Source organism: Streptomyces sp. V2I9, from assembly GCF_030817475.1.
Taxonomy (GTDB): Bacteria; Actinomycetota; Actinomycetes; order Streptomycetales; family Streptomycetaceae; genus Streptomyces.
The window spans coordinates 170,356-225,708 of sequence record NZ_JAUSZJ010000002.1 but is presented as its reverse complement, the minus strand read 5'-3'; the positions used below and the strand labels follow the sequence as shown (position 1 = coordinate 225,708).

General features: G+C 73.2%; 51 protein-coding genes, 6 pseudogenes and 1 riboswitch (1 of these 58 only partly in view). Of the genes and pseudogenes, 35 read left to right on the top strand and 22 right to left on the bottom strand.

Annotation, left to right across the window (positions count from 1 at the left end):
- Positions 1–78 precede the first annotated feature (78 nt).
- Complete coding sequence (locus QFZ71_RS01020; protein ID WP_307666339.1) at positions 79–495, bottom strand: ATP-binding protein; 417 nt, start codon at positions 493–495, stop codon at positions 79–81.
- 533 nt (positions 496–1,028) lie between these two features.
- On the opposite strand from QFZ71_RS01020, the gene QFZ71_RS01015 reads away from it, so the two are divergent.
- Positions 1,029–2,672 carry an alpha/beta hydrolase gene (locus QFZ71_RS01015; protein ID WP_307666338.1) on the top strand — a complete coding sequence of 548 codons (1,644 nt, stop codon included), beginning with the start codon at positions 1,029–1,031 and terminating at the stop codon, positions 2,670–2,672.
- 65 nt (positions 2,673–2,737) lie between these two features.
- Positions 2,738–3,148, top strand: coding sequence for a thioesterase family protein (locus tag QFZ71_RS01010; RefSeq protein ID WP_307666337.1), 411 nt, complete (start codon positions 2,738–2,740; stop codon positions 3,146–3,148).
- Between the two features lie 305 nt (positions 3,149–3,453).
- On the opposite strand, the gene QFZ71_RS01005 is transcribed toward QFZ71_RS01010, so the two are convergent.
- Positions 3,454–3,987 carry an EF-hand domain-containing protein gene (locus QFZ71_RS01005; protein ID WP_307666336.1) on the bottom strand — a complete coding sequence of 178 codons (534 nt, stop codon included), beginning with the start codon at positions 3,985–3,987 and terminating at the stop codon, positions 3,454–3,456.
- A 416-nt stretch (positions 3,988–4,403) separates the two neighbouring features.
- Between QFZ71_RS01005 and QFZ71_RS01000 the strand changes: the two genes are divergently transcribed.
- From QFZ71_RS01000 to QFZ71_RS00980, 5 genes and pseudogenes are all read left to right on the top strand, one after another.
- Positions 4,404–5,624 carry a cytochrome P450 gene (locus QFZ71_RS01000; RefSeq protein ID WP_307666335.1) on the top strand — a complete coding sequence of 407 codons (1,221 nt, stop codon included), beginning with the start codon at positions 4,404–4,406 and terminating at the stop codon, positions 5,622–5,624.
- Between the two features lie 21 nt (positions 5,625–5,645).
- Positions 5,646–6,776: pseudogene (locus QFZ71_RS00995) on the top strand (type III polyketide synthase); the annotation flags it as partial.
- Positions 6,777–6,875: 99 nt separating this feature from the next.
- Positions 6,876–8,066: a S8 family peptidase gene (locus tag QFZ71_RS00990; protein ID WP_307666333.1), complete on the top strand. Its 1,191-nt coding sequence runs from the start codon at positions 6,876–6,878 to the stop codon at positions 8,064–8,066.
- A gap of 166 nt (positions 8,067–8,232) precedes the next feature.
- A complete protein-coding gene (locus QFZ71_RS00985) occupies positions 8,233–8,550 on the top strand; it encodes a cupin (RefSeq protein WP_307666332.1) in 318 nt (105 codons plus the stop codon).
- Between the two features lie 161 nt (positions 8,551–8,711).
- Positions 8,712–9,710, top strand: coding sequence for a YihY/virulence factor BrkB family protein (locus QFZ71_RS00980; protein ID WP_307666331.1), 999 nt, complete (start codon positions 8,712–8,714; stop codon positions 9,708–9,710).
- Here QFZ71_RS00980 and QFZ71_RS00975 read toward each other — a convergent pair.
- Positions 9,694–10,704, bottom strand: a complete 1,011-nt coding sequence (locus QFZ71_RS00975) for a zinc-binding dehydrogenase (RefSeq protein WP_307666330.1) — start codon at positions 10,702–10,704, stop codon at positions 9,694–9,696. The two genes, QFZ71_RS00980 and QFZ71_RS00975, sit on opposite strands and share 17 nt — an antisense overlap.
- 106 nt (positions 10,705–10,810) lie before the next feature.
- Between QFZ71_RS00975 and QFZ71_RS00970 the strand changes: the two genes are divergently transcribed.
- Positions 10,811–11,401 (top strand): TetR-like C-terminal domain-containing protein, encoded by a 591-nt coding sequence (locus tag QFZ71_RS00970; RefSeq protein ID WP_307666329.1) that lies wholly within the window; start codon positions 10,811–10,813, stop codon positions 11,399–11,401.
- A 70-nt stretch (positions 11,402–11,471) separates the two neighbouring features.
- Here the strand turns inward: QFZ71_RS00970 and QFZ71_RS00965 are convergent, their stop codons facing one another.
- Positions 11,472–12,329, bottom strand: coding sequence for a M12 family metallo-peptidase (locus QFZ71_RS00965; protein WP_307666328.1), 858 nt, complete (start codon positions 12,327–12,329; stop codon positions 11,472–11,474).
- A 225-nt stretch (positions 12,330–12,554) separates the two neighbouring features.
- Between QFZ71_RS00965 and QFZ71_RS00960 the strand changes: the two genes are divergently transcribed.
- The 12 genes from QFZ71_RS00960 (at position 12,555) to QFZ71_RS00905 (ending at position 26,120) form a co-directional block, all read left to right on the top strand.
- The gene (locus QFZ71_RS00960; RefSeq protein ID WP_307666327.1) at positions 12,555–13,427 is read left to right on the top strand and encodes an ABC transporter substrate-binding protein; all 873 of its coding nucleotides are present in this window, start codon (positions 12,555–12,557) and stop codon (positions 13,425–13,427) included.
- 186 nt (positions 13,428–13,613) lie between these two features.
- Positions 13,614–14,288: a winged helix-turn-helix domain-containing protein gene (locus tag QFZ71_RS00955; protein WP_307666326.1), complete on the top strand. Its 675-nt coding sequence runs from the start codon at positions 13,614–13,616 to the stop codon at positions 14,286–14,288.
- Positions 14,285–15,643 carry an MFS transporter gene (locus tag QFZ71_RS00950; RefSeq protein WP_307666325.1) on the top strand — a complete coding sequence of 453 codons (1,359 nt, stop codon included), beginning with the start codon at positions 14,285–14,287 and terminating at the stop codon, positions 15,641–15,643. The genes QFZ71_RS00955 and QFZ71_RS00950 overlap by 4 nt, the downstream gene beginning before the upstream one ends.
- A gap of 92 nt (positions 15,644–15,735) precedes the next feature.
- Entirely contained in the window at positions 15,736–16,668 is a 933-nt protein-coding gene (locus tag QFZ71_RS00945; protein WP_307666324.1) for a carbohydrate kinase, read from the top strand.
- Positions 16,669–16,848: 180 nt separating this feature from the next.
- On the top strand, positions 16,849–17,883 hold the full coding sequence (locus QFZ71_RS00940) for a beta-ketoacyl-ACP synthase 3 (protein WP_307666323.1): 1,035 nt from the start codon (positions 16,849–16,851) through the stop codon (positions 17,881–17,883).
- Entirely contained in the window at positions 17,867–19,120 is a 1,254-nt protein-coding gene (locus QFZ71_RS00935; protein ID WP_307666322.1) for a beta-ketoacyl-[acyl-carrier-protein] synthase family protein, read from the top strand. Before QFZ71_RS00940 ends, QFZ71_RS00935 begins: the two co-directional genes overlap by 17 nt.
- Positions 19,121–19,194: 74 nt before the next feature.
- Entirely contained in the window at positions 19,195–21,207 is a 2,013-nt protein-coding gene (locus tag QFZ71_RS00930) for an acyl-CoA dehydrogenase (protein ID WP_307671304.1), read from the top strand.
- Between the two features lie 102 nt (positions 21,208–21,309).
- Entirely contained in the window at positions 21,310–21,585 is a 276-nt protein-coding gene (locus QFZ71_RS00925) for an acyl carrier protein (protein ID WP_307666321.1), read from the top strand.
- Positions 21,582–22,808: a beta-ketoacyl synthase gene (locus QFZ71_RS00920; protein ID WP_307666320.1), complete on the top strand. Its 1,227-nt coding sequence runs from the start codon at positions 21,582–21,584 to the stop codon at positions 22,806–22,808. Before QFZ71_RS00925 ends, QFZ71_RS00920 begins: the two co-directional genes overlap by 4 nt.
- Positions 22,809–22,959: 151 nt before the next feature.
- Positions 22,960–23,147: riboswitch (cobalamin riboswitch) on the top strand.
- A gap of 59 nt (positions 23,148–23,206) precedes the next feature.
- The gene (locus QFZ71_RS00915; protein ID WP_307666319.1) at positions 23,207–24,253 is read left to right on the top strand and encodes an ABC transporter substrate-binding protein; all 1,047 of its coding nucleotides are present in this window, start codon (positions 23,207–23,209) and stop codon (positions 24,251–24,253) included.
- Entirely contained in the window at positions 24,250–25,344 is a 1,095-nt protein-coding gene (locus QFZ71_RS00910; protein ID WP_373465065.1) for a FecCD family ABC transporter permease, read from the top strand. Before QFZ71_RS00915 ends, QFZ71_RS00910 begins: the two co-directional genes overlap by 4 nt.
- Positions 25,341–26,120, top strand: coding sequence for an ABC transporter ATP-binding protein (locus tag QFZ71_RS00905; RefSeq protein ID WP_307666317.1), 780 nt, complete (start codon positions 25,341–25,343; stop codon positions 26,118–26,120). Before QFZ71_RS00910 ends, QFZ71_RS00905 begins: the two co-directional genes overlap by 4 nt.
- A gap of 99 nt (positions 26,121–26,219) precedes the next feature.
- Here QFZ71_RS00905 and QFZ71_RS00900 read toward each other — a convergent pair whose 3' ends face one another.
- A complete protein-coding gene (locus tag QFZ71_RS00900; RefSeq protein WP_307666316.1) occupies positions 26,220–27,161 on the bottom strand; it encodes a PRC and DUF2382 domain-containing protein in 942 nt (313 codons plus the stop codon).
- A 283-nt stretch (positions 27,162–27,444) separates the two neighbouring features.
- Here QFZ71_RS00900 and QFZ71_RS00895 point away from each other — a divergent pair, with 283 nt between their 5' ends.
- A complete protein-coding gene (locus QFZ71_RS00895) occupies positions 27,445–28,155 on the top strand; it encodes an adenosylcobinamide amidohydrolase (RefSeq protein WP_373465176.1) in 711 nt (236 codons plus the stop codon).
- Between the two features lie 53 nt (positions 28,156–28,208).
- Here QFZ71_RS00895 and QFZ71_RS00890 read toward each other — a convergent pair whose 3' ends face one another.
- From QFZ71_RS00890 to QFZ71_RS00875, 4 genes are all read right to left on the bottom strand, one after another.
- Complete coding sequence (locus QFZ71_RS00890) at positions 28,209–29,462, bottom strand: sulfite oxidase (RefSeq protein WP_307666315.1); 1,254 nt, start codon at positions 29,460–29,462, stop codon at positions 28,209–28,211.
- The gene (locus tag QFZ71_RS00885; RefSeq protein WP_307671301.1) at positions 29,459–30,718 is read right to left on the bottom strand and encodes a homoserine O-acetyltransferase; all 1,260 of its coding nucleotides are present in this window, start codon (positions 30,716–30,718) and stop codon (positions 29,459–29,461) included. The genes QFZ71_RS00890 and QFZ71_RS00885 overlap by 4 nt, the downstream gene beginning before the upstream one ends.
- The gene (locus tag QFZ71_RS00880) at positions 30,715–32,076 is read right to left on the bottom strand and encodes a bifunctional o-acetylhomoserine/o-acetylserine sulfhydrylase (protein ID WP_307666314.1); all 1,362 of its coding nucleotides are present in this window, start codon (positions 32,074–32,076) and stop codon (positions 30,715–30,717) included. The genes QFZ71_RS00885 and QFZ71_RS00880 overlap by 4 nt, the downstream gene beginning before the upstream one ends.
- Before the next feature lie 292 nt (positions 32,077–32,368).
- A complete protein-coding gene (locus tag QFZ71_RS00875; protein WP_307666313.1) occupies positions 32,369–33,259 on the bottom strand; it encodes a SigB/SigF/SigG family RNA polymerase sigma factor in 891 nt (296 codons plus the stop codon).
- A 565-nt stretch (positions 33,260–33,824) separates the two neighbouring features.
- Here QFZ71_RS00875 and QFZ71_RS00870 point away from each other — a divergent pair.
- The 3 genes and pseudogenes from QFZ71_RS00870 to QFZ71_RS00860 all read left to right on the top strand — a co-directional run.
- Positions 33,825–34,601, top strand: coding sequence for a GNAT family N-acetyltransferase (locus QFZ71_RS00870; protein ID WP_307666312.1), 777 nt, complete (start codon positions 33,825–33,827; stop codon positions 34,599–34,601).
- Between the two features lie 82 nt (positions 34,602–34,683).
- Positions 34,684–34,788, top strand: a pseudogene (locus QFZ71_RS00865) (SDR family oxidoreductase); the annotation flags it as partial.
- A gap of 86 nt (positions 34,789–34,874) precedes the next feature.
- Positions 34,875–35,012 (top strand): annotated as a pseudogene (locus QFZ71_RS00860) (NAD(P)-dependent alcohol dehydrogenase); the annotation flags it as partial.
- 224 nt (positions 35,013–35,236) lie between these two features.
- Here the strand turns inward: QFZ71_RS00860 and QFZ71_RS00855 are convergent.
- The 3 genes from QFZ71_RS00855 to QFZ71_RS00845 form a co-directional block, all read right to left on the bottom strand.
- Positions 35,237–36,364, bottom strand: coding sequence for a serine hydrolase (locus tag QFZ71_RS00855; RefSeq protein WP_307666311.1), 1,128 nt, complete (start codon positions 36,362–36,364; stop codon positions 35,237–35,239).
- Positions 36,365–36,607: 243 nt separating this feature from the next.
- On the bottom strand, positions 36,608–37,711 hold the full coding sequence (locus QFZ71_RS00850; protein WP_307671300.1) for an alpha/beta hydrolase family protein: 1,104 nt from the start codon (positions 37,709–37,711) through the stop codon (positions 36,608–36,610).
- 181 nt (positions 37,712–37,892) lie between these two features.
- Positions 37,893–40,406: a helix-turn-helix transcriptional regulator gene (locus tag QFZ71_RS00845; RefSeq protein ID WP_307666310.1), complete on the bottom strand. Its 2,514-nt coding sequence runs from the start codon at positions 40,404–40,406 to the stop codon at positions 37,893–37,895.
- A 155-nt stretch (positions 40,407–40,561) separates the two neighbouring features.
- On the opposite strand from QFZ71_RS00845, the gene QFZ71_RS00840 reads away from it, so the two are divergent.
- The 4 genes and pseudogenes from QFZ71_RS00840 (at position 40,562) to QFZ71_RS00825 (ending at position 41,917) form a co-directional block, all read left to right on the top strand.
- Positions 40,562–40,789: a hypothetical protein gene (locus QFZ71_RS00840; protein ID WP_307666309.1), complete on the top strand. Its 228-nt coding sequence runs from the start codon at positions 40,562–40,564 to the stop codon at positions 40,787–40,789.
- A 38-nt stretch (positions 40,790–40,827) separates the two neighbouring features.
- A pseudogene (locus QFZ71_RS00835) lies at positions 40,828–41,101 on the top strand (IS5/IS1182 family transposase); the annotation flags it as partial.
- Positions 41,102–41,120: 19 nt separating this feature from the next.
- Positions 41,121–41,282, top strand: a pseudogene (locus QFZ71_RS00830) (zinc-binding dehydrogenase); the annotation flags it as partial.
- A 425-nt stretch (positions 41,283–41,707) separates the two neighbouring features.
- Positions 41,708–41,917, top strand: a complete 210-nt coding sequence (locus QFZ71_RS00825; RefSeq protein WP_373465064.1) for a hypothetical protein — start codon at positions 41,708–41,710, stop codon at positions 41,915–41,917.
- Here QFZ71_RS00825 and QFZ71_RS00820 read toward each other — a convergent pair.
- From QFZ71_RS00820 to QFZ71_RS00800, 5 genes and pseudogenes are all read right to left on the bottom strand, one after another.
- Positions 41,881–42,384, bottom strand: coding sequence for an NUDIX domain-containing protein (locus QFZ71_RS00820; protein ID WP_307666308.1), 504 nt, complete (start codon positions 42,382–42,384; stop codon positions 41,881–41,883). The genes QFZ71_RS00825 and QFZ71_RS00820 overlap by 37 nt on opposite strands.
- A 77-nt stretch (positions 42,385–42,461) precedes the next feature.
- A pseudogene (locus QFZ71_RS00815) lies at positions 42,462–42,641 on the bottom strand (PTS fructose transporter subunit IIA); the annotation flags it as partial.
- Between the two features lie 135 nt (positions 42,642–42,776).
- Positions 42,777–43,190: an SgcJ/EcaC family oxidoreductase gene (locus tag QFZ71_RS00810; protein WP_307666307.1), complete on the bottom strand. Its 414-nt coding sequence runs from the start codon at positions 43,188–43,190 to the stop codon at positions 42,777–42,779.
- Between the two features lie 141 nt (positions 43,191–43,331).
- A complete protein-coding gene (locus tag QFZ71_RS00805) occupies positions 43,332–44,561 on the bottom strand; it encodes a hypothetical protein (protein WP_307666306.1) in 1,230 nt (409 codons plus the stop codon).
- Between the two features lie 254 nt (positions 44,562–44,815).
- Complete coding sequence (locus QFZ71_RS00800; RefSeq protein WP_307666305.1) at positions 44,816–45,232, bottom strand: hypothetical protein; 417 nt, start codon at positions 45,230–45,232, stop codon at positions 44,816–44,818.
- A gap of 475 nt (positions 45,233–45,707) precedes the next feature.
- Here QFZ71_RS00800 and QFZ71_RS00795 point away from each other — a divergent pair, with 475 nt between their 5' ends.
- From QFZ71_RS00795 to QFZ71_RS00780, 4 genes are all read left to right on the top strand, one after another.
- Positions 45,708–45,959, top strand: a complete 252-nt coding sequence (locus QFZ71_RS00795) for a DUF5133 domain-containing protein (RefSeq protein ID WP_307666304.1) — start codon at positions 45,708–45,710, stop codon at positions 45,957–45,959.
- Positions 45,960–46,114: 155 nt separating this feature from the next.
- Positions 46,115–47,089 carry a TIGR03557 family F420-dependent LLM class oxidoreductase gene (locus QFZ71_RS00790; protein WP_307666303.1) on the top strand — a complete coding sequence of 325 codons (975 nt, stop codon included), beginning with the start codon at positions 46,115–46,117 and terminating at the stop codon, positions 47,087–47,089.
- A 111-nt stretch (positions 47,090–47,200) separates the two neighbouring features.
- Complete coding sequence (locus tag QFZ71_RS00785; RefSeq protein WP_307666302.1) at positions 47,201–47,680, top strand: SRPBCC family protein; 480 nt, start codon at positions 47,201–47,203, stop codon at positions 47,678–47,680.
- 76 nt (positions 47,681–47,756) lie between these two features.
- Positions 47,757–49,403: an NAD(P)/FAD-dependent oxidoreductase gene (locus QFZ71_RS00780; RefSeq protein ID WP_307666301.1), complete on the top strand. Its 1,647-nt coding sequence runs from the start codon at positions 47,757–47,759 to the stop codon at positions 49,401–49,403.
- Positions 49,404–49,451: 48 nt separating this feature from the next.
- Here the strand turns inward: QFZ71_RS00780 and QFZ71_RS00775 are convergent, their stop codons facing one another.
- From QFZ71_RS00775 to QFZ71_RS00760, 4 genes are all read right to left on the bottom strand, one after another.
- On the bottom strand, positions 49,452–50,390 hold the full coding sequence (locus QFZ71_RS00775; protein WP_307666300.1) for an SDR family oxidoreductase: 939 nt from the start codon (positions 50,388–50,390) through the stop codon (positions 49,452–49,454).
- A gap of 419 nt (positions 50,391–50,809) precedes the next feature.
- Positions 50,810–51,277: an Asp23/Gls24 family envelope stress response protein gene (locus tag QFZ71_RS00770; RefSeq protein ID WP_307666299.1), complete on the bottom strand. Its 468-nt coding sequence runs from the start codon at positions 51,275–51,277 to the stop codon at positions 50,810–50,812.
- A 247-nt stretch (positions 51,278–51,524) separates the two neighbouring features.
- The gene (locus QFZ71_RS00765) at positions 51,525–52,214 is read right to left on the bottom strand and encodes a class F sortase (protein WP_307666298.1); all 690 of its coding nucleotides are present in this window, start codon (positions 52,212–52,214) and stop codon (positions 51,525–51,527) included.
- 58 nt (positions 52,215–52,272) lie between these two features.
- The gene (locus QFZ71_RS00760) at positions 52,273–52,866 is read right to left on the bottom strand and encodes a hypothetical protein (RefSeq protein WP_307666297.1); all 594 of its coding nucleotides are present in this window, start codon (positions 52,864–52,866) and stop codon (positions 52,273–52,275) included.
- A gap of 227 nt (positions 52,867–53,093) precedes the next feature.
- Between QFZ71_RS00760 and QFZ71_RS00755 the strand changes: the two genes are divergently transcribed.
- On the top strand, positions 53,094–54,203 hold the full coding sequence (locus tag QFZ71_RS00755; protein WP_307666296.1) for a YihY/virulence factor BrkB family protein: 1,110 nt from the start codon (positions 53,094–53,096) through the stop codon (positions 54,201–54,203).
- Positions 54,204–54,255: 52 nt separating this feature from the next.
- On the opposite strand, the gene QFZ71_RS00750 is transcribed toward QFZ71_RS00755, so the two are convergent.
- Positions 54,256–54,543, bottom strand: a complete 288-nt coding sequence (locus QFZ71_RS00750) for a GlsB/YeaQ/YmgE family stress response membrane protein (RefSeq protein WP_307666295.1) — start codon at positions 54,541–54,543, stop codon at positions 54,256–54,258.
- Positions 54,544–54,798: 255 nt separating this feature from the next.
- Here QFZ71_RS00750 and QFZ71_RS00745 point away from each other — a divergent pair, with 255 nt between their 5' ends.
- Both QFZ71_RS00745 and QFZ71_RS00740 read left to right on the top strand, forming a co-directional pair.
- The gene (locus QFZ71_RS00745) at positions 54,799–55,098 is read left to right on the top strand and encodes a gas vesicle protein (protein ID WP_307666294.1); all 300 of its coding nucleotides are present in this window, start codon (positions 54,799–54,801) and stop codon (positions 55,096–55,098) included.
- Between the two features lie 71 nt (positions 55,099–55,169).
- On the top strand, positions 55,170–55,353 hold the 5' portion of the coding sequence (locus QFZ71_RS00740; RefSeq protein ID WP_307666293.1) for a gas vesicle structural protein GvpA. 254 nt of this gene lie beyond the right edge of the window; 184 of the gene's 438 nt are visible here — the first part of the coding sequence; the start codon lies at positions 55,170–55,172; its stop codon lies beyond the right edge, outside the window.

Below are 55,353 nucleotides of genomic sequence, written 5' to 3'. Positions count from 1 at the left end.
GCGAGCACGGGCCTCCGGGGGGTGGCGGGGCGGTAGCGCAGGAGGGCCGGGGGCGCGAGGCCGCTGGGTGACGCGGCCTCAGCGGGCCACGGTGGCGAGGATGACCTTCCCGCCGCCGGCCGCGTCGCGGATCCGGACTTCCCGGGCCAGCCGCTGGACCATCGGCCAGCCGAACCCGCCGGTGCGGCCGGTCAGATCGGGCGTGCGGTCCTGCGGGTGCGCCGCACTCGGGTCGGTGACCCGGACATGGACGCCCCTGCGGTCGGCGGTCAGCCACAGGGCGGTGACGGCCCCCGCGTGCCGGACGGCGTTGGTGACCAGCTCCGAGACGAGGAGCAGGAGACTCTGCACCATGTGCGAGGTCGGCGCCGGGTGCAGCCGTGCCACGAACGTGCTGACCGCGTCCCGTGCGTCGGCGGCCCTCTCCGGCCGGCAGACGAAATCGGTACGGGTCTCGCCGTCCGGTGACAAGGTCATGAGAATGCGGTCGTTCATAGCGTTCACCCCGTCGCGTGAGCTTCCTGGCTGACGTTCGGATACCCCGGAACCAGCCGTTCATGGAAAGGGGCGGGGGTGAGCGCGCACGTTCCCCCGAACGGGTCGGTCCTCGCCCCGGACCGGTCGCACCGGTTCCGGCGGGCCACGGCGCGGTACATCGACCGCCGGATCATCGAGGCCGATGCGGAAGCCGGTGAGCGTGACGAGCTGAAACACGGCGCCCCTGGTCACCCGACGAGAAACGGGGGCGGGGCCGGCCGACGGCGACCCCCGCTCGGGATCCGCGCGGGCGACGCGGTCACGCCGTACGTGGACGGGAAGCCGTCCGTGGTGGAAGGGCTCCAGGCCCTTCGCCATACCGTGGCGAGAAGGCGGAAGGGGGCCGTCCGCAGGTACAACTCAGGGCCTATGCGCCGGAGTTGCATCATTCCCAAGGTGGAGACGAGGTGTAGCCCGACGGAGGTTACGTGCACGCGGCCGCTCCTGAAGGATCTCTCCTGTCCGAACGTGTGACCGGAAGGATCGTTTTCGTGCGCAGACGACATCTCGTGCCCCTGTTGGCGGTGAGCGTCACGGCGACGCTGGCCCCCGCGCTCACCACCTCGACGGCCACCGCGGCCCCTGCTGCCGTCCCCGCCGCGGCCGTCCTCCCGGCCGCCGGCAAGAGCGCGCTGGACCGGTACGCGAAGCAGAAGCCGCAGTGGAAGCGGTGCCCCGAGCCCGAGGCCCCGCCGGAGATCCGGTGCGCCACCATCCAGGTCCCGCTGGACTACCGCAAGCCCGGCGGCAAGCGGATCGAGCTGGCCATATCCCGGATCGAGGCCACCGGGCCGGGCAAGCGCCAAGGAGTCCTGCTCTCCAACCCCGGCGGTCCGGGCGGTCCGGGGCTGTATCTGCCGCTGGGCATGGCCGAATGGCTGCCCGCCGCCGCGCGGCAGAAGAACGACCTCATCGGGTTCGACCCGCGCGGAGTGGGAAGCAGCACCCCGGTCACCTGCGGCCTGGAGCCGAAGGAGGAGGACTGGCTGCGGCCGTACAAGCCCGAGACCTTCGCCGACGACGTCGCCTGGGCGCGGACGGTCGCCCGCAAGTGCGAGGAGAAGGCGGGCGACATCCTCCCGCACATCACCACCCGCAACACCGCACGCGACATGGACCTGATCCGGGCGGTCCTCGGCGAGAAGAAGATCAACTACGTGGGGTACTCGTACGGCACCTACCTGGGTGCCGTCTACGCCCAGCTCTTCCCGAAGCGCGCCGACCGGTTCGTCCTGGACAGTGCGGTCGACCCGGAACGCGCCTGGCGCGGCATGATCCAGTGGTGGGCCGAGGGAGCCGAGCCCGCGTTCGACCGGTGGACCGCCTGGGCCGCCGAGCGTTCGGAGACGTACGGCCTCGGTGACACCCCGAAGAAGGTCGAGGGGGCCTTCTGGGACCTGGTCGAGCGGGCCCGGCAGAAGCCGATCGACCTGGACGGGCAGGTGGTCACCGGCGACGACATCCGCATGGGCATGAGGGCCGCGGTCTTCACCCCGCTGTACGCCACCGAGGCGTTCGTGGAGCTGAGCAACGCGGCCGACGGCGAGACCGTCGCCCCGAAGAAGCTCAGGGAATTCCTCCGGCCCGAGGGGCGCCATGCGACGGGCGCGACCGCTGCCACGCCCGCCGACAACGGAACCGCGAGCTTCTGGGCCGTGGTGTGCGGTGACAACTCGGCCGCCTGGTCCCGCAACCCCGAGAGCTACCGGCGCGACGCCATCGCGGACCGGGGCCGCTACCCGATCTTCGGAGACTTCGCGTCCAGCATCAAGCCGTGTGCCTTCTGGGACCGGTCCGTGGAGCGGGCGACCACGGTGAACAACAAGGCCGGCTCCCTGGTCGTCCAGAACGAGTGGGACTCGCAGACGCCGCTCCCCAGCGGCCAGGCCCTCCACCGGCAGTTGAAGGGGTCGAGGATGGTCACCGTCCTCGGCGGCGAGGGACACGGCATCTACCCCAGCGGCAATCCGTGCACGGACGGTGCGGTCAACCGCTATCTGCTGACCGGCAAGCTCCCGGTGAAGGACGTGACCTGCGAGGCGACCGAAGGGTCGAACGAGCAGGCGCGCCAGCACCGCGAGCAGGACGTACTTCCCGTCTCTCCGCTCCCGGTCCGCGCCCCGGACCGCTTCTGACCCCGGACGGCACCGCGGAGGCGGGACCGCCCGGGCCGAGGGTGCGCTCCGCGTCCTGGAGGGTGATGTCCCGGCGGCCTGAGTCCACGCGTTCCGGCGGCTGCTGCCGGGGGCGACCCGAGGCGAGGGCGTACCTCCAGTACGCGGAGCACGCCCGCTGGGAGCTGCTGCGCGCCGCCGGACTGCCCCGGGAGAAGCTGCTGGCCGACGGCATCGGCCCGGTGCAGCTGGAGGTGACGGTCAAGTACCTCCGGGAGCTGCGCGGCGGCGAGCGCGTACGGGTCACCTGCCGGTTCGACTACGGCACGGGAAAGACCTTCACCCTGGAGCAGCGGATCATCAAGGAGGACGGCACCGTGGCCGCGGAGATCACCGGAGTGGGCGGCGTCCTCGACCTGACCGAACGCCGCCTCGTCCCGGACCCGCGGGGCCGCCTGGCCGCACTGGCGGGCGACCCCGACCTGCTGACCGGCTGACAGCCTGTCGGGCATCCGGGGAGGGGGGACGCGGCGGGTGAGGAACCGGCCCTTGGGCCGGGCACGCGGTGCGCGAGGAGCGGGGCCGGGCCATCGCCGGCAGTGCCCGCCTCCGGAAGCGGCGCCCGTGGGGACGGGGTCCGCCCCAGCGGCAGGCGCGCTCAGAGCGCACGCGGGACGCGCGGAACCCATCGACCGGGACCGCCCTGCGGCGGCCACGGGCCGGTCCGACGGCGCGCCCCGGTCGCCGGCACCATGTCCCCGTGCTCCGGGCGCGGGGACACGGCAGCTCGCGGAGCGGCGCTTCAGGCGGCGGTGCCGACGACCAGGTGGTCTCCGGGAATGCCGGCCTTGCCCGGGGCGTAGTAGTCCTTGATGCCGGCGACCCACGTCTCCACCCGGATCCGGTCCCCGTCGGTCGGTTCGAAGGCGTCGAAGAGCGCGTCGATGTTCTCGGGCTCGAACCCGATCGCCCGCATCAGCGCCATGAACAGCGGGCGCTCGATCAGCCCGTCGCCGTCCGGGTCGCCCAGCGCGGCCAGGGCCTCGGCGAACACCGTGATGGTGGCGTCGAACCGCTCCGGCGACAGCACGCACGCCGTGAACTCCTCGAAGCTGATCTCGCCGTCCCCGTCGGCGTCCAGCTCGGTCAGCAGCGTCGTCCAGTACCGCCTGAACGCCGCGCGCATCGCGTCCTTCGCCGCCCGGTCCGACGCGTGCGCCTCGCGGACGACGCGGTCGGCCATGAGATCGAAGTCGTCCTGCTCCAGGACGCCGTTGGCATTGACGTCGAACAGGGAGAAGACGAGCGTGACCCGCCTGGTGGCCTCAGTGCCCATGAACCGTCACCTTTCTCCACACGTCACGTTCCGCCGGCCACGGCCCGGTGCCGGGGCGGCCCACCCACTGTCCGCCGAGGTACGCCCTCCACGGCGAAAGCGCGGGATCTTTCACCTGAAGGACGTAAATGACCTGCGTAAACGTCGAGTTGAGGCAGAGTGGGAAACCTGGCCGATCCGTGCGCCCCTGCCTCCACGCCTGGCCGATCCATGCGCCCCTGCCTTCACGCCGGGCCGATACGCCCGCCCCGCCGGGGAGGCGAACCGCTGAGCGCCGGAGCGCGCGCCCCTCTGATCGGCTGACTGCGCTATGTCACTGACATGTTTCCGTGAGTGACGGGGGATGCAGGGGAGGTCCGGTGCCGGGCCCGCCCCGGCACGTCCCCCTCTTCGATGCGGTCATTGGGAGAACCCCGGTGGAGAACACCTCGGTGCAGAACAAGGAAACCGTACGGAACTGTCCGTTCGACTACGCGCAGCGGCTGGAGTTCGACCCCCAGCTCAGGCAATTGCTGACCGAGGAGCCGGTGTCCCGTATCCGGATGGCCTACGGAGAGGGCGAGGCCTGGCTGGTCACCCGCTACGAGGACGTCCGCACGGTCACCACCGACCGGCGGTTCAGCCGCGGCGCCGTCCTCGGCCGCGACTTCCCCCGGATGACCCCGGAGCCGATCGTCCAGGCCGAGTCCATCAACCTCATGGACCCGCCCGCCAGCAGCCGCCTGCGGAGCCTGGTCGCCAAGAGCTTCACCCCGCGCCGCGTCGCGCAGATGCGCGGCGGCACCCAGCGTGTCGTCGACCGGTTGCTGGACGAGATGGCGGACGAGGGCGCACCGGCCGACTTCGTCGCCCGGATCTCCTCACCGCTGCCGCTGATCACCATCTGCGAGGCGCTCGACATCCCCGAGGCCGACCGCCCCTGGCTCCGCGCCCACGCCATGACCATGATGAACGTCGGGGCCGCAGGCAAGCAGGACGCCGTACGCGCCAAGGCGGAACTGCGCGGCTACTTCCAGGAACTGACCGCCGACCGGCGCCGCTCCCCGGGCCAGGACCTCATCAGCACCCTGGCCACCGCTCGGGACGGCGCCGAACTGCTGGACGACGACGAGCTGGCCGTCATGGCGATGGTCCTGCTCATCACCGGCCAGGACACCACCACCTACCAGCTCGGCAACATCGCCTACACCCTGCTCACCCGACCGGAACTCCTGCGCTCCGTCCGGACCGAACCCGCGCGGCTGCCCCGCACCCTGGAGGAGCTGCTGCGCCACATCCCCTTCCGCAAGGGCGTCGGCATCCCGCGCGTCGCCCTGGAGGACGTGGAGCTCGGCGGCGTCCTCATCAAGGCCGGCGACGTGGTGCACGTGTCCTATCTGACGGCGAACCGGGACGCCGCCAAGTTCGACCGCCCCGACGAGCTGGATCCCGACCGGCCGTCCATCCCCCACATGACGTTCGGCTGGGGCGCCCACCACTGCCTGGGCGCGCCGCTGGCCACCATGGAACTGGAAGTGGCCTTCTCCACGCTGCTGACCCGCTTCCCGGCCCTGCGTCTGGACGTGCCGCCCGAGGACATCGAGTGGAACACGACGTCCATCTGGCGATACCCCCTCGCGCTGCCCGTCACCTGGTGACGAGAGCCCCGCTCCAGAGACCGAGGAGAACCCATGGCGACCCTGTGCAGACCCGCCATCGCTGTGCCCGAGCACGTCATCACGATGCAGCAGACCCTGGACCTGGCGCGGGAGACCCACGCCGACCACCCGCAGCGCGACCTGGTGCTGCGGCTGATCCGGAACACCGGGGTCCAGACCCGGCACCTCGTGCAGCCCGTCGAGGAGACCCTGAAGCACCCCGGATTCGAGGTGCGCAACCGGGTGTACGAGGCCGAGGCCAAGGCGCGGGTCCCCGACGTCGTCCGGCGGGCCCTCGCCCACGCCGAGACCGAACCCGGCGAGATCGACCTGATCGTCTACGTCTCCTGCACCGGCTTCATGATGCCCTCGCTGACCGCCTGGATCATCAACACGATGGGGTTCCGGCCGGAGACCCGCCAGCTGCCCATCGCCCAGCTCGGCTGCGCGGCGGGCGGCGCGGCCATCAATCGCGCGCACGACTTCTGCCGGGCCTACCCCGAGTCCAACGTCCTCATCGTCTCCTGCGAGTTCTGCTCGCTGTGCTACCAGCCCACCGACATCGGCGTCGGCTCCCTGCTCTCCAACGGCCTGTTCGGCGACGCCCTCTCCGCCGCCGTCGTACGGGGCCGGGGCGGGACCGGCATGCGGCTGGAGCGCAACGGCTCCCACCTGGTTCCCGACACCGAGGACTGGATCTCCTACGCCGTCCGCGACACCGGCTTCCACTTCCTGCTGGACAAGCGGGTCCCCGGCACCATGGAGATGCTCGCCCCGGTCCTCCAGGACCTGGTCGACCTGCACGGCTGGTCCGTCCCGGACATGGACTTCTTCATCGTCCACGCCGGCGGGCCGCGCATCCTGGACGACCTCTGCCACTTCCTCGAGCTGCCGCCGGAGATGTTCCGCTACAGCCGGGCCACTCTCACCGAACGCGGCAACATCGCCAGCTCCGTCGTCTTCGACGCGCTGGCCAGGCTCTTCGACGACGGGGGAGCGGCGGAGGCGGCGCAAGGGCTCATCGCCGGGTTCGGGCCCGGAATCACGGCCGAGGTCGCCGTGGGCAGCTGGGCGAAGCAGGGCTTCCCGGCCGATGTGCCGCACGACCTCGACGAACTGGAGCTGACCGCCGACGTTGCGCTGTCCGGCTGAACCCGCTAAGGCGGCCGACGGGCGGGGACGAAGGAACGGGTGTTCGTGCTTCGCGGACGCACTCGCCCCGTGAACGGATCCCCACCCCGAGGAGATTGCATGCGCCTGCCCGCCCGATGGGCCACGGCCGCCCTGCTGCTGATCGCCCCGCTGATCGGCGCCCCGGCCACGGCCTCGGCCGACAGCGGACCGGAAGGGGTCCGGGTGGAGCAGTCCACCCGGGCCGTACCCGGGCAGTACATCGTCACCCTGGAGCCCGAACTCTCGCCGGACACCGTCCTGCGGGAGCTCGGGCTCAGGCCGTTGTTCCGCTACGGAAACGTCCTGCACGGCTTCGCCGCCTCGCTCACCGCCTCCGAACTCGAAGCGGTGCGGACCGTCCCCGGCGTCCTCGCCGTCGAGGAGAACGCCGAGGTGACCGTGGACGCGCCGAGGGCCGGCAGCCTCTTCCGGGCGCCCGCCGCCGGCTGGGGCGCCGACCGCATCGACCAGCGCCGCCTGCCGCTGGACGACACCTTCACCACCACGGCCACCGGCAAGGGGGTGAAGGCGTACGTCGTCGACACCGGGATCGACGCCGCGCACACCGAGTTCGGCGGCCGGGTCGTGAACGGGTACGACGCCGTCGGGGACGGCCGTGCCGGCATGGACTGCAACGGCCACGGCACGCACGTGGCGGGCACGGTCGGCGGCGGCACGGCCGGCGTGGCCCGCGAAGCCTCCCTGGTCAACGTACGCGTCCTGGACTGCGAGGGCCGGGGCACCTGGGCCGGCATCCTCGCCGGGTTCGACTGGGTCGCCAGGGACGCCGGGCGGACCGAGGCCCCCGCCGTGCTCAACGCCTCGCTCGGCGGAGCCCGTTCGACATCCGTCGACGCGGCGGTCGAGTCGGTCGCCGACGCCGGAGTGCTGCCCGTGGTGGCGGCGGGGAACGACGACCGGGACGCCTGCGACGTCTCCCCGGCCGCCGCGGACGGCGTGGTCGCGGTCGGGGCGAGCGACCGGCAGGACCGCGAGACCCCCTTCAGCAACTGGGGCTCCTGCGTCGCGCTGTACGCGCCCGGCGCCGACATCGTCTCCGCGCGGCTCGGCGGCGGCACCGTCTCGCTGAACGGCACCTCCATGGCCAGCCCCCACGTCGCGGGCGTCGCCGCCCTGTACAAGCAGGAGAACCCCTCGGCCGCGCCCGGCGTCGTCGCGCGGTGGCTGACGGACACGGCCACCCCGTCCGTGCTCTCCGGCCTCGGCCAGGGCTCGCCCGACCGGCTGCTGTTCACCGGCGGCCTCTGACGGACCGCCGCACGACCGGTTCCCCGGACCGGCCACGGGCCGGGGAACGGTGGCCGCGCGGCGCGACCCGCGCCCCGGAACGGCCGCCCGTGCGAGCCGCCGGTACCGCCCGCGTCACGGGTACGCCAGGATCGCGGGGCGGGCGCGGCTGCGGCACAGTGGGCACATGGACGACCTCAACGCACTCGCCGAGGAGCACCTGGCCGCCGCCCGCGCCTCCGCACACGGCCGCAGCGCCCACCTCCTGCTCCAGCAGCCCCCCTTGCGGCAGACGGTGATCGCCCTGACCGAGGGGACGGCGCTGGACGAGCACAACGCGCCGCCCGCGGCGTCCCTGCTGGTCCTGCGCGGCAGCGTCCGTCTCACCGCCGTCTCCGGCGACGCCGACCTGCCGGCCGGGATCCTGCACCCGATCCCGCAGGAGCGGCACGGACTGCTGGCGCTCCAGGACGCCGTGGTCCTGCTCACCGCCGTCAACGACTGACCGCCCCCGAGGCCGGCGGGGCGCGGCGCGCGATCCCGTCGGGCGGGGAGGGGTGTGCACCGGCCGGGGCGTGGCAGGAGAGGATCGAGCGGAGTCGGCGCGTCCGGAGACGGACAGGCCGTGCCGCCCGCCGCGTCCACCCACGTACCCGGAGTACCAGCTTGCCCACCCAGACCGCGTCCACCGCGGACAGCACCGCCCCCGGACGTACCGCACCGCACCGGCGCGGGCTCACCGCCCTGCGCCGTACCCCGGTCTCGCTGTGGAACGACGACGTCACCGACTGGGCCGCGGCCCTGACGTACTACGCCATCCTCGCCCTGCTGCCGGCGCTCCTGGTCACCGTGTCCGTCATCGGACTGGCCAACCCCGACGCGACCGGCGCGCTGATCGCCGACATCACCGCCTTCGCCCCCGCCGAGTCCGGTGAGGCGCTGCGCAGGCCGCTGGAGGCGGCGACCGGGCAGCGCTCCGCCGTCTGGCTGCTCGTCGCGACCGGGTCCGTGAGCGCCGTGTGGTCCGCGTGCAGCTACCTCGCGGTCTTCCGCCGGGCGATGCACGCCATGCACGGCGTCCGGGACACCCGGCCGCCGCTGCGGCAGGCGCACATCATCGTCGTCTCCGCGATCGGCCTGCTCCTCCTGCTGCTGACCAGCGCCTTCGCCCTCGTGATGACCGGCCCGCTCGCCCGCTGGCTGGGGCGCCGCATCGGTCTGCCGCACGAGGGGGAGAGCCTGTGGGCGGTGATGAAGTGGCCGCTGCTGATGTTTCTGGTGGCCTGCCTGATCATGGTCCTCTTCAGCACCGGCCCCCGCTCCGCGCGCGGCGTCCGCCGGAGCCTGCCCGGCGGGGTCCTCGCCGCGTTCTGCTGGCTGGCCGCGTCGGCGCTGTTCGCCCTGTACGCGACCCGCGTCGGCAGTTACAGCCGACTCTACGGATCGCTGGCCGGGCTCGTCGTCTTCCTGATCTGGGTGTGGTTCGCCAACCTCTCGCTGCTGGCCGGCGCCCAGTTCAACGTCGAACTCCGGCGGGAGAGGCCGGAGAGAGCCACGGGACAGAGGCCCGGTGCCACGGCGGGGCCCGCCGCGGAGGGCGGGCCCGACACGGGGGAGCAGAAGTCCCTGGCCGGGGAGGAAAGGCCCGTCACGGCCGCAGAATGAGGCGGACCGGGTCGCCCTCCTTGGTCTCCATCCGCCGTACCGCCGACGCCGCCTCGTCCAGCGGCAGTACGTCGGTGATCGACCGGGAGAAGTCCAGCCTGCCGCCCTCGGCGAGCCGGACGAGCTGCCTCACGTGGTGGCTCTCCGAGCCGTAGTGGCCCAGGATGCGTTGCTGGAGGTAGCTGAACAGGGTGCCGTGGGCGACCGTCAGCGGCTGGTCGGTCAGTCCCACCAGCACCAGCCGGCCCTTCGGAGCCAGCACGGTCAGCGCCTGCTCGCGGACCGGGGGAACGCCGGCGAAGTCGAACGCGGCGGTCAGACCCGTGCCGTCGCTCGCCCCGAGCACCTTCTCGCGGAACCCAGGATCGGCGGGGTCCAGCGCCAGGTCGGCCCCGAACTCCAGGGCCCGCTGCCGGGCCGCCGGAGCGGGGTCCACCGCGACGACCGGATACGCCCCGACCGCCCGCAGCAGCTGCACGGCGTGCGCGCCGAGGCCGCCCGCGCCCCAGACGCCCACGGCCTCCGCCGGCCGCACGTCGCCGGTGGCGGTCACCGCCGCCCACGGAGTCGAGACCGCGTCCGGGATGATCGCCGCCTGTTCGAAGGAGAGCGAGTCGGGGAGAGCGACGAGGGTGGACGCGGTGGCGAGCGCGTACTCGGCCCAGCCGCCGTCGTAGTCGACGCCCCGCGTGTACGTCCGGCCGCGGCGCTCCTCGCCCGCCTGGAGCACCACGCGGGCGCCGGGCGCCCAGCCGGTGACGTCCGGCCCGGTCTCCGCCACGGTCCCGGCAACCTCGTGGCCCAGCGTGACCGAGTCGCCCTCCAGATACATCGGGCTCAACGTGCCGTCGATGAGGTGTACGTCGGAGAGGCAGACCCCGGCGGCCTCGACCTTCACGAGCACCTCGCCGGGGCCGGGGGCGGGCCTGTCCACCTCCTCCACGACGAGAGAACGGCTGGGGAGGTGGAGACGCGCGGCGCGCATGCGTTCCATGACGGGTCCTTACGGTTCGGATCGGCGGCCTATCGCAAGTCGCCTTGCTTTAAAACGTAGGCCGGTCCTGCGGTTAAAGCAAGTAGCCTTGCGATACGGTTCGCGGATGACCACCGAGAACAGCCCCGCCCCCCTGCGCCGCCGGGGCGAACCCATGCGGCAGGCCGTCCTGGCGGCGACCGTGGACCTCCTCGCCGCCGAAGGGCTGGGCGGCACCACGGTCGCGGCGGTCGCCAGGGCGGCGGGGGTGCACGAGACCTCCGTGTACCGGCGGTGGAAGACCCGCGAGAACCTGCTGCTGGACGCCCTCGGCTCGCACGCCGACGACGCGCTGCCCGTACCCGACACGGGGGACGTGCGCGAGGACCTGGTCCAGCTGATGGCGGCGGTCGCGGACTACCTCGCCTCGCCGCAGGGTGCGGCCCTGCTCCACCTCGGCGCCTCCTTCGACGCGGTTGCCGTCGAGGCGGAGCGCCTGCCCTACTGGGACGCCCGGCTCCGGCGCGGTGAGGACATCGTGCGGCGCGGAGTCGAGCGCGGCGAGCTGGCCCCGGACACCGACCCCCGGCTGGTGGCCGAGACCCTGGCGGGACCCCTGTTCACTCGCGTCCTGCTGACCGGCGCACCTCTCGGCGAGGGGCTCGCGCGCCGGATCGTGGATCTGACGCTGGACGGCGCGCGCCCCCGTACCGGGTGAGGCCGCCCCGCGCCGGGTGCGGTGCCTCGTGCCCCTTGTCGCAGGCGAGGCGCCTCCGCGGCGGGTGCGGTCAGTTCCTGTCGCGGTACCCGGCGACGATCGCCATGGTCTCGCGCAGCGCCCGTACGCCGTCGTTGTCCGCGTCGCCCAGCCGGTGGCCGTTCCATGTCCCCGTGGCGCTGGAGAACCTGCTGATGCTTCGGCAGTGGCCCCCGCACGACGAGCGGTACGCCATGATCGTGTAGCGCCTGCCGTCCTCGGTGATCCAGCCGGTGTTGTACGGCCGGTCACGGCCCACGCTCATCGAGCCGCCCGGATCGCCGGCCAGGGTCCTGCGGTCGTGGGCGAGCCCCAGGGTGTGGCCGATCTCGTGGCTCGCCGAGTCCAGCTCGATGCCGTCGACGTCGACGACCGCGTAGGCGTACTCGTCGGTCGAGGCATCGAGTGCGGGCGTGTAGTCCGCCGTGCCGCCGCCCCGCTCCGGGCGGTCCACGAGGAGGACGACCAGATCGGCGCCGTACCGCGCCCGCTGTTCGTGGACCCGCCGGCCGATCCCCGGTGACCTGTGGTCCTTCAGGGCGGCGTGCGCCGCGCGGAACTCCTCCGGGCCCTCGTGACCGGCCGCCGTGTACGGGTGGACGACGCGGATGGTGCCGCAGAGCCCGCCGCCCGCCAGTGACCGGTTCATCCGGGCCGCGATCCGCTGGGCCGAGGCGGGCACCCGGTGCTCGCCGCCGACGCGTTTCGCGGCCTTCGGTGTGTAGACGGCCAGTACGTCGACGACCGGACACCGCGCCGGCTTCCTCGCCCCGGACGCCGCACGGGCCTCGGCGGCGACGGGGTGCGCCGAGGCGGGCGCACCCGTCGGGGCCGCGCAGAGGGACGCGCCGATGCCGAGGGCCAGGGCCGCCTTCAAGGTCGCGCGCATGGGAGGTCGACTCCGTTCGGGAGGGGGAGGCGCAGGACGCCGAGAAATGACATTCAGTGACCAATGTCTAGCATCTTGTGACTCTATGTGCACGGCGCCGCCGGGACTGACGGGCCGCCGTTTGTTCCCGGACCGGAGGGGTGTGGCCAGGAGGAGCTGGGCAGGTACAGGTGTGCGAACTCGCACCAGGGGTACGGCGGTCGGCGGCGGAGGGGCGTGTGTGACGTGACGGAGCAGAGCGAATGGCGGTTCTCCGACGACCGGGGGCGGCAGTCGGCGGCGCCTCGGCCGCCTCGGCGGGTGCTGGCCTACGTCCAGGCCGGCGCGACTCTGTGGGACCTCGGTATCCGGCCGATGGCCGTCTTCGGGTCCGAGCACGACGGCCCGGACCCCGACACGGCGAAGACCGGGACCCTGCCCTTCGGCGAGGTCGCGTACGTCGGTGCCGGCGGCTCCCTGGACGCCGAGCGGCTGCTGAGCGCGGGGCCGGACCTCGTGGTGGCCGTCAGCTACGGCGGTGGCCACGTCTACGGGCTGACACCCGAGACGGCCGAACGCCTGGAGGAGCGGGTGCCGGTGGTCGTCCTCGACGTCGGTCAGGCCCGGACGTTCGGGCGGATCGGCGACCGGTTCGCCCTGCTGGCCCGTTCGCTCGGGGCCCCGGACCGGCCGGGTGCGGAGCGGGAACCGGCCGCCGCCCGCGAGCGGTTGCGCGCCGTGGCCGCCACCCCGCCGGCCGACGGCCCCCGTGTGCTCGCCCTCTCTCCGGCGAGCCCGGACCGGGCGTACGTCGCGCGCCCGGCGATGTGGCCCGAGTTGCGCGTCCTCACCGAACTGGGCGTCCAGGTGGTCGAGCCGCCCGAGGGGCCGGGGGTCAACTGGGCCACGCTCGACCGCGCCGGCATCCTCGCCCTGCGGCCCGAGGTGATCCTGGCCGACGCCCGCGCCCACGCCGCCCCGCTGGAGGGGCTGTGGGGGCGCGGCGCCCCGCCTGTGCCCGTCATCGCGTGGAACCCCGAACCCCTCTACGGGCCCCGCGACCACGCCCGGTTCCTGGGCCGGGTCGCGGACGCCCTGGAGGCGGCGCGGGCGGGCTGAGCCGGGACCGCCATCACGGGGAGGCCGGGGTGCTCACGGGGAGGGGGGCCGAGCCGGGCCCTGAGCGGCCTCGGTGCCCTGGACCGGGCGGGCTCGAACCCGGCCTCCGGAGACGCCCGCAAGTTTCCAAAAAACATTCTGCAAAAACACTTTGGGAAAGTGCCCGCGCCGTTCTACGCTGCGGTCATGGACAGCGAAGAGAGTCGTCGCACACTCGATCCCGTGGAGGACGGTGCCGCCTTCAAGGCGCTCACCCACCCCCTCCGCCTCACCCTGCTCGGGCTGCTGCGGCAGCACGGCCCGGCCACCGCCAGTGAGCTCGCGGGCAGGACAGGGGAGTCGTCGGCCTCCACCAGCTACCACCTGCGCGTGCTCGCGAAGTATGCCTTCGTCACCGAGGCCGTGCACCGCGACGGCCGCGAACGCCGCTGGAAGTCCGTGCACGCCATGACCTCGTGGAGCAACGAGGCGCTGCGCCGCAGCCCCGGCGGCAGCGCGATCCTCAACGTTCTGCACCGCCGTCAGATCGAGCACCTCCAGCAGTCGTTGGACCACCACGAGGCGGACCTTGAGGACGGCCTGCTGGCTCAGGAGTGGCAGGAGCCCTCGGGCATCAGCGACATGATGCCCCGGCTGACCCCGGAGTCCCTCGCCGAACTGTGGGAGGCGTTCCGGGCGAAGACGGACGAGCTGAGCGCCCGCGACGCCGGGGACCCCCGCGCCGAACGGGTCGTCCTGTTCACCGCCGGACTGCCGTTGGCCCCGCAGCCGGAGGCCGCCCGGGACCGCGCGGACGCCTCCGCCGGGCCTGACGCGACGGACGCCGGAAGCCCGGACGCCACCACCGGAGACGCGTCGTGACGCGCCGCCCGGCCTTCGCCGCCGCCCCTGCGGGCGGCCTCGACGAGGCGACCGCACGCCGCCGGTACGTAGCGGTCTCCTTCCTCTTCTGGTTCCCCATCGGCATGTCCATCGCCCCCGGAGTGCTCCTCTTCACCGAACGGGGGATGGGCCTCGCCGCCATCGCGGGCTTCTTCGCCGTGCACTCCCTCACCGCCGCCGCGATGGAACTGCCCACCGGCGGGCTGTCCGACGTCATCGGGCGACGCCCCGTCCTGGCCCTCGCCGGACTGCTCAACCTCACCGCCTTCACCCTCATCGGCCTCGGCGCGGCGGGCTGGGCCATCGCCCTCGGCATGGGCCTGATGGGCCTCGCCCGCGCCCTGTCCAGCGGACCCGCCGAAGCCTGGTACGTGGACACCGTCCACGCCCACGCCGGACCCGACGCCGACCTGCGTACGGGCCTGGCGCGCGGCGGGTCCGCCACTTCGGCCGCTCTCGCCATCGGGACCCTGCTCGGCGGCGGACTGCCCTGGCTGCTCGGACTCGCCCCCGGTGCGGGGGAGTGGCTGACCGGCGCGACCGGCGGGCTCGTGATCCCGCTCTCCGTTCCCGCCCTGTTCGGCGCGCTGGTCGAACTCGTCTTCGTGCTCTACGTGCTCAGCTCCCTGCCCGAACCGCCCCGGCCCCGCACCACCCTGCGCCTGGTCGTGGGCGGTGTGCCCGCCGCCATCGCCGCCGGTCTGCGACTCGGCGCCCGCGACGCCCTGATCCGTCGCATCCTGCTGACCGCGAGCGCCGCCGGGGCCGCCCTCGCCGCCGTCGAACTGCTCACTCCGGGCCGGGCGGCCGCCCTCATGGGGACCGCGGAATCCGGCGCCCTGGTCTACGCCGGGCTCGCCTGCGCGGGATTCCTGTGCTCCGCGATCGGCAGCCAACTCGCCCCGCTGGTCGCCCGGTTCTCCGGCGGCAGCGAGCGCGCGGTGCTCGTGAGCCTCGCGTTCACGGTGCTGGGGCTGACCCTGCTCGGGATCACCGCACACACGATGAGCGCCCTTGCCACCGCGGTGGCCGTCGCCGGCTACGGGCTCGTGTACCTGGGACTCGGAGCCGCGGGCCCCAACGAGAACGACCTGCTGCACCGCCGCGTCGACGCCTCCGGCCGCGCCACCGCCCTCTCCGTCCAGTCGCTCGCCCTGCAACTGGTCGCCGCCGGGGCGGGACTGGGCGCGGGCGCCCTGCCGCCGGGCCCGCTGCCCTGGCTGCTCGCCGCCACCGCCGTGCTGGCCGGCGCCCTCCTCTGGGTACGCCGGACCGCCCCCGCGAAGCCGCTCGCCGACACCGCTCCCCGTACGGAGGCGGCGGTGAACCCGTAGGGCGTGACGGCCCCGGTGAAACGTGCAGGAATCCTGTCCGGCGGAGCCTCCGGAACCGCCGCCCCACCACTCGCCCTTGAGGAGAACCGCCCATGCCCGACCACGGCGAACTGCTGGTCATCGGTGAATGCGTGGCCGACATCGTCCAACTCCCCGGAGAGGCCCCGCGTGTCCATCCGGGCGGCAGCCCCGCCAACGTCGCGTACGGCCTGGCCCGTCTCGGCCACCGCACCGTGCTGCTCACCCAGCTCGGCGCGGACGACAACGGGCGGCTCATCCGGGCGCACCTGGCCTCCGGCGGGGTCGACGTGCGCACCGACGGCTCCGCCACGGCCACGCCGTCGGCCGCCGTCACCCTCGACGCGGCCGGGCGGGCCACGTACGCCTTCGACGTCACCTGGGACCTCTCCCCGGTCGCCGTCGCCCCCGCGCCGGCCCATGTGCACACCGGGTCGATCGGGGCGGTGGCCGCGCCCGGATCGGCCACCGTCCTGGACCTCGTCCGCTCCGCCCGGCCCACCGCGACCGTCAGCTACGACCCCAATGTGCGGCCCGCCCTCATGGGCGACCGCGCGACGGCTGTACGCCGGGTCGAGGAGTGCGTGGCGCTGAGCGACCTGGTCAAGGCGAGCGACGAGGACCTGGAGTGGCTGTACCCGGGGGAGGAGCCGGACCGGATCGCGGAACGCTGGCTGGGGCTCGGCCCCGCCGCCGTGCTCGTGACGCGGGGAGGCGACGGGGCCCTGGCCCTCCTGCCCGGCGGCCCGATCCCGGTCGAGGCGCCGAGGGTCGAGGTCGCCGACACCGTCGGCGCGGGCGACGCCTTCATGTCGGGGACCCTCCACGCCCTCGCCGCGCACGGGCTGATCGGCGAAGGCGCGCGGGAACGGTTGCCCGCCGTGGACCGGGACACCGTCGTCGACGTCCTGCGCCACGCGGTCGCCTCCGCCGCCGTGACCGTCTCGCGGGCCGGGGCCAACCCGCCCGGCGCGCACGAGCTCCGCGACGCCCTCGCGCACAACTGACGCACCATCATGACCCGTTCGGCGCAGTCGAACGCATCCTCGTGAGACGTTCCGCCGTTCGTCAACCGGATGCAGTACGACAATGGATCGGGGCGACGGGTGGCGAGGAGACGGGCGGCCGGCAGCGGTACGGAGCCGGGAGCGCGGGCGGGCGTCTTAGCGGCAGGACCACGCACGGCGGTGCTGCAGAGCGTGGCGGGCTGGGTGCCGGGCGAGCCGGTCGCCAACGACCGGCTCCCCGCCGACTGGGAGGTCGACGACGCCTGGGTCCGCCGCCGGACCGGCATCGGCAGCCGGCACCGCGCCGGACCGGACGTCGCGACGGGCGACCTCGCCTACGAAGCGGCCGCCCGGCTGCTGGCCCGCGCCCCGGCGAGGGGCGAGGTGGACGCGGTGGTCCTCGCCACCGCCACCCCCGACCACCTCTGTCCGGGCACCGCCCCCGCGCTCGCGGCCCGCCTCGGGCTCGGCACCGTACCGGCCCTGGACATCGCCGCCGTGTGCAGCGGCTTCGTCTACGGCCTCGCCGTCTGCCACGGCCTGGTCGCCTCGGGGCTCTACGACCGCGTCCTGCTGGTGGGTGCCGACGTCTACTCGACCTGGCTCGACCCGGCCGACCGCTCGGCGGGCGTCGTCTTCGGCGACGGGGCGGGCGCCGCCCTCGTGGCGGCCGGGCTGCCCGGCGACCCCGGCGAACTGCTCGCGTTCGACCTGGGCAGCGACGGCACGGGCTACAGCCTGATCACCGTCCCCGGCGGCGGCGCACGGGAACGGGCGAGCGGCAAGCCGCCGGGCCCGGGCGACGCGTACTTCCGGATGCGGGGCGCCACCGTCTACCAGCACGCCGTCGAACGGATGACCGACTCCTGCCGGGCGCTCCTGGACCGGGTCGGCTGGGACCCGGCCGAGGTCGACCGCTTCGTGCCGCATCAGGCCAACGCCCGCATCCTGCGCGCCGTCGCGGAACGCGTCGGCATCGCCCCGCAGCGGTGCGTGACCCATCTGGAGCAGGTCGGCAACACCGGAGCCGCCTCCATCCCGCTGGCCCTGGCCGACGCGGCGGACGGGGGCCTGCTCCGCCCCGGCGACCGGGTGCTGCTCACCGCTTTCGGGGGCGGACTGACCTGGGGCTCGGCGGCACTCCGCTGGCCCGGGACCCCGCAGACCATGTGCACGGATTCGATGGAAGGAACACAGCATGTCGCTCCCCGCTGATCAGGCCGCCGAGGCCCGGACCGCCGCCGTCGCGGTGACGGGCGTCGGCCTGGTGACACCCGCAGGGGCGGACGAGCACAGCTTCTGGGAGGGACTGTGCTCCGGGCACTCCACCGCCCGGCGGTGCGACGAACTGGCCGGACTCCCGGTCGACTTCGCGTGTCCGGTCGACGGCATCGATCTGGACGCGGCGGTGGGCGGCCGGTCGGTGTGGCGGATGGCCCGGTTCGTGAAGCTGGCGCTGGTGGCCGCCCGGCAGGCCGTCGCCGACGCCGGCCTCGACCCGGTCCGGTGGGACGGCAGCCGGGTCGGCGTGGTCCTCGGCGTGGGCGTCGGCGGTGTCTCCGTCCTCGTCGACAACGCGGCCAGACTGGCGGCCTCGGGCCCCGACGCGGTCTCCCCGCTGCTGGTCCCCATGATGATCCCCAACGCGGCGGCGGGCGAGGTCGCCATCGCGCTCAAGGCCGGCGGCCCGAGCCTCGCCCCGGCCACCGCCTGCGCCTCCGGGGCCACGGCCGTCGCCGTCGCCCGCGATCTGCTGCTGACCGGCGGCTGCGACGTGGTGGTGGCGGGCGGCGCGGAGGCGGTGCTGACCCCGCTGGTGGTCACCGCGTTCGCCCGGATGGGCGCGCTGTCCACCCGTGGCGGAGACCCGGCGGCCGCGTCCCGTCCGTTCGCCGCCGACCGGGACGGCTTCGTCATCGGTGAGGGCGCGGCCATGCTCGTCCTGGAGCGCGAGGAAGGCGTACGCGCCCGCGGGGGCCGCGCGCGCGCCCTGCTCACCGGGGCCGGCTCCAGCACGGACGCCCACCACCCCACCGCCCCGGCCCCCGACGGGTACGGTGCCCAGCGCGCCGTCCAGGCGGCCCTCGACCAGGCGGGCTGGGCGCCGGGCGATGTCGACCACATCAACGCCCACGGGACCTCCACGCCGCTCAACGACGCCATGGAGGCCACGCTCGTCTCCCGGCTCTTCCCGCACCGGCCGTCGGTCACCGCGCCCAAGGGCGTCCTCGGGCACACCCTGGCGGCGGCGGGCGCGATCGAGGCGGTGGCCACCGTGCTGACACTGGAGCGTTCCACCGTGCCGCCGATCGCCAACCTGGACGCGCTGCCCGATGCCTTCCCACTCGACTGTGTGACGAAGGAACCCCGCCACCAGCGGGTCGAGACCGCGCTCAGCCACTCCTTCGGCTTCGGCGGCCACAATGTCGCCCTCGCCTTCCAACGTGCCTGATATACGGGGGCATTTCAGGACGGCGAGGGGTGTCCTCGCCGTTCCTTGATCGTTACTGTGTTGTGACCGTACCCATGAATGACGCGGCCTCGCCGTCCACGAACGACCTGCTCACCACCGTGCTCTTCGGACCGAACTTCCGTCAGGAACACGGATTCTGGCGTCGCCTGCTGACAACAGAACCGTTTCGTCGCCCCGGTGGCGGCACCCCCGACGAACGACTCGCTCTCTCCTACCACCGGCTGCGCATCCTCAACAACGCGCTGGACAGCGGTGCGCGGGTGGCCGCCGACCCGCGCGCGCTGTCCGCCCTGCATGAATGGCTCGGCCCGGTCGACCCCGCCCTGACGACCGTGGCGGGCATCCACTACAACCTCTTCCTCGGCAGCCTCCTCGACCACGACGCGGGCACCTCGCGCGACCTGTCCGACTTCCTCGCCCTGCGCCGCGTGGGCACCTTCCTCTGTACGGAGGTGGCGCACGGCAACGACGCGGCGGCGATCGAGACGACCGCGACGTACGACCGTGAACGCGACGGCTTCGTGCTCCACACCCCCCATGCCGGGGCGCAGAAGTTCATGCCCAACACCAGCCCCGCCGGAGGCCCCAAGTCCGGTGTGGTGGCGGCCCGTCTGCTCGCCGACGGCACCGACCACGGGGTCTTCCTCTTCCTCGCCCCGCTCACCGACGCCCACCGCGCCCTGCCGGGGGTGCGGGTGCGGCGGCTGCCCGCCCGGATGGGGTCCCCGGTCGACCACTGCCTGACCTCCTTCGACCGCTGCTTCGTCCCGCGCGGGGCGCTGCTCGCCGGGCAGCAGGGGCGGATCGGCGACGACGGCCGGTTCCGCAGTGACGTACCCAACCGCAGAAGGCGGTTCCTCGCCTCCATCGGGCGGGTCACCCCCGGCAAGCTCTCCATGAGCGCCTGCGCGGTCGGCTCCGCGCGGGTCACCCTGGCCATCGCCGTCCGGTACGCCGGACACCGGATGATCTCCGCGTCCCGCGCCGCCCGGCAGGTCCCGGTGTACGCGCACCGCACCCACCACGGGCCGCTGGCCGGGGCGATGGCCACCGTCTACGCGATGAGCCTGCTGCACCGCAGGGCCCTGGACCGCTGGGAGTCGGCCCCGGAGGCCGACCGGGACGAGGCGGAGCGCCTGGTCGCCGTCGCCAAGGGGTGGATCACCTGGCGGGCGCGTGACGTCATCGTCGAATGCCGTGAGCGCTGCGGCGCCCAGGGGCTGTTGGAGAACAACGGGATGACCGAGCTGTTCACCGGCATCGAGGGCGCCATCACCGCCGAGGGCGACAACCTCGCCGTGCACGCCAAGGCCGCCGCCGAGATGCTGTTCAGCGCCACCGAACGGGAGGCCGTCGAGGGCGACGGCCCCGGAGACCCGGGAGACCCCGCCTTCCTCGGCAGCCTGTTCGGGGCGGTGGAGGACCTCTGGTTCGCCCGTGCCCGCGCGCGGATGAGCGCCGCCCCGCCCGGCGACCCGCTCGGCCGCTGGAACGCCGCCTCCCCGGCCGCGCTGCGCGGTGTCGAGGCCCACGCCTACCGGCAGGCGGACGAGGCGTACGCCGAGGCCGCGGCCCGGCTGCCCGAGGGCGAGGCGCGCGAACGCCTCACCGAGCTGCGGCGGCTCTTCGCGCTCCGGTGGATCGACCGCAACAGCGGTGACCTGCTCGCCGCCGGACGGCTGACCGCCGATCAGGTCACCTCGCTCCCCGACGCGATGGAGGAGGCGGTCGCCGTGGTGGCCGAGCACACCCCCTCGCTGGTGGCGACCTTCGCGCTTCCCGAGCGCCTGATGTCGGACTGGCCCATCGCCGGCCCCCGCTACGCCGACGTCTACGACGACCCCGAGGGCCCCTGGCACCGGGGCCGCAGGGCCGGAGCCCGCAGCCGGGCGGGGGAGTTCCGCCGGCCCGTCTGCGGCAGCAGGAGGCGACCGCTGCGGGAGAAGGTCGCGGCGCTCGGTACCCGAGGGGTGCTGATGGCGTATTGGGGGACCGCGTCGGTGCTCGCCCGATGGTTCGAGAAGCCGCAGGTGAGCGCTGACGAATCGGTTCACCCGAAGGCGTAACCGGAATATCTTCATCCAGTTATTTCGGGCGGTGGGCCATCGCGTTCCCCACCCCCGGCAGCAAACCGCTCCACCCAACGAACGCCGACGAGAGGAATCACCATGACGACCATCCACCCCAAGATCACCGAGGTGCTGACCGGGACGTTCAAGGTGCCCGCCGCCGAGGTCCTGCCGGAGTCCACCATGGACAGCCTGGAGATGGACTCCCTCGCGGTCGCCGAGTTCGCCGTCATCATCAAGGAGACCCTGGGCGTCACCGCCGACTCCGAGAAGCTCTACAAGGACGCCACGCTGGCCGACATCACCGCGTACATCGACGCGGCCGTCGGCAGCATGGAGGCCGAAGCGACGGTGCCGGTGAGCAACACCCGATGAAGCGACCCGCCATCGCCGTCACCGGGCTGGGAATGATCACCCCGGTCGGCCACACCACCGACACCACCTGGGACGGAGTCCGCGCCGGCGTCTCGCCCGCCGCGACCGTTCCCGAACTCCGGGGCTGCGCGGTCGACTTCGCCTGCACGGTCTCCGGCATCGACCTCGACGACGCCGTCGGCGGCCGGACCGCCTTCCGGATGGGCCGGTACGTCAAGTTCGCCCTCCTGGCCGCCCGCGAGGCGGTCGCCGACGCCGGGCTCGACCCCGCGCAGTGGGACGGCGCCCGGGTCGCCGTCGTCGTCGGCACCAGCAGCGGAGGATCCGCCGGGCTCACCGAACAGGCCGTCGCGCTGGACCGGCGAGGCCCCGAGGCCACCTCTCCCTCGGGCATCCTGCTGACCATCCCGAGCATGCCCGCGGCCGAGATCGCCATCGACATGAAGGCCACCGGCCCCAGCCTCGCCCCCTGCACGGCCTGTTCGTCGGGGGTGACCGCGCTCTCGGTCGCACGGGACATGCTGACGCTCGGCCACTGCGACATCGCCATCGCCGGGGCCACCGAGTCGATCGTCTTCCCGGTCGCCATGACCGGCTTCGGCCGCTCCGGCGCGGCGGCACCGCGGGACGGCGACCCCGCCCGGCTCTGCCGCCCCTTCGCCGCCGACCGGGCCGGGCTCGTCATGGGCGAGGGCGCCGCCGTCATGGTCCTGGAACGGGCCGAGGACGCCCGGTCCAGAGGAGCCGCCCCTCGAGCGCTGATCGCCGGCACGGGCGCCACCACGGACGCCCACCACCCCACCAGCCCCCACCCTTCCGGGGCGGTCGCGCGGGAAGCCGTCGACGCGGCGCTGCGCGACGCGGGCTGGCAGGCCGGAGACGTCGACCACGTCAACGCGCACGGGACGTCGACCCCCCTCAACGACGCCACCGAAGCCGCGCTCATCAGCCGGGCCTACCCGCACCGGCCGCCCGTCACCGCCCCCAAGGGCGTCCTGGGCCACTGCATGGGAGCGGCCGGCGCCATCGAGGCGGGCCTGACGATTCTCACGCTCCAGCACGGGGTGATCCCGCCGATCGCGAACCTGGACGCCCCCGAGCCCGGATTCGACATCGACTGCGTCACCAAGGCCCCGCGCGTGACACCCGTACGGCGGGCCGTCAGCCATTCCTTCGGCTTCGGCGGCCAGAACGCGGTGATCGCCCTCCAGGCCGCCCCCTGACCTCGGGATTCCGTGCCGCTCGGACCGGGTGAACCACGGGTTCCGGCACCCCGGCGGAGCCCTCCACGGGCCGGTGCGGCGGGCCGATCCCACGCCGCACCGGCCCCGCGCACCGGCTGGTCGCACCGTCCCTGGTCCGGGCGAAGGCGCGTGATAGCTTGCCGGGGCCAGTCGAACCCCAGCGACGGGGTCAGGGAATCCGGTGCGAACCCGGAACTGACGCGCAGCGGTGAGGGGGACGGGCGGGGCCACGGCCACTGGAGCGCACCCGCGCTCCGGGAAGGCGTCCCGCCCGGACGAACCCGAGTCCGAAGACCTGCTGGCGCCCGCGCCCGTACCCGGGCGCGGGAACCGTACGACGGGCTCCGCGACAGGGCCCAGAGACACCGAGGTCCTTCGTGCTGCCCACAGCCACCTCCGCCCCGATACGTACCGCCGCCCTGTTCGCGGCGGGCCTGCTCACGCTGACCGCCTGCGGCGGCCAGGGACCCGGCAGGAGCGACGAGAGCGGCAGGACCGCCGGGTTCCCGCTCACGCTCGAGAACTGCGGACGCACCGTCACCGTGCAGGCCCCGCCCGAGCGGGCCGTCTCCGTCGACCAGGGTTCGACCGAGATCCTGCTCTCCCTCGGCCTCGCCGACCGGCTCGCCGGTACCGCCACCTGGAGCGACCCGGTGATGAAGGGGCTGGAGAAGGCCAACGCGGGCGTCGAGCGGATAGCGGAGAACCGGCCGTCCTCGGAGAAGGTCCTCGACAAGGAGCCCGACTTCCTCTCCGCCTCGTTCGCCTCGACCCTCGCCAAGGGCGGCGTCGCCCCGCGCGAACAGTTCGAGAAGCTGGGCGTCCCGACCTACATCTCGCCCGCCGACTGCGTCGGCAAGGACAACAGCGGCGGCGGCGACGGAGCCCGCACCGCACCCCTGACGATGGACAGCGTCTACACCGAAGTACGCGAACTGGCCCAGGTGTTCGACGTTCCCGAACGCGGCGACGCCCTGGTGAAGAAGCTCCGCACCCGCGTGGACGAGGCCACCGACGGCATCGACGCCTCCGGTACCTCCCTCCTCTACTGGTTCTCCGACTCCAAGGCCCCCTACCTCGCGGGCTGCTGCGGCGCGCCCGGCGTCATCACCAGGGAACTCGGGGCCAAGAACGTCTTCGACGACACCCGCGACGAATGGCCCCAGATCAACTGGGAGACCGTCGCCGACCGCAACCCCGACGTCCTGGTCATCGGCGACCTCAGCCGCACGACGCAGACCGCCGAGAGCGCCCGGAAGAAGATCGAGTTCCTGGAGTCCGACCCGGTCACGAAGACGATGGACGCCGTCAGGAACCGCCGCTACGTACTCCTCAGCGGCCAGGCCATGAACCCCACCATCCGGACCGTCGAGGGACTGGAGCGCGTCGCGGCCGGACTGCGCGACTTCGGGCTCGCGGAGTGAGCGCGGACAGCCGTGCGGCCGAAGAGCGGGCCGACGCGCCGCCCGCCGCCACCCACCCCGACGGCCCCGCACGGATCGGTGCTCCGCTCGCCGTGCTGCTCTGGGGAGGCGGCCTGCTCCTCCTCCTGGCCTCCGTCGCGGTCGCCGTCACCATCGGGCCCGCCCGGATCTCCGTCCCCGACGTCCGCTCCACCGTCGCCGCGCACCTCGGGCTCGGCGCGAGTGACCTCAGCCCGATCCGGGACGGCATCGTCTGGAACCTCCGCATGCCGCGCACCCTCCTCGCCGCCGTGTGCGGCGCCGGACTCGCGGTGTGCGGCACGGTGATGCAGTCGCTGCTGCGCAATCCGCTCGCCGACCCCTTCGTCCTCGGCGTCTCCTCCGGCGCCTCCACCGGGGCGGTCGTGGTGGTCGTCCTCGGGGTCGGCGGGGGAGCGGTGTCGCTGTCGGCCGGGGCGTTCACCGGGGCTCTCCTCTCCTTCGCCCTGGTGCTGTCGCTCAGCCACACCCTCGGCGGCTCCACCGACCGCGTCGTCCTCTCCGGCGTCGCCGCGATGCAGCTCTTCTCCGCCCTCACCTCCTTCGTCGTGATGACCTCCGCCGACGCCGAGCAGACCCGCGGGGTGCTGTTCTGGCTCCTCGGCTCGCTCAGCGGCGTCGGCTGGAGCGAGGTCGCCCTGTGCTCCGCCGTGCTCGCCGTCTGCCTGGTGATCTGCCTGGCCCACGCCCGCACGCTCGACGCCTTCGCCTTCGGGCAGGACGCCGCCGCCGCGCTCGGCGTGAACGTCGCCCGCACCCGGACCGTGCTGCTGTGCACCACCGCCCTGCTGACCGCCGCCCTGGTCAGCGCCGCCGGGGCGATCGGCTTCGTCGGCCTGGTCCTGCCGCACGCCGCCCGCGCCCTCACCGGCTCCGGGCACCGGCGACTCCTCCCGGTCACCGCGCTCGCCGGGGCGGTCTTCCTGGTCTGGGTCGACACCCTCGCCCGGACCGTCCTCGACCCGCAGGAGGTACCGGTCGGCGTCGTCACCGCGCTGATCGGCGTCCCCGCCTTCGTCCTCGTCCTGTACCGCACCCGGAGCACCTCATGAGCGCTTCCACGGGCCTGCGCGCCGAGCGCGTCGGCCGGGAGGCGGGCGGCCGGCTCATCCTCGACGGCGTCGCCATCACCCCGCCGCCCGGCTCCACCGTCGGGCTCCTCGGCCCCAACGGCTCCGGCAAGTCCACCCTGCTGCGGATCCTCGCGGGCCTCCTCGCCCCGGACACCGGTGTCGTCACCCTGGACGGCGACCCCCTCGCCGGTCTCGGCCGCCGCACCGTCGCCCGCCGGATCGCCGTCGTCGACCAGCACGCGGTCACCCACGTCGACCTCAGCGTCCTGGACGTCGTCCGCCTCGGCCGCATCCCGCACCGGCGCGCCTGGTCCGCCCCGGACCGCACCGACGAGGACGCCGTCGCCGACGCGCTGCGGCGCACCGGGCTCACGGATCGCGCCGGGCAGTCCTGGCACACCCTGTCCGGCGGCGAACGCCAGCGCGTCCAGATCGCCCGCGCCCTCGCCCAGCGGCCCCGCGAACTCCTCCTGGACGAGCCGACGAACCACCTCGACATCCAGCACCAGCTGGACCTGCTCACCCTGGTCGCCGACCTCCCCGTCACCAGCGTCGTCGCGCTGCACGACCTGAACCTGGCCGCGATGTTCTGCGACCGGATCACCGTGATGAAGGCCGGCCGGGTCGTCGCCGGAGGCACCCCGGCCGAGGTCATCACCGAGGGGCTCATCAGGGACGTCTACGGAGTGCGGGCGGTCGTCACCCCGGACGGTCCCGACGGCCGCCCCTCGGTACGTTTTCTGCCCCGCCGCTGATCGCGAACGACACCGGACAGCCCGCCGGGCGGACCCGTTGCGGGCCCGCCCGGCGGCCGAGGACATGGGAGCGGCCTGTCGGCCACCGAGGAGGTCCGGTCAGCGGCGTCGCCCCTGGCCGAACTCGCCGCCGGCGTCCTTGCCGGTGCCCGTGTCCGTCCCGTCCGCGTAGTCGATCCTCTCCTTGCGGACCTCGGCGGAGACCTCCTTCTGCTCGGTCACCCGGTCGGTCTCCAGCCGGACCCGCTCCACCGGCACGGTCTCCTTGCGTACGGTGGCGCGTTCCGCGTGCAGCGTGACCTCGACGTCCTGCTCGCCGAAGTCCGTGGTCCCGGCGGTCCTGTCACCGGGACGGAGCGGTTCGCGGACCACGCGGACCTCTTCGTGGGAGACGGGCACCGACCGGGTGACCTCCTCGGTCACCACGTACTTGTGCAGCCGGGCCCGGCCGCTCTCGTACTCCTCGGTGCCGACGTGCAGCTGCTCCTCGGAGCGGATCAGCTCCTCCTTGCCGCTCATGCCGGCCGCGCGGGACGTCCCAGCCCCGGCGCCCGCCAGCGGGCGTGCCGTGGTGGAGGCGTCCGTGTCGCGGTGCTTGCCCGCTCCCGCTCCCGTCATGCCCGCGGCTCCCTTCGTCCCCGCGGCGCCCATCGCCCCGGTTCCGGCGGCGGTCGGCGCGTCCATGCCCTGCGACCGCTCCCCGCCGAGGTTGCCGGACTTCCTGGCCAGGCCGTAGTGCCGGTACAGCTCCTCCTCCTCGGCCACGGAGAGGTGCGCGTCCGCGTCCACCCGGGGCGCGTCCTTGACGCTCTCCTTGGGATGGGCGACGTGCAGGTCGGAGCCCACCCGACGGGCTCCGGCGAGCGGAACGAAACTCTCCTTCATGCCGAACAGGCCGGTCTTGACCGTGACCCAGTCGGGCTTGCCGGTGTCGTCGTCGACGTACACCCGGCCCACGCTGCCGACCTTCTCACCGTCGTTGTCGTACACGGTCAGACCGTCGAGCTCTCCGGAATCCGTGAAACCGTCAGCGGCTCCCATAACCGATTCCTCCTCTCGGGCACGCCCTGTGGGTGGCTCCACCAGAGGTGGCGCGTCCGGATTCCATCGCGCCCCACCCGCATGGCCGGTGCAACCGGCCGCCCGCCCGGATCGAGACCCCGAAAGCGCGCTCCCGGCCGTGGGCCTTCCCACGGCCGGGATCGAACCGCCCCGCAACGCGTTACGCCGATCGGGTGAACGGCCGGGCTCCGCGTAGGATCGGCGGATCAGGGCCGCCGGAGCGCGGACCACCACCGAACCGCCGAGCCACCAGGGGTGCGCCATCTCCTCCGTACGCCTCCGGCCGCCCGCCCGACGCGGCGGACCGCGCGCGGAACTCCACGACCGGCACGAGGACGGGCACCGCCTCCACCACCTGCTGTGGCGGCTGGGGCCGGGCTTCCGGGTCTGCAGCAGCGCGGTCCTCGGCGGCGGCATCGGTCCCCGGTCCTGGGTTCTCAACGCCCAGGTCCCCGGCGGCTATCCGCGCCTCGACCCGGACCGCCACCTCGCCGAGATCGCTGCCGCGGAAGGGCTCACCGGGGCGGGCGCGGGGCTGATGACGGCCGCCGAGGTCGCCGCGTACACGACCGCTCACGACGGCGGCGTCACGGCGACCGTCACCACGGGGCTCGGCGTACGGGGCTGGGCTGCGGTCCCGGAGACCGCCCCCCGGCCCGCCGGCGCCTCCTCGCGCGTCCCGGTGGCTCCGTTCCGGCCCGGCACGGTGAACATCGTGCTCACGGTGCCCGTGCCGCTCTCCGACGCCGCCCTCGTCAACGCCGTCGCCACCGCCACCGAGGCCAAGGTCCAGGCCCTCCTCGACGCCGGGCTCGACTGCTCGGGAACCCCCACGGACGCCGTCTGCGTGGCCGCCCCCGAACCGGGCCCCGAGGGCGGCGAGCCCTTCGCGGGGCCCCGTTCACCCTGGGGCGCGAGGATCGCCCGCTCCGTGCACACCGCCGTCCTGGCCGGGGCCCGCCGGGCACCGTGACGGGGCGGCTCGGACCGCCGTCACGGTGCCCCGATGTCGCCGGGTGGCAGAGGTCAGTTCACCACCACGGGGTGACGCACCACCGCGTCGAACAGATAGCCCTGCGTGTTGTGCGCGGTGGCCACCGGCTGCGTACGCCCCGAACGGTCCGTCGCCCGCGCCAGCAGCACGGCGGGTCCCCGCTCCCTCGGCACCCAGTCGGCCGTCCAGCGCACCCAGCTCGCGGCCCGTGGTTCGTCCCGCAGCCGGGCCTTCCGCCAGCGCACACCCTCGTCCGTGCTGACCTCGACGGTCCGCACGGGGGCCCCGCCCGACCAGGAACGCCCCGTCAGCGGTGCCCGCCGGTGGACGGGGAACGCGGCGCCCGGGGCCAGCTCGAAGGCGCTCTTGAGCGTCTGCCGGGTCAGCGGCGCGCTTCCCTCGGGTGGGTGCCCGGGGCCGAACAGGCGGTAGAGGCCCGTGTTCCACGGCGTGAGCAGCGGCTCGGCGCTGACCTCGATGTCACCGACCCACTTGATGCTGGCGATGCCCACCCAGGACGGCACGATCAGCCGCACCGGGCTGCCGTGGTCGGGCGGCAGCGGTTCGCCGTTCATCTCGTACGCGAGCAGTACGTCCTCCAGTGCCTTCGCCACCGGCAGCGGACGGCGCACCCGGCCCAGGTTCACCCCGTCGGTGACGACCTCGGCGTCCAGCCCGCGCGGCAGCACGTCCACCGCGTGCCGGCCTGTTCCCGCCCGGCGCAGCACGTCGGCCAGCCGCACCCCCCGCCAGCGCGCCGTCCCGATCGCACCGAGCGTCCAGGCGGTGCCGCCGACCGCCTGGCCCTGCTGCGAGGTGAAGAAGCTGCGTCCGTTGCCCGCGCACTCGACGAACGCCGTGCGCGTCACCGCCGGCAGCTCCAGCAGATCGGTGAGGGCGAACTCCACCGGCCCGCCCCGCAGCCCGTCGCCCCATACCGTCAGCCTCCAGGCCGCCCGGTCGATGAGCGGAGTGGCGGTGTGGTTGCGGACGAAGAACCGGTCGGCCGGGGTGAGCGGCCCGGTGCCCCGCAGTGCGGCGAAGTTCGTCTCCGCGTTGGTGCCGCGCAGCGTGAACAGCTCCGGCGGCAGCGGCTTGACCACTCCGGGCAGCCCGTCCGCCGCCCGGGCGGGGGCGGCGACCGAGGCCAGCGGCACGGCGGCCGAGGCCGCCGCGATCAGCTTCAGCAGATCGCGGCGCTCGATCCCGGCGGAGCGCGCCCGTCCCTCGGACCACTGCCGCATCCGTATCCGGTCGTAGGCGTCCTCGGTCGGAACCGGGCTCATGGAAGCTCCTCGTGGGTCAGATGGGGAAACGCGTGGTTCGGGTGGGAGGAAGAGGGCGACGAGGGAGCGGTGGGAACTGGTGGGGCCTGCCGCGGCAGGCCCGTCCGCGCGAGCAACTCGCGTACGAGCGCGCCCACCTGCTCCGTCTCGACGAGGAACCCGTCGTGCCCGCAGGGCGAGGCGATGGTGTGCGCACCGTCGGCCCCCGGCAGCAGCGCGGCCAGGCGCTCCTGTTGCGCCGGTGGGTACAGCCGGTCCGAGTCGACCCCGGCCACCAGGGCGGGCAGCTCCGCCCGGCGCAGGGCGCGGGCGATCCCGCCCCGGCCCCGGCCGACGTCGTGCCCGTTCATCGCCTCGGTGAGTGCCACATAGCTCCCGGCGTCGAACCGGCGCACCAGCTTGTCCGCGTGGTGGTCGAGGTAGGACTCCACCCGGTAGCGGCCGCCGCGCGGCGGTTCCTCGCCGGGTTGCGCCTCCCGGCCGAAGCGGGCGGCCAGTTCGGGTTCGCTCCGGTAGGTGATGTGGGCGATGCGGCGGGCCTGGCCCAGGCCCCGGTGCGGGCCGTCGCCCGGGGCCGCCCGGTGGTAGTCGCCGCCCCGCCAGCGCGGGTCCGAGCGGATCGCGCCGACCTGTACCGAACCCCACGCGATCTGCTCGGCGGACGCGGCCGCCGGGGCGGCGAGCACGAGCAGCGCACCGGTGCGCCCGGGCCTGCTCACCGCCCACTCCAGGGCCCGCATGCCTCCCATCGAGCCGCCGACAACGGCCGCCCACCGGTCGATGCCCAGCACATCGGCGAGCGCCGCCTCCGCCGCCACCTGGTCCCGCACGCTCAGATACGGGAACCGGGACCCCCACGGCACGCCGTCGGGGCCGGGGGAGGAGGGGCCGGTACTGCCCTGGCAGCCGCCCAGGACATTGGGCGCGACGACGTACCACCGGTCGGTGTCGAGCGCCCGGCCCGGACCGACGAGCGCGTCCCACCAGCCGGGCGTCGGATGGCCCGGACCGGCGGGACCGGCCGCGTGGCTGTCGCCCGTCAGCGCGTGCAGCAGCAGCACGGCGTTCGATCCGTCCACGGCCCGCCGCCCCCAGGTCTCGTACGCCAGGCACACCCCCGGAAGCCGGGCGCCGGACTCCAGGGGCAGCGGGTCCCCGATCACCGCCCAGCGGCGACGACCGGGCGGATCCCCTTCCCGCCGGCCGCCGGAGGCAGGCGGGAGAGGGAGCGTGCGGTGCGGGGGCAGACGGTTCAGGACGCCGCCTTCGCCGCCCGGAAGCCCGCCTCCAGGTCGGCCTTGAGATCGTCCACGTTCTCCAGCCCCACCGACAGCCGCACCAGGCCGGGGGTGGCGCCGGTGGCGATCAGCTGCTCCTCGGTGAGCTGGCTGTGCGTGGTGGAGGCCGGATGGATGATCAGGCTCCGTACGTCCCCGATGTTGGCGAGGTGGCTGAACAGCTCGACGGCGTCCACGAACCGCCGGCCCGCCTCGGCCCCGCCCGTCAGCTCGAAGGCCAGCACGGCCCCGGCCCCACGCGGCAGATAGCGCTGCCCGGCCTCGTACCAGCGGTTCGACTCCAGCCCCGCGTAGTGCACGGCCGCCACCTCGTCGCGCCGCTCCAGCCAGCGCGCCAGCTCCAGCGCATTGGAGGTGTGCCGCTCCAGCCGCAGGCTCAGCGTCTCGACGCCCTGGAGCAGCAGGAACGCGGAATGCGGTGAGAGGGCGGGCCCCAGGTCGCGCAGCAACTGCACCCGGAGCTTCACGGCGAACGCGCTCGGGCCGAGGTCGGGCCAGTAACGCAGCCCGTGGTAGCTCGGATCGGGCTCGTGGAACTCGGGGAAGCGCTCGGGATGCGCCCCGAAGTCGAACGTGCCGGCGTCCACGACCACCCCGCCGATCGTCGTGCCGTGGCCGCCGAGGAACTTGGTCGCGGAGTGGACCACGACGTCCGCGCCGTGCTCGATCGGCCGCAGCAGGAAGGGGGTCGGCACGGTGTTGTCGACGATGAGCGGAACCCCGGCCTCGTGCGCGGTGTCGGCGACGGCCCGGACGTCCAGCACGTCACCGCGCGGGTTGCCGAGCGTCTCGGCGAAGAACGCCTTCGTGTCGGGGCGGACCGCCGCCCGCCACGCCGCCAGGTCCTCGGGGTCCTCGACGAACGTCACCTCGACGCCGAAGCGCGGGAGCGTGTGCCGGAAGAGGTTGTACGTCCCGCCGTAGAGCGACGGGGAGGAGACGATGTGGTCCCCGGCCCCGGCCAGCGTCAGGATCGCCAGGGTCTCGGCGGCCTGCCCCGAGGCCAGCGCGACGGCCGCCACCCCGCCCTCCAGCGCGGCGATGCGCTGCTCCAGAACGTCCTGGGTGGGGTTGTGGATGCGGGTGTAGATGTTGCCCGGCGCGGCCAGCGAGAACACGTCGGCCGCGTGCTGCGTATCGCGGAAGACGAAGGACGTCGACTGGTAGATCGGCACCGCGCGGGCGCCGGTCGCCGGGTCGGGGACGGCGCCCGAGTGGATCTGCCTGGTCTCGAACGACCAGGCGGGGCCGGGGATCGGGCGGTCCTGGTCCTCGGGGGTGTGGCCTGCGGTGACGGAGTCGAGGGGCTGGCTCATGTGGTTCCTCGCACGGGGCGGTGACGGACTGAGTACGGAACGTAGGCCGCTGTTCCCCAGCCGGGGAAGTGTCTCGCCCGTCCGGCCACGAACCCGCAACGGCCCGTCACTTCCCGCAACACGACGGCAATGTGGGCGCAGCACTCGTCCGGCGACGGCCACGTCCCCCTCGGCGCTCCCACCGCACGGCGGCGGGAGGCGGCGCGTCCTCGCCGCCTCCCGCCTCCCGTCCGCTCACCGCCGCAGCGCGCCCCCCGTCACCGGCCGTCCGGCGGGTGGTGCGCGGTGCGGGTCACTCCTGGACGAGCATCCCGTTCCGCAGCTTGCCGAGCATCCGGCTCAGCAGCCGGGACACGTGCATCTGCGAGATGCCCAGCTCCGCGCCGATCTGCGCCTGGGTCATCTCCTGGCCGAAGCGCATGTCGATGATCCGGCGCTCCCGCTCGTCCAGTTCGTCCAGCAGGGGCGCGAGGGCGTGGAGGTTCTCCACGGTCTCCATGGCCGGGTCGGGGCTGCCCAGCACATCGGCGAAGGTCCGCGCGGCGCTCTGGCCGGTCCCGTTCTCCGCGGTGTCGGTCGGCATGTCCAGGGATCCCGCCGTGTAGCCGTTGGAAGCGACGATCCCCTCGGTGACCTCGGACTCCTCGATCCCCAGGGCTTCCGCCAGTTCCCGCACCGTGGGGTCCCGGTCGAGCTCGGCCGCCAGCGCCTCCTTCGCCTTGGCGAGATCGACCCGCAGTTCCTGGAGCCGTCGCGGCACGTGCACCGCCCAGCTCGTGTCGCGGAAGAACCGCTTGATCTCCCCGACGATGTACGGCACGGCGAACGAGGTGAACTCGACCTCCCGTGAGAGGTCGAAGCGGTCGATCGCCTTGATGAGCCCGATGGTGCCGACCTGGACGATGTCCTCCATGTCGCCGCTGCCGCGGTTGCGGAAGCGGTTGGCGGCGAACCGGACCAGGGACAGGTTCATCTCGATGAGGGTGTTGCGCGCGTACTGGTACTCGTGCGTGCCCTCCTCCAGGACCTGGAGCCGGTCGAAGAAGAGGCGCGAGAGGCGGCGCGCGTCCATCGGGGCGATCTTGCCGGCGTCCTCGATCCAGGGAAGGTCCTCGGTGGACCCCACGCCCCCCGTACCGGCCGTCCGCACGGACTGTGCGGTCTGCGAGGTCTGCACGGTCATGTCGCTTCACGCTCCCTGGTTCGAAGGTCTTCAGGGTTGTTCGCCTGCCCGGGGCCATGACTCTCATGCGTGCGAGAACGAGTTGATCTGCCGGCGCGGTGCGAGTCGGCCGTGAGGAGGACCCGTTCGCCGCTGAGAGGGCGTCATGGGAGGGGCGGGGGAGAGCCGCGGGGGAAGGGAGGCCGAAGCTCCGGGAGGGGCCGCGACAGGACCCCGGCGGAGCGCCGCAGCGCTCGAGGGGTGCGGAGAACCGCCCCACCGGTACGGGGGAGCCCGGTGGGGCGGTCGCCACCAGAGTGCCACAGCCGGGCGGCGGTTGGGGGTGGAGCGGCGCGTATCGGCCTAGGGATGAGTCGAATTGACCGCTCGCTCCCGCGGCACCGGGAGCGGGTGGCCGGTGCCCGGCGGCCGGGTGGCCGGGCTCCGGTGGTTACGGCGTGATGAACAGACGCGCCCCGTGGAATATCCGCACCGCCACGAGGCTTTCCGCCGCCGACGGGTGCGCCGCTTCGACCGCCGGGCACCCTCTGCCGAGAATCGCGCGCTGGACGGAACGAGGAAGACCATGTCCCGTAACGACACCCGGACCCTGGCCGACGCACCACCTCCGGCCGTTGCCCACCCCCCGCTCCACCCGCTGGACAACCCGGTCAGGTCCTCCCTGACCGGTCCGCATGCCCACTTCGCCGAGCGCCGGGGGCTGATCCTGCGCTATCCCCCCGACATCGCCTCCTGGGTCGCGCTCCCCGACACCCCGCAGGCCCCGGACTGGGCCGATGTCGCGGCGCTCGCCGGTCCGGGGACCCCCGTCGCCCTGGCCGCGTTCCAGGAAGCACCGCCGCCGGACTGGGAGATCGCCTTCCGGGCCGAAGGCGTCCAGCTCGTCGACGTATCGGTGGACGCCGCACCCGATCCGGAGGCTGTCCGCCTCGGGCCACGGGACGTGCCGGAGATGCTGGAGCTGGTGTCCCGCACCCGCCCCGGCCCCTTCCTTCCCCGCACCGTCGAGCTGGGCACGTACCTGGGCGTCCGTCGCGGCGGCGTCCTGGTGGCGATGGCGGGGGAGCGGCTGCACCCGCCGGGCTGGACGGAGATCAGCGGCGTCTGCACCGACGAGTCCGTACGGGGACTGGGGCTGGCGAGCCGCCTCGTCCGGGCGGTCGCGCACGGCATCCGGGAGCGCGGCGAGACGCCGTTCCTGCACGCGGCCGCCTCGAACACCGGAGCCGTCCGGCTCTACGAGTCGCTGGGCTTCCGGCTCCGCCGGCGTACGGAATTCCTCTCCGCGCTCGTTCCCGCCACCCTCCCGGCGGCGGACGGGACCCGCACGCCGCCGCGCTGACCGGCCCTCCGCGGGGCCGGGCGCCGGGCCCCGTCGTACGGGTGGCCGCCCGCCGGAAGCGCGAAGCAACGCGTCGGCCGAGACGGCCGAGGAGGTCGCCGAACCGGCCGCCTTCCTGCTCTCCGACCGGGCTTCCCTCATCCACGGCAGCTACCACCTGGTGGACGGCGGCTACTCGGCCCCCTGACCGGGGCCCCGAGTGGCGCGCGGGGGAGAGGGGGGCGACGAAGGAATCACGCGAGGGAAAGAGCAGGGAAAGAGCGAGGAGTCCCCATGAAGGCCCTCCAGTACCGAGCGGTCGGAGCCGCTCCCGAGAGGGTCACCGTCCCGGACCCCGAGCCCGGCCCGGTCCTGCTGAAGGTCACGGTGGCGGGCGTCTGCCACGCGGACATCGCCGTGATGAGCGGCCCGCCGACCGGATCCCTAAAAGCTCTTCAAGCGGCCCATCACCGCACTGCACGCGATCCGGCGGTTGCCCGCCCCACGCTTCTCGTCTGCCGCACGAACGTTTCCCTTCGTCGTCGGTGTGTACCCGGGGGCGGTCGCGAAGGAGCCCGACGCCGCAAGCGGACAGCGGCGTCGGGCTCCCTTGTCGCGACGGCCGAGTGGCCGGCCGGTCCCCGGGAATCGGCCTTCTAGCCCCGGTTCTCACACAGGGCCGTGTCCACCAGCGCAGCCAGCTTCGCGGTGGACGTGGTGCCGAGGAGGTAGGCGTTGGACATCGCGGACGCGTGCCGACCGTCCTTGGTGACCATGGTCTGGGTGAGGTAGCCGGGGACCCCGCCGTTGTGTCCCCACGCCTCGCCACCGCACGACAGGTTCATCTTGAGGATGCCCAGGCCGTAGCCGCCGCCTCCGAGGTCCCGCACCTTCTCGATCTCCGCCAGCGACGCCGGCGACACGACCTTGCCGGCGGTCAGCGCCGAGTAGAAGGAGCTGAGGTCCTCCATCGTGGAGACCATCGCTCCGGAGGCGCTGAAGATGGACGGATCGTAGGAGAAGGCCAGGCTCCAGAAGTAGAACGTGCCGACCCGGGCACCGTGGTAGCCGGGCACGGCCGGGGAGGGCAGGGCACGGTCGCCGGGGGCGGGGAAGACGGTGCGGTCCAGCCCGAGGGGTTCGATGATCCGGCGCGTGACGGCCTCGTGGACCGGCAGGCCCGTCACCTTCTCGATGAGCATGCCGAGGATCAGGTAGTTCGTGTTCGAGTACGTCCATCCGGCGCCCGGCGCGGAGACCGGTGCCCGCTTCAGACCTTCCCTCACGAGGGTGGCTGTGTTGTACGTGCCGTTCGGTTCGACCAGGGCGAAGGAGACCAGCGGGTCGTACCCCGCGATTCCACTGGTCTGCTGGAGCAGGTGCCTCACGGTGATGCGGGTGCCGTCATATCCGTTGCCGTTGACGGTGCCCGGCAGGTAGGTGTCGATGCTCGTGTCGAGAGCGACCTTTCCTTCGTCGACCAGTTGCAGGACGGTCGCCGCGGTGAACGTCTTGGTCTGACTGCCGATGCGGAAATGCTCGTCGGCCTGGATCGGCTTGGTGGTGTTGATCGTGCCGGTGCCGGCGGACAGTGTCCATGCGCCGGTGTTGTCGCCGGCGTACACCGCCGCGCCGGGGCCCGCGACGGACTGGAACGCCTTCAGCGCCGTGCGCGTGGCGGGGTGCTCGTCATTCGGGGCGGCGTGTGCCGTGGCCGTCGCCATCATGACGATCGCCGCCGCCGCGCCTATGACGGCCGGGAGCCGCCTGCTGCTGAGCTTCACTCTGTTCTCCTCGGTCTGGGAAGGATGGGCTGCCCCGCTCGGGGCGGCCCGGATGCCGGTCGCGGCTCCGCCGGACGGTGACGCTCCGGAAGCCGCGCCCGGTCGCAGGGCTCGTAGGACTGGCTTGGGGTGCCGTTGGAACGATTCGCGGTCGGCCGCCGGGGGAGACCGGGCCAGGGCGAGTGCCTGATCTGCGGCTGCCACAGCCCCCGCCCCGCCCCGCCGCGGCTCGGTGCGGGGCGATCAGCCGGCCGTGGCGAAGGCGGCTTCGAGGCGCGGGACGTAATCGGCGAAGGCGGGGGCCCAGCAGCCGTAGTTGTGACCGCCGTTGCAGCTCGGGGCCAGCGAGGCGCCGTTTCCGTAGTCGACGAGACGGCTCGGGATGCCGAGCCGGCCCAGGCGGTCGTGGACGGTCTTGGAGGCTGCCGCGGTGTGGACGTCGATGAGATCGTTGTTGCCGGTGTAGAGCGTGACACCGGTGTTGGACAGCTTGGCGAGGTTGGCGGGCGCGGCCGGATCGACCGCCTTCCACACCCGGTCGGCGTTGAAGACCGGGTACGGGGAGCCGAAGATCGCGTCGCTGTCCACGTAGGGACCGTGGCCGACGCAGGTGCCGTCCCCGGATCCGGACGAGCTGCTCGCCGCGCACCAGGCGCCTGAGAGGTTCAGCTCGGTGGCCAGGACGGCCCCGCGGATCTCCCACTTGCCGAAGTCGATGCCACCCGACAGAGCGGCCGCGTGGCCGAACAGGTCGGGCCGGGTCTGTGCGTAGTGAAGGGCGCCGAAGCCGCCCATGGACAGTCCGGCGACGGCCCGGTGGGCCCGGTCGGTGCGAGTCCGGAGATGGGCGTCGATGAACGGGACGACCTGGGTGAGATGGAAGGTCTCCCAGTTCGCGGCCCCCTCGGCCGTGTTCTGCATCAGCCAGTTCGCGTACCAGCCCTTCAGCCCGCCGTCCGGCACCACGGTGATCATCGAGTCCGAGTGCAGTGCGGGTGCGGCCGCGACATCGTCCACGTTGCCGCCGCCGCCGTGCAGGAAGTAGGTGACCGGCCAGCGCCGATCGGGGTCGGCGTCGTATCCGGCGGGAAGGAGGATGCGGATCTTGTGCTTCCCGGAGAGCTGCTTCGTGGTGACGGTGAGGGTGAAGTCGGTGGGGCTGTGCACCTCCGTGTCCTCGGACACCAGAGTCAGACCGTAGCCGTCGGTGAAGAGGGGGACGGCTGCGGCCGTGGACGCGGCGACGGCGGCCGGCGACGCGACGGCCGATGCGGTCGCGGCGCCGGTGCCTGTCAGAGCGGCGAGCGCGAGTGCCGCGCCGAACACGGTGAGGCGCAGGGGTGTCATCGGGGGCCCTTCGTCGAGGAGGCTCGCGACGGGGTGGACTGCCGCGAGCCGGACGTCCCCCATGCTGCAGTCCCGTGCCGCCCGGCCGACAGGCCACACCACCGGCCATTGGTGACCGGCTGCCCCGGCACGCCCACTCATCGCGCCACACGGGCGGACGGCGGCCGTCATACCCGTGGGATCAGGCGGTGCCGGTCGACGAGGGCGGGAAGGTGGCCGGTGCGAAGTCGGGGTGCTGCCGGCGGTACAGGCTTCCGAGGTGGTGCTGCAGCCGGACGTGGCGGAACTGGTACACGGCGCCGGTCTGGCGCAGCACCCCTCGGCGGTAGGCGTCGTCCAGGAAGGCCGCGGGGTCCCAGGGGAGCTGGCCGGTCAGGGGCAGCCAGACACGTGCGAGCAAGAACCACTGTCCCCAGGCGGTGAAAGCGAGCACGTAGGAGGCCGCCCCGCCGAGGCCGCCGATCGTTCCGATGAACAGGCTGTCCGCGAGACCCCAGTGGAGTGGTCCCATCCAGTCCTGGAGCATCAGGACGATCACGTGTCCGCCGAAGGCGATGGCCAGGGTGAACATCGGAGCCAGGATGAGGAACTGCCGGCCCACCGTCGCCCGGTTCGCGAGCAACAGGCTTACCGGGGTGGCAGCAGCAGTGACGTCGACGGGCGCTTCGAGCATGGCCATGAGCCCGAAGACGAGACCCGCGGCCGTGCCGAAGATCAGCCCCAGGACCAGCATGTCGATCAGGGTTCCTTCGATGACCCGCGGATCGGTGAACGATGTCCCCGCCGCCGGCTCGCGTCCGAGGGCGAGAGCCCAGGCGCATCCGATGCCCATGACCGCCCCGCCGAACAGGCCGTGCCCGAACCGGACCGTGAAGGTACGAAGGGGCCTGCGGCCCAGACTGCCGGGCGTGGGACGCAGCCTCAGCCGGATACGGACCGGCTCGAAAGCCGCCGCGCCACCGGACCTGTCCGTCAGTACGTAGACGGAACCGAAGGCCAACCCCGCCGCAGGCCCCATGAGGCTTCCCTGTACGAGGAGTTCACCGAGTCCCAGCGGCGTGAGCAGCAGGCCGACCAGCCAGTTGGCCAGGGCGACGTTCATGGCAGTGGCCAGGACGACGGCCAGGGTCCGCGCGGAGCGGGACAGCGAGTCGCCGAGCTGCCACCACGCGAGATCCTGCTGCTCCCGGTCGGAACGCACGAGGTGATGGGCGAGGTGGCCGAGCCAGCGCTCGGCACGCGCAGGGTCCGCGTACGGCGCCTTCGGCTGCCGGCCGGCGGCGTCCCGTTCCGGGACGTGGCGCCGGTAGACAGCGGGCACGAAGCCCGCCAGCAGATGTTCCTCCAGGCTCTTCACCGAGGGGAAGCGGGTGGCGTCGAGGAGTTCGGAGGGGTCCCGTCCGGGGGTCTCGCTGTGCAGGGTGCGCGCGAGGATGACCATGAGCGGGGTGGTCAGCACCGTGGCGAGGTCCGCGGCCGCCCGGGTCTCGCGCGTGCGGAGTGCTGCCAGGACCGCCTCCCATCCCGTCCCGGGCTCGGTGGTGCTGTCGCCGCTGTCGCCGCTGTCGCCGCTGTCGCCTGGCGGGACGGTGCGGGTGGTGCGCGGCAGGTAGTCGGCGAGGTCGTCGAAGGTGAGGTCGGTGAGCTCGATGCCCCCCGCCCAGACGAGAGGCGCGCGGGCCGACCGGACTGCTTCGGCGTATTCGTCGCGTCGGCTGGTGAGAACGAGCGGGGAGGAGGTCGCGTTGAGCGCGTCCAACGCTTCGCGCCGCAGCCCCTCGGCGATCTCGTCGAATCCGTCCAGCACCGGGAGGATGAGGTCGGCGTCGAACAGTGCGACGGCCAAGGTCGCCCCGTGGGCCCCGCGGCGGGCCAGATGGGGGTGGTCACGCAGCAGCCGACCGATCAGCCAGTCCCGCAGAGCGGTGGTCGACGGATCCCAGCCACCGATGCTGAAGATGACCGGCACGCGGCCGTCCGGGGCCGGGGCTTCCAGGAGGTCCAAGGTGAGTCTGATCGTGAGAACGGATTTGCCCGAGCCTGCCCGTCCCAGGATCGCCATGCGTCCGGAGGGGATCCTGCGGTAGACGTCGGCCACGCTCCGCAGGTCACCGTCCATGTTCACCTCGGACGGTGCCTCACCCGGCCCGAGACGCTGGATGTTCTCCGCGCTGTCGGTCAGGCAGGCCGCCAGCGGTCTCCACCGGACAGGAAGGGGGAACGGGTCGTGGACCCGACGTTGGGCCTCCTCGCGGCGCCAGCGGCGCCGGACCTCCGTCGCCAGCTCTTGCGCCGCGTCGGCGAGTGAGTGGGGGACGGGCAACAGGACAGGGGAGGAGGGCGCCGGGCCCGACGGCTCATGCCCGGGGCGACGAGCGGCGGTTCCGGTGGGGACGAGCCCGGCCTCTTGCTCAGGCCCGGGTCCGGTTCGATCTTCCTCCTCCGCTCCGGATCGGGCAGCCGGGATGCTGCGCGCTCCGGCGAGGGCCGCCGCCAGACTCCGGCGGGCCTCCTCCCCGAGGTCGAGCGCGTCCGCCAGCAGGTTCACTGTCCCCATCCGGTGGTTCGACGACCTGCCGCTCTCCAGCCGTCGGATGGTGCGCACGCTGACCCCGGACCGCTCGGCCACCTGCTCCTGCGTCAGGTCCGCCTCCTCGCGCAGCCTGCGTAACAGAACGCCAAGACCGTCAGCCACCAAACATCTCCCTACCCACCAGTACGGAACGCGGCGAGCCTACCTGCGACCACCGGTCACAGATGGCCGGTTCCCTGACCTGTACAGCGGACATGACCAAGGTCACCGTCGGGGTCGGCGCCCCCGGGGCACACCGACGCCGGGCAAGGAGTCACATGGTCAACCGCTACTGGTGCGGCGAGTGCAGCTTCAAGACCTCCTGGCGAGGAGGGGCCGAGGGGCTGCATCGGCAGATCGAGCACTACGCCGAGAAGCATCCCGGCACTCCCCCGGGCGGCCAGATCGAGACGCGGCGGAGACGCGCCGGCAGGTGCCCCGGATGCCTCCTCCTGGCAGCCATCGCACTCGTCCTGCTCATCGCCGTCGCCGCCTGCCGACCCTGAGCGCCCGCGCTTCCCCGTCTGCGGGACAGAGGCACGACATCCCTCTGGCTGCCGCTCTGACCGGCGGAAACAGGCACGGCGTCACCCGGCTGGTGCCACTGCTCGATGCGATACCCCGTATGCGCGGCGTCCGTGGGCGGCCGCGGCGCCGGCCCGGGCAGGACCCGGTGGGTCGTGGAGAGGACCTTCGCCTTCGCCTGGCTCCACCAGTTCGAACGCCTCCGGATCCGCTATGGGACACGATCCGACCTACACCTCGGCCTGCTTCAACTCGCTTGCAGCATCATCTGCTTGAGACGACTCCGCACCTGATTCTGAAACGATCGGTCGCTGGGGCTCGCGCGAGGAACTCGCCGAAGTCCTCGACCTGGCCCACGCCGGAGCGGTGGATGTCCACGTGGAGACGTACGCCATCGACGAGGCCCCGCTCGCCTACGAGCGCCTGCACGAGGGCAGGGTCAACGGCCGGGCCGTCATCCTCCCCAACGGCTGATCCCGACGGCCCGTCCCGCATGAACCACCCCCCTCATGGTCCTGACGGGAGATCCCCGGCCGGTCCGAGCGGCCGACCGCTCCACGGCCGACCGGGCGGCCGCCCGGCCACCGCCCTCCCCGGCACATCACCTCTCCCGGCGCATCACCCTCGTGCCCCCTCGGCGGAACCACCGCCCGGGGGCACGCGCGGACAACCGCGAGCCCCGGACGCCACCCGGCCCTGGACTGGCCCCCATGGGTTCGTACCGCTCCTCCTTCTTCCGCTGATTCCCGGCCCGGACGGCCGCAGCGCGCCGCACCGCGCGTCCTCCCGGACACGCCGGTGACACCGTCCCGGTGACGTCGGCATCGACGTCACCCTTTCGCGCACGCCGCCGTCCCCTCCGCCGTCCGGCATCCACGCCCCGCCCCGCCGATCTGCTGGTGCTGGACGAGCCGACGAACCACATCGCACCGAGCCTCGTCGAGGAGGTGGAACAAGCACTCGACGCGTACCGGGGCGCGGTCCTCGTCGTCTCGCACGACCGCGCCTTCCGGTCCCGCTTCACGGGCGACGTCCTGGAGCTGCGGGCGGGCCGCCCGGGCGCGGCCCCGGCCTACGCGTCGGAGGAGGCGGCCCCGCCGCGCACCTGAGTACGCAGCCGGTCGACGAAGACCCGTTGACCGGCGATCAGCCGCTCCGCGGCCTGCTCCGGCGTGCACCAGGCGAACCGGTCCATCTCCGGGAACTCCTGCTGCACGCCGGACCCGCGCGGCCACTCCATCGTGAACGTCCCCGGCACGACCGACCCCACGTCCAGATCCGCCTCCACGGCCCAGGCGGTCACCGTCTTACCGCTGCGCTGGCGCGACTCGCCCAGCGCGATCCACTCACCGGGCGGGACGGGCACGCCCAGCTCCTCCACGAACTCCCGGCGGGCGGCCGCCTCCGCGTCCTCCTCGGGCCCGTACTCGCCCTTCGGCACCGACCAGGCGGCCTCCTCCCGCCCCGCCCAGAACGGCCCGCCCATGTGCCCGATCAGCACCTCTACGTCCCGCTCACCCTGCTCCTCCGTGACCCGGAAGAGAAGGAGCCCGGCACTGCGTCCTTTTCTCGACATGCCGTCAAGTCTGCGGCGACGGCGCGTGGGACGCGAGCCGTGGTCCCACCGGAGCGGCCGTCTCCGGGCGCGAGCCCTCACACCTTGCGGTAGCCGTACGCCTCCGAGGCAGCGGCCTCCACCGCCGCCAGGTCGCCGCCCGCCGAGGCGGTCATCACGGCGGCCACCGCGCCCTCCACGAACGGGGCGTCCACGAGCCGGGTGCCCGCGGGCAGCTCGTCGCCCTCGGCCGGCACGGACGTCACCGTGAGGACGGCGCAGCGGCTCATGCCCCGAACCGCCCCCGGAGACCAGCCCCGCCTTCCCCCGGGCGCCCGGGGAGGAGAGGAATCCCGGGAGGCGTACGCCTCCGTGCTCCTCGTCCGCGGTACGGCCGGCCGACTGCGGGCAGGCTACTCCGGCGGTGGGCCGGGTTCGCAGGGGAACGAGTGGTGCTCATGGGCGATCAGCCACCGGCCGGCCTCCTTGCGCAGCCCCAGGGTCAGCCGTAGCCGCAGACCGGGGCGGGCGGCCAGTTCCTCGGGTGTACCGCAGCGCAGCAAGGCGTACGCGAACGCGACATCCTGCCCCGCGACGACCTCCAGCTCCTCGACCGCGAAGTCGGCCCCTTCCTCCTGCCAGACGAAGAAGGGCGGCCAGACCTCCCGGTAGGCGTCCATGCCCCGTAGGCCCTCGTACGGCGGCGGCACGTCGAACATCACGATGTCCTCGGCGTGACCCGCCACCACGGTCCGCAGGTCACCGCGGTGCACGGCCGCGGCCCACTCCTCGATCAGGGCGCGGATCTGTTCGACATCGTCAGCCATGACGTTTTCCGTCCTTCTCCTGTCGGGTGGAACACGAGCCTAGGCATCCGATGCGCGCCTCGCAGCCGCGGCGGACACGTACGGTGCCCGGGCGTCCGGTCACGGCGCGTGGCGGAAACCGGGCAGGCCTGTGCGGAGGTGTCACCGCAGCAGTGCGGCGATGCCCTCCCGTGTCTCGGGCAGTCCGACCGAGCGGAGCCACGGCACGAGCCTGCCGAGTCCGTCGGCCGCCTCGGTGTCCAGGAAGGCTCGTAGCAGGTCGCGTTGGGCGGCTGTCATCGGCCGGGCCGGGGCGTGGCCGTCCGGGAAGGCCCGGCGCAGGATCGGCCCGCACTCGAAATCGACGACCGACGCGCCGTCCGCCCTCACGATGGCGAGCGCCACCGGGGCCACCTCCTCGAAGCTCTCGGCCAGGGTGAGCGCGGACCGCAGCACCGTGAAGCGGAACCACCCTTCCAGCCCGGCCAGAGGCTCGGTGAACCATCCGTCGGTCGTCCGCGGGTCCCGCAGAGCGCCGAGGAGGACCGCGAGCGCACGGGACCGATCGACAGGGTCGGGGCCGAGCGCGGCGCAGACCCGCACGGCGGGGTCGGGGTCGGTGAGCAGATCGGAGGTGTCGGCTCGCCACACGGCGAGCGCCCGCGCCATACCCGCCCGCGCCCGCCGGTCCGTCACGGTGCTCAGACGGGCGCGCACCAGCGCGGCGGCGCGGGGGATCCGGTCGCCGAGGCCCGGAGCGGAGAGGAGCGGGAGGGCCGCGCCGACCGCGGCGTCGCAGACGTGCGGGTCGGGAGAGGAGAGGTGCGGCTCGACGGCCTCGTACAGGGCGGGACGTACGGTCCGGCACGCGTCCAGCGCGGCGCGCTCCTCCGGGGTGCGCTCACGCGGCGTCCCGTCGTCCCAGGGCGCCCACCGCCAGTCGCTCCGGTCCGGTACCGGGGCCTCCCCGTACGCGGCCGCCGTGGCGACGTACGCCAGCCAGGCCAGCAGCGCCGCCCGCAGACTGCGGGGCGGCCCGTCGTCCCACGGGAAGTGCCCCTCGTGCACGGCGCGGCCCAGGGGGTGATCGAGGATGGCGGCGATGAACAGCGTGACGGGCGCGGTGACGGCGCACAGCGTGCCCTGGTGCAGCACGCTCATGTCCAGTGCGGCCAGCGCCCCGGACCGCACCTCGGGGTCCTCGTCCAACAGGGAGCACAGGTGGCCGGGGGTGTCCCCGGCGGGGCCGTAGGCGTGCCGGAAGGAGTCCCAGTCCGTCTCCGCCAGCACGCGCCGCGCCGCCGCGGGCAACCCGTCCGTGAGGCGTGCCACCCGAGCGGTCTCGCCATCTGCCCCGGCCGGCCCGGCTGTTGAGAGGTCTTCCGTGCTCATGGTGCCGGAGCATAGCGGCGGGCGCCGACAGCACCGCGAGGGTCATCACCGCTGATCGATCTTCGGCCCCTGTGCCGAGGCTTCTGCTCCCGTGCCCGTGTGGGTGTGAGTGGCGAACGCACGGCGAGGCCCACGTATCCGGACCGGTGCCCCTCCCGGCTCCCGTGCCCGCCGTCCCGCGCGCCGCACGGAGCCGCCGCGCCGGGCGGCGGTCGGTGGGTTCCCCGGCGGGCGCCCCGAGGCAGGCGTGCTGATCACGTGCCGGACAGGCGGAGCCCTCCGGACCACGATGCGCACCGGACGGTGCCGGACGCGAAGGCGATCTCCAGGGCGAGACGTCCGCCGCCCGGAGCGCCCTCCTCGCCGACGCCCAGCACCGTCTCGCCGAGATGGTCCGCGAACGGGGTCTCGCCGCTGACCGCCGATCCCCCGACGCGCCCGGACCCCGCCGGGTCGTCTTCCGCGAAGGGGGCCGTCTCCACCATCAGGCACCCGTCCGAACCCCTCGTGATGCGCGTGGCGACCGTCTCACTGTCGATCAGCCACACGTCCAGCGGGCCGGACGGCGGCTCCGAACCGTACGGACGCCCCGACACGACCACCCGTTCGATACGGCGCCCGACCAGGTAGCCGGGAAACACACCGACCCCGTGCAAGGGGCACGCGCTCATGCTTTTCCACTCCACCCGCCGACCGTACCGCCGGTGCTGACCCCGGTTCACCCGTTGTGCGGGATACGGGAAGGCATCGGCCCTCCCCTGGACCGGCGTCTCCTGCCTCGGCCCGGCTTGTCCGGTGCCTCGGGCGGCAGACCGTCGAGTAGGGCGTGCCGCTCGCAGGATGCCGCCGAGCGCGGTGCCGGTGCGATTTGCATGAACGACGCCCAGATGGGAAAAGTGACAGTGGAGGTCAGGAAGCGGCCCGTTCGAACCCGCTGCCGTCCCCCACGAGGTCTGCGGTGAGGTTCCCGCAGCACCCGAGAACCACTCCTTCGCGCGTTCTGTTCCCCTCCCTGCCCCGAGGCCGCCCGCCGCCCCAGGGGCGGTCCGGCCGTGCCCGAAGAAGTCCGCGGCGCCGGTCTCCGCTGCTCCTCTGCTCCTCGCCGGCCCCCGCCGGCGACCCGTCGTGAGAGAAAGGCCGAGTGCGATGCTGTTGGCCCATCCTGCGGTACTCGAAGAGCTGCTGCGTCGGTACGACGAACTGATGGCCGAACGAGGGAAGGACGCCGGAGAGGTGGCCCGGCGTCTGGAAGACGTCAGCTACACGCTGTGCGTGACCACCGGCACCCGCGACATCGCCTCGGCTGTCGTCGCCGCTCGCGAGCAGCTGCGCCGCCGCCCGATGCCGGTGAAGACGAAGCCCGCGTCCGCGATGCCCGCACCCGCCGCGCTCTCCTGACCGGCGGCGGAACGGTCGGCGGCCGCCCGGACGCCAGAGGCTCCGTTCCTCGTCCGGATGACGACCGGACCGGGGGACAGCGGGCGTTACGCGTCGGGAACAGGGGGTACTCCTATGCGGACAAACCGACCCCGGGTGCGCGGAACGAGGATCACATGCAGGTGGGATACAAGCTGGCGGCGGAGGCGTTCGGTCCGGCGGAGCTGGTCAGGCAGGCCGTACTCGCCGAGGAGGCGGGCTTCGACTTCGTCGAGATCAGCGACCACTACCACCCCTGGCTCGACAACCAGGGGCACTCCCCCTTCGCCTGGACGGTCCTCGGAACGATCGCCGCCAAGACGTCACGGATCGGTCTGGCGACCGGGGTGACCTGCCCCACCGTGCGCTACCACCCCGCGATCATCGCGCAGGCGGCCGCGACGCTCGCCCTGCTCTCGGAAGGCCGCTTCGTCCTGGGCGTCGGCTCGGGGGAGCGGCTCAACGAGCACGTGGTCGGCCCCGGCTTCCCCGATGCCGTCAGCACCCGGCACGCGCTGCTCAGGGAGGCCCTCGAGATCATCCGGCTGCTGTGGAGCGGCGGCTACCGGTCCTACGAGGGAACGTACCTGCGACTCCACGACGCGCGTGTCTTCGACCTGCCCGACGAACCGCCCCTGATCGCGGTGGCGGCCAGCGGACCGAAGTCGACCCGTATCGCCGCCGAACTGGGCGACGGCCTGTTCGCCACGGAGGACAAGCCGAGCATCGTCCGGGACTACCGCGACGCCGGTGGCAGCGGCCCCTGTTACGCGGAGGTCCCGATGGCCTGGGCGCCCGACGCGCACACCGGCGCCCGCGCCGCGCTGGAGACGACGCGGTGGGCGCTGACCGGCTGGAAGGTCATGAGCGAGCTGCCCAATCCGGTCAACTTCGACGCGGCGACCGCCACCGTCCGCGAGGAGGACATCCTGGGGAAGTTCGCCTGCGGTACGGACCCGGACCGGTACGTCGAAGTGGCCCAGCCGTTCGTCGACGCGGGCTACGACCGGCTCGTCATGCAGAACGCCGGCCCCGACCCCGACGGCTTCATCGACTTCTACCGGCGCGAACTCGACGGACGCATCCGACAGCTGAAGCCGAACAGCCGGTGAACCCGAGACCGTGAGCCGGTGAGTCCCGGCCCGGTCCCGTGAGTGCTCGAGCCGGGGGCGGTGGTCGCTCCCCGGCGTCCGGAACGCATCGACGACGAACCGAGGCAGAACATGGCCGCCAGGCACCATCTCATCGAGCGCCCGCCGTCCGCCGTATGGGCGGTGCTCGAGGACGAACGTCAGTACGGCAACTGGGTGGTGGGCACCTCCGGAACCCGGCGGGAACAGGGCGACTGGCCCGAGCTGGGCTCCTCGATCACCTACAGCGTGCGTCTGGGGCCCAAGGAGTTCACCGGGCGCACGGTGGTGCGGCGCGTGGAGAAGCCGCGGGCGCTGGAGTTGGAGGCCGAGGCCGGAGCACTCGGGTCGGCACGGATCGCCCTGGACATCCGGCCGTGGGGCGAGAAGACCCTCGTGACCGTCGACGAGCACCCGCTGCGCGGTGTCGGCGGCACCCTCCACAACGTCCTGCTGGACTCGCTGATCCAGATCCGCCACCGCTCCATGCTGGCGCGCCTCGCCCGGCTGACGGAACGCCTGACGCCGGCGGGACCGGAAGTGGGCGGACGCCGCGCCGCGAAGGCCGGCTGACCATGGATCCCCGCCGGGAACGGACGGTCCGGCCGGTACGGGCGTGCCGGCGGCCGGGACGGAGGGAGACACTGCCATGGCCGACGCGATCGTGATCGGCAGCGGGCCGAACGGCCTGGTCGCGGCCAACCTGCTCGCCGATGCCGGATGGTCGGTGGAGGTGCTGGAAGCCCGGGACGAGCCGGGCGGTGCCGTACGCAGCGACCATGGGGTCCACCCCGCGTACGTCAACGACCTGTTCAGCTCCTTCTACCCGCTGGCCGCGGCCTCCCCGGTGCTGGCCGGGCTGGATCTGCACCAGGACGGGCTTCGCTGGAGCCACGCGCCGCGGGTGCTCGCGCACCCGCTGCTCGACGGCAGCTGCGCGGTACTGGACCGCGACCGGTCGGCGACCGCCGACGGCCTCGACCGTTTCGCGCCCGGTGACGGCGAGGCATGGCTGGGCCTCTGCCACATCTGGGACCGGCTGGGCGAGGGGATCGTCGACGCCCTCTTCTCGCCCTTCCCGCCCGTCCGGGCCGGGACCGTGCTGGCCGCGCGGCTCCGGGCGGCGGGCGGGCTGCGGCTGGCCCGCAGCCTCGTCCTCCCGGTCCGCAGACTGGGCGAGGAGGAGTTCGCCGGGGAGGGCGGACGGCTGCTGCTGGCGGGAAACGCCCTGCACGCCGACCTGGCCCCCGAGGCGGCGGGCAGCGGCGGCTTCGGCTGGCTGATGTCCATGCTGGGACAGTTCCACGGCTTCCCCGTCCCCGTCGGCGGTGCCGGAGCCCTCACCGCCGCCCTGGTCGGACGGTTGCGGCGCCGGGGCGGAAGCGTCCGCTGCGGACAGCGGGTCACCGAGATCGTGGTCCGCCGCGGCCGTGCCGTGGGCGTCCGTACGGAGACCGGGGAAGGGGTCCCCGCCCGCCGGGCCGTACTGGCCGACGTCTCCGCGCCCAGCCTCTACGGAGCACTGGTCGCCGCCGAGCACCTGCCGGGCCGGCTCCTGGACGACATGCGGCGCTTCCAGTGGGACTTCGCCACCTTCAAGGTGGACTGGGCGCTGGGCGGCCCCGTTCCGTGGAGCAGCGAGGCCGCCGCGGCGGCCGGGACCGTCCACCTCGCCGAAGGGGTCGACGAACTCACCCGCTGCGCGTCCCAGATCGCCCGGAGTCTGATCCCGGACCGGCCGTTCCTGCTGTTCGGGCAGATGACCACGGCGGACGCGACCCGGTCGCCACGGGACACCGAGTCGGCGTGGGCGTACACCCATGTGCCGCACACCGTGAAGGGTGACGCGGGCGGGGCCGGGCTGACCGGCGGCTGGGACGCGGGGGAGCGGGAGCGGATGGCCGACCGGATCGAACGGCAGGTGGAGCGGTACGCCCCCGGATTCCGCAGCCGGATCCGGGCCCGGCGGATCCTCGCCCCGACGACCTTGGAGAACGAGGACGCCAATCTGGTGGGCGGGGCCATCAACGGCGGCACGGCCGCGATGCACCAGCAACTGGTCTTCCGGCCGGTGCCGGGAACGGGCCGTCCCGAAACTCCCGTGAAGGGGCTGTACCTGACCTCCGCGTCGGCCCATCCCGGAGGAGGGGTGCACGGCGCGCCGGGCGCCAACGCCGCTCGGGCCGCCCTGCGCTCCACGCGGGCCACGACGAGCGCGCTGTCCGCCGCGCAGCGACTGCTGGCCCGGCGGGACCGGACCGGCGAGACCACCCGCGCACGGGGCGAGCGGCCCTGACCGTACGCCCCTTCCGACCGTCCCGCCCGGCCGCGACCGGCCTCCGGGCTACCGGTCGGGCGGGGGAGAGGGCCGGGAGGCCCGGAAGGAGTCCCAGTCGGCCCGGCCTCCGGCGCCCAGCACCTGGACGGGGGAGGACATCTCCTCGCCGGGGTGGGCCCGCAGTTCGCGGCGGGTGGCCCGCGCGACGAGGGCGGGGAAGAGCGGCCGCAGCGGCTGGCACCAGCGGAGCCACGGCGGCGCGTAGATCTGCGGGGCGCGGCGGGCGACCCCCCGGGTGAGCCACTGGGCGACCAGGGCGGGTGGGTGGATACGGCGGGCCGGGCCGGGCTGGTTGCGGCGCAGGGCTTCGAGGACGGGGTCGTCGTCGATGCCGGTGAGCATGTCGGTACCGGTCCAGTGCAGATAGGCGATGCCGACCTGGACCCCGTCGGGTTCGACCTCTCCGCGCAGGGCGAGCGCGAACGACTCCGCGCCGGCCTTGGACGCGCAGTAGGCGCTCATCATGGGCGCCGCTCCGAACGCCGCGGTGGAGGCGATCTGGAGGAAGTACCCGCGAGTGAGGGTCAGTTGGGGAAGAAAGGCGCGGGCGGTGTCGGCGGAGCCGGTGAGGTTGACGTCGATGACACGTTGCCAGAGTTCGGCATCCGTACGGTCGAACGGGCCGCTCACCGCGATACCCGCGTTCGCCACCACCACCGAGGCGGGCCCGAGACCGGCTTCCACCGACCGCGCGGCGTCCGCGAGCGCCGCGCGGTCGGTGACATCGCACTCGATACAGAGGCTCGGGCCGGGAAGGGACTCGGCGGCCTCCCGCAGGGTCGCCCTCTCCCGCCCCAGCAGCGCGACCCGCATACCGGCCTCGGAGAGGCTCCGGGTGAGCGCCTTGCCGACACCGCGCGCGGCGCCGGTGACGACCGCGACCCGCCCCTCCAGCGGACGGGCGGAAGCGCGGCGTGTCCTGCGCGCGTCCGGACTGTCGCGCATCGTCCCTCCTCGCTCGTTCACCTGTTTCGGCTCGCTCGTTCACCGGCCTGGGCCGTGGCACCGCACGGCCGGTGGTCTCCCGCCCACCGTCGGGCCGCGTCGGGCCGCGTACCGCACCACGCAACCGGACCCTCCGGACCCCGGCGACCACGCGCAGGGCGGGGGCGCGTACGGGAGGCTGCCGGGCCGGACGGGGAGGGCCGGGGCCGCCGGGGGAGCGAGCGCCACGGCTGCGGGCCGGAAAGCGGCGGACCGCTCCGCCGCTCAGGTGGATGAGGCGATCGGGCCGGGGCCGGGAGCCCGCGGCGGGACACGGCCGCCCCAGGAGTGGGCGGAGCGGCGCTCCGGACCCGCCGTGAGGGCGGCCGTCGTGCCCGTTCGGCCCGTGCGGCCCGTCCTGGTCCGGGGGGAGGATTCCCTCACCGCACGCGAGGGGTGCCCCCGTCCGCATGGTCTTCGCCGTCCTCGTCGGAATCGTCGTCGCCGGGGATGTGGACATCGAAGACGACGATGTTGATCTCGACGACCTCCAGCCCCGTCATCGTCTCCACGGCGTCGGTGACGTGGGTCCGGACGCGGTCGGCGAGTTCGTGGATCGGGATGCCGTACTCGACCTCGATGTCCACGTCGATCGCGGCCTGCTTCTCGCCCACCTCCACCTTGACGGCGCGGCGCGCGCCGGAGGCGCCGGACCTGCGCCCGGTGACGGCGCCGAGCGCCTTGGACGCTCCCCGCCCCACGGAGTGGACGCCGTCGGTCTCGCGTATCGCGATGCCGGCGATGGTGGAGACGACGTTGTCGCTGATCGTCGTCTTCCCTCGGGCACCTGGTCCTCCGGACCGCCCGCCGGTCGCCCTGCTGTCGCTCCGGGTGTCGATGTCGGCCATGTCCGCCTCACAGAGAGTCGTTGCACGGGCCGCCGATCGGCCCGTTCGGGCCCCTCTCCTCACTCTGCGCCTGCTCCATCGCGTACGCCATTCGGGTGCGCGGCCGGACGGGCGTGCCGCCTGTCGCGGCGGAGCGGGGTTCCGTGTCCCGACCCGGTGCGCCCGCCCGCGGGGTGGCAGGCCCGTGCGGGTCCGGGGCCTCCGCGGTGGCCGCCGTACGCGAGAAGGGCACCCGCGGGTGCCCTTCTCATGCCTTCACGACATCGGTGAGATGGGCGAACACGACGACGTTGGCCGCGTAGCCGGCCTTCTTGTCGAAGCGTCCGCCGCAGGTGATGAGCCGTAGCTCCGGCCGTCCCCGCGCTCCGTACACCTCCTTGTCCGGGAAGGACTTCTTCTGGTACGTGCGGACCGCGTCGACGGTGAAGACGGCGGTGCGCCGGTCGGCGCGGGTGACCCGGACGGTGTTGCCCGGGCGCAGCATGCTGATGTTGAGGAACACGGCGGGCCCGGTCAGGGTGTCCCGGTGCCCGACCGCCAGCGCGGTCCCCTTCTCGCCCGGCGTCGGGCCGTCACCGTGCCAGCCGACCAGTTTCGGTTTGCTGATGGGGGGTGTCCCCGGATGGCCGGCCGGATCGAGGGGGAGCCCCACGACCGGTGCTTCCAGGGACAGGGCGGGGATCGACAGCTTCGTCGCCGGGGAGCGGGGGAGCGGCGCCGGCGCGGATCTCGCCGGCTTCGCCGCCGTCTCCTTTCCCTCCGGGGCCCCGGAGGGAACCGCCGGGGAGCGGGACGTGTCCGTCTCCCGTCCCGGCGGACCCTGCTGGGACACCTTTCCGTCGCCGGGGGCCGACGCGGTCGCGGCACCGTGGTCGGGGGAGGCTCCGCACCCCTGGACCACGGTGGCCACGATCGAGAAGGTGACGCTCAGCGTCATGGTGAGACGGGTGGCGCGGCTCGGTCCGCGCCGCCGTCGCCGACGACGGTGAACCGTGTTACGCGGCGCCATGCGTGCGGCGGCGGGCGGAGCGGCGGGCGAGGAAGAGACCGAGGACGCCTACGCCGCCGGCCGCCAGCGCCGAGGTGGTGCCGAGCGACATGCCGCTGTCCCCGGCGGTGCTGCTCTCGACGGTCGGGACACCGCCGCCGCCCGCGGGCACGCCTCCGGTGGGGCGGCAGTCGACGGTGAAGAGCTTCTCCTTGGGCGTGCCGCCCGGGAACGTCCAGGTCACCTTGTACTGGCCGTTGGGCAGCGAGTACTCCTGCGTGTTGCCCAGGCCCGCGGTGAGAGCGACGGCCGCGGTGAGCGTGGGACGGGTCGGGGTGGCCGGCTGCGGGGTGACGGTGATGTTGACCAGTGCCACGGTCTCGAAGTTGACGGCCGCCAGGGTGAAGCGGCAGATCTTGGCCTCGTCACGCGGGTCGCTGTTCGGCGTGCCCGGCTTGTGGATCTTGATCTCGCCGAGGTCGCCGGGGGCGGCGGAAGCGGTGGATGCGCCGGAGAGGGAGAGGCCGGTGACCGCGACGGCGGTGACCGCGGCGGCGCCGAGGCGGCGGGCGGAGATGCGCGAGAGAGGGAACGACGACATGACGACTCCTGATTGGTGAGATTGTCGTACTAATCGGGGTGCGGTTACAGAAATGCCACACGCACCCGGTGACGAGACGTCACCGAGCCGACATGCGCCTACATTTGCCCCGAAAGGAGCACAACGGTCGGCGTTCGGGGCCCGGACCCCCGTGGACGGAGCGCGCCGCGCCTCCGGCGAAAGGCCCCGTACCTGCATAACGGCGCTGGTCGGGGTAGCCGCCGTTCATGGCAGACGAACAGCGCACCGAGCAGGGCTCCCCGTACGGAAAGGTTCCGGGGAGCCGCGAAGGAACGGAACGGGTGGGGGAGGGAGGCGAGGAGGGGTCGGCCGGGCCCGGTGACCGGGTGGAGCGCGAAGCGCCGGACGCACCGACCGACCTGCACAGGGCGTCCTGGTGGGCGATCCTCAAACGGACGGCCAAGGAAGCCCGGCAGGACGAGCTGACCGACCGGGCGGCCGGGCTCACGTACTACGGAATCCTGTCGCTCTTCCCGGCCCTCCTCGTGCTCGTCTCGCTCCTCGGGATCGCGGGCGAGTCGACCACGCAGAAGGCGCTGGAGAACGTCGAGAAGCTGGCGCCGGGAGCCGCCAAGGACGTGATCAAGAGCGCGATCACCCAACTCGAGGGCAGCGGCGGCACCGGCTCGGTGCTGGCGGTCGTCGGCCTGCTGGGATCGCTGTGGGTCGCCTCCGGCTACGTGGCGGCCTTCATGCGCGCGGCGAACTCGGTCTACGACCTGCCGGAGGGCCGGCCGTTGTGGAAGGTGCTCCCGGTCCGCGTCGGGCTCACATCGGTGCTCATGGTGCTGGCGGCGGTCTGCGCCCTGATGGTGGTGCTGAGCGGAGGAATCGCCCGTGAACTCGGTTCGCTGGTGGGCGTCGGCGACACCGCTCTGCTGGTCTGGTCGATCGCCAAGTGGCCCGTCCTGATCGTCTGCGTGTCCGTCATGCTGGCGGTCCTGTACTGGGCGGCCCCGAACGCCAAGGGGCGGGGCTTCGCCTTCGGCTCGGTGGGGAGTGTGCTGGCGCTGCTGATCTGGATGGCGGCCTCCGCCGGATTCGCCTTCTACGTCGCCAACTTCGGCTCGTACAACAAGACGTACGGGGCACTGGCCGGCGTCATCGTCTTCCTGGTCTGGCTGTGGATCACCAACCTGGCGATCCTGCTGGGGCTGGAGTTCGACGCGGAGATGGCGCGCGAGCGCGCCATCCTGGGCGGTCACCCCCCGTACGAGGAGCCCTACGTCGAACCCCGAGACACGCGCTCCTGGTCCGACGAGGACCGCCGGGCCATGGGTGGGACGGGCCCCTCCAGCGACCTGCGGTCCCCCTGAACGGCGCTGCCCGCTCCCGCGCGGTGGCCGGGATCCCTCCGGCCACCGCGCGTCACTCGCGTAGGCGCGGCTTCCGCTCGGTTCCGGCCAGGGCGCGGTCGAGACCGGCCACGCCGAGACCGGCCAGGACGACCTGGATGAGCCACTCGATCCAGTCGACGCCCCGTGTGGCCCCCACCCCCAGCAAGGACGCCGGCAGCGAGCCCAGGAGCGCGGCGGCGACGCCGACGACGAGCGTCCACAGGACGCCGATGTGCTGACGGCCGGGCAGGACGAGTCGCCCCAGCAGGCCGACCGCCGCACCGATGACCAGGGCGCTGACGAGTCCGGAGATCTCCATGGGCCGACCACTCCTTCGGTTCCTTCGGGAACGGACTGTCCGCCCCGCGTACCCCGCGTGGCGAGGAGAATCCCGCCGGGTGCGGGGCTCGAACTCCCCACCTCGCAGCAGGGAAGGGGCCGGCGCCGGATTCGGGAATCGCCGTCATCGATTGCTTTCGTTCGCGCATACGTCCGGATAGCAGGGGCATGCGGATGTCAGCCAAGGACGACGGAGACCGGTCGGTGAGCGGTCATCCCCGGCGACAGGTGAAGGATGAGCACCGAGAAGAAGACCGATGAAGAGCGCGACGGAAAGCGCGTCGACGTTCCCACTGCCATGCGTCAGGCATCCGCGCAGCTCACGGAATTGCTCCAGTGCGAGCCGGGTTCTGTTTCCTCGGTGAAGGCCACCGAGAGCGGCTGGACGGCCGATGTGGAGGTCGTCGAGCTGGAGCGGGTGCCGGACACCATGAGTGTGATGGCCTCCTACCGGGTCGAACTCGACCCCCAGGGAACACTTTTGTCCTACGAGCGACTGCACCGGTATGCCTGGGGCCAGATCGATCGACGCTGACATTCCGTCGTCCGACGTAACGGAGACCGCCGAAAGGCGGTATCGAAGAAGATCACCGAAAGGAGTTCCCCATGTCCCTCGTCCAACAGAGCAATGCGACGTCCGGTGGGAGCGGCTCGGGAAATCTCTACGACGTTCTTGAGCTCATACTCGACCGCGGGCTCGTCATCGACGCATTCGTCCGTGTCTCCCTGGTCGGTATCGAAATCCTCAAAATCGACGTCCGGGTGGTCGTCGCGAGTGTCGACACCTATC

Coding starts and splice junctions, on each gene's coding strand:
- QFZ71_RS01020 (WP_307666339.1), bottom strand. CDS start 495: ATGAACGACCGCATTCTCATGACCTTGTCACCGGACGGCGAGACCCGT.
- QFZ71_RS01010 (WP_307666337.1), top strand. CDS start 2,738: ATGTCCCGGCGGCCTGAGTCCACGCGTTCCGGCGGCTGCTGCCGGGGG.
- QFZ71_RS01005 (WP_307666336.1), bottom strand. CDS start 3,987: ATGGGCACTGAGGCCACCAGGCGGGTCACGCTCGTCTTCTCCCTGTTC.
- QFZ71_RS00990 (WP_307666333.1), top strand. CDS start 6,876: ATGCGCCTGCCCGCCCGATGGGCCACGGCCGCCCTGCTGCTGATCGCC.
- QFZ71_RS00985 (WP_307666332.1), top strand. CDS start 8,233: ATGGACGACCTCAACGCACTCGCCGAGGAGCACCTGGCCGCCGCCCGC.
- QFZ71_RS00975 (WP_307666330.1), bottom strand. CDS start 10,704: ATGGAACGCATGCGCGCCGCGCGTCTCCACCTCCCCAGCCGTTCTCTC.
- QFZ71_RS00970 (WP_307666329.1), top strand. CDS start 10,811: ATGACCACCGAGAACAGCCCCGCCCCCCTGCGCCGCCGGGGCGAACCC.
- QFZ71_RS00965 (WP_307666328.1), bottom strand. CDS start 12,329: ATGCGCGCGACCTTGAAGGCGGCCCTGGCCCTCGGCATCGGCGCGTCC.
- QFZ71_RS00955 (WP_307666326.1), top strand. CDS start 13,614: ATGGACAGCGAAGAGAGTCGTCGCACACTCGATCCCGTGGAGGACGGT.
- QFZ71_RS00945 (WP_307666324.1), top strand. CDS start 15,736: ATGCCCGACCACGGCGAACTGCTGGTCATCGGTGAATGCGTGGCCGAC.
- QFZ71_RS00935 (WP_307666322.1), top strand. CDS start 17,867: ATGTCGCTCCCCGCTGATCAGGCCGCCGAGGCCCGGACCGCCGCCGTC.
- QFZ71_RS00930 (WP_307671304.1), top strand. CDS start 19,195: ATGAATGACGCGGCCTCGCCGTCCACGAACGACCTGCTCACCACCGTG.
- QFZ71_RS00925 (WP_307666321.1), top strand. CDS start 21,310: ATGACGACCATCCACCCCAAGATCACCGAGGTGCTGACCGGGACGTTC.
- QFZ71_RS00920 (WP_307666320.1), top strand. CDS start 21,582: ATGAAGCGACCCGCCATCGCCGTCACCGGGCTGGGAATGATCACCCCG.
- QFZ71_RS00905 (WP_307666317.1), top strand. CDS start 25,341: ATGAGCGCTTCCACGGGCCTGCGCGCCGAGCGCGTCGGCCGGGAGGCG.
- QFZ71_RS00900 (WP_307666316.1), bottom strand. CDS start 27,161: ATGGGAGCCGCTGACGGTTTCACGGATTCCGGAGAGCTCGACGGTCTG.
- QFZ71_RS00890 (WP_307666315.1), bottom strand. CDS start 29,462: ATGAGCCCGGTTCCGACCGAGGACGCCTACGACCGGATACGGATGCGG.
- QFZ71_RS00880 (WP_307666314.1), bottom strand. CDS start 32,076: ATGAGCCAGCCCCTCGACTCCGTCACCGCAGGCCACACCCCCGAGGAC.
- QFZ71_RS00875 (WP_307666313.1), bottom strand. CDS start 33,259: ATGACCGTGCAGACCTCGCAGACCGCACAGTCCGTGCGGACGGCCGGT.
- QFZ71_RS00870 (WP_307666312.1), top strand. CDS start 33,825: ATGTCCCGTAACGACACCCGGACCCTGGCCGACGCACCACCTCCGGCC.
- QFZ71_RS00850 (WP_307671300.1), bottom strand. CDS start 37,711: ATGACACCCCTGCGCCTCACCGTGTTCGGCGCGGCACTCGCGCTCGCC.
- QFZ71_RS00840 (WP_307666309.1), top strand. CDS start 40,562: ATGGTCAACCGCTACTGGTGCGGCGAGTGCAGCTTCAAGACCTCCTGG.
- QFZ71_RS00820 (WP_307666308.1), bottom strand. CDS start 42,384: ATGTCGAGAAAAGGACGCAGTGCCGGGCTCCTTCTCTTCCGGGTCACG.
- QFZ71_RS00810 (WP_307666307.1), bottom strand. CDS start 43,190: ATGGCTGACGATGTCGAACAGATCCGCGCCCTGATCGAGGAGTGGGCC.
- QFZ71_RS00805 (WP_307666306.1), bottom strand. CDS start 44,561: ATGAGCACGGAAGACCTCTCAACAGCCGGGCCGGCCGGGGCAGATGGC.
- QFZ71_RS00800 (WP_307666305.1), bottom strand. CDS start 45,232: ATGAGCGCGTGCCCCTTGCACGGGGTCGGTGTGTTTCCCGGCTACCTG.
- QFZ71_RS00795 (WP_307666304.1), top strand. CDS start 45,708: ATGCTGTTGGCCCATCCTGCGGTACTCGAAGAGCTGCTGCGTCGGTAC.
- QFZ71_RS00790 (WP_307666303.1), top strand. CDS start 46,115: ATGCAGGTGGGATACAAGCTGGCGGCGGAGGCGTTCGGTCCGGCGGAG.
- QFZ71_RS00785 (WP_307666302.1), top strand. CDS start 47,201: ATGGCCGCCAGGCACCATCTCATCGAGCGCCCGCCGTCCGCCGTATGG.
- QFZ71_RS00780 (WP_307666301.1), top strand. CDS start 47,757: ATGGCCGACGCGATCGTGATCGGCAGCGGGCCGAACGGCCTGGTCGCG.
- QFZ71_RS00775 (WP_307666300.1), bottom strand. CDS start 50,390: ATGCGCGACAGTCCGGACGCGCGCAGGACACGCCGCGCTTCCGCCCGT.
- QFZ71_RS00770 (WP_307666299.1), bottom strand. CDS start 51,277: ATGGCCGACATCGACACCCGGAGCGACAGCAGGGCGACCGGCGGGCGG.
- QFZ71_RS00765 (WP_307666298.1), bottom strand. CDS start 52,214: ATGACGCTGAGCGTCACCTTCTCGATCGTGGCCACCGTGGTCCAGGGG.
- QFZ71_RS00760 (WP_307666297.1), bottom strand. CDS start 52,866: ATGTCGTCGTTCCCTCTCTCGCGCATCTCCGCCCGCCGCCTCGGCGCC.
- QFZ71_RS00755 (WP_307666296.1), top strand. CDS start 53,094: ATGGCAGACGAACAGCGCACCGAGCAGGGCTCCCCGTACGGAAAGGTT.
- QFZ71_RS00750 (WP_307666295.1), bottom strand. CDS start 54,543: ATGGAGATCTCCGGACTCGTCAGCGCCCTGGTCATCGGTGCGGCGGTC.
- QFZ71_RS00745 (WP_307666294.1), top strand. CDS start 54,799: ATGAGCACCGAGAAGAAGACCGATGAAGAGCGCGACGGAAAGCGCGTC.